Source organism: Methylobacterium sp. EM32 (assembly GCF_040593685.1).
Lineage (GTDB): Bacteria > Pseudomonadota > Alphaproteobacteria > Rhizobiales > Beijerinckiaceae > Methylobacterium.
In genome coordinates this window covers 1-56990 of sequence record NZ_JBEXZS010000185.1, presented here as the reverse complement: position 1 = coordinate 56990, position 56990 = coordinate 1, and the positions used below count along the sequence as shown (strand labels likewise).

The 56990-nt window shown below is 71.3% G+C and carries 50 protein-coding genes and 2 tRNA genes (1 of these 52 running past the window's edge); 30 read left to right on the top strand and 22 right to left on the bottom strand.

From position 1 onward, the window contains the following. From ABZT49_RS24710 to ABZT49_RS24690, 5 genes are all read right to left on the bottom strand, one after another. On the bottom strand, positions 1–765 hold the 5' portion of the coding sequence (locus ABZT49_RS24710) for an MmgE/PrpD family protein (RefSeq protein WP_355289900.1). The gene continues 567 nt to the left of window position 1, outside the view; 765 of the gene's 1332 nt are visible here — the first part of the coding sequence; its start codon is at positions 763–765; its stop codon lies beyond the left edge, outside the window. A gap of 4 nt (positions 766–769) precedes the next feature. Beyond that, positions 770–1552: an amino acid ABC transporter ATP-binding protein gene (locus ABZT49_RS24705; RefSeq protein ID WP_355289898.1), complete on the bottom strand. Its 783-nt coding sequence runs from the start codon at positions 1550–1552 to the stop codon at positions 770–772. 11 nt (positions 1553–1563) lie between these two features. Then, positions 1564–2289, bottom strand: a complete 726-nt coding sequence (locus tag ABZT49_RS24700; protein WP_355289909.1) for an amino acid ABC transporter permease — start codon at positions 2287–2289, stop codon at positions 1564–1566. Positions 2290–2330: 41 nt separating this feature from the next. After that, entirely contained in the window at positions 2331–3071 is a 741-nt protein-coding gene (locus ABZT49_RS24695; protein ID WP_355289896.1) for an amino acid ABC transporter permease, read from the bottom strand. 244 nt (positions 3072–3315) lie between these two features. Continuing rightward, positions 3316–4146, bottom strand: a complete 831-nt coding sequence (locus ABZT49_RS24690) for a transporter substrate-binding domain-containing protein (RefSeq protein WP_355289894.1) — start codon at positions 4144–4146, stop codon at positions 3316–3318. Positions 4147–4405: 259 nt separating this feature from the next. Here ABZT49_RS24690 and ABZT49_RS24685 point away from each other — a divergent pair, with 259 nt between their 5' ends. After that, positions 4406–5095 carry a glutathione S-transferase family protein gene (locus ABZT49_RS24685; protein WP_355289892.1) on the top strand — a complete coding sequence of 230 codons (690 nt, stop codon included), beginning with the start codon at positions 4406–4408 and terminating at the stop codon, positions 5093–5095. Between the two features lie 174 nt (positions 5096–5269). Continuing rightward, entirely contained in the window at positions 5270–6775 is a 1506-nt protein-coding gene (locus tag ABZT49_RS24680) for an ATP-binding protein (protein WP_355289891.1), read from the top strand. A gap of 3 nt (positions 6776–6778) precedes the next feature. Here the strand turns inward: ABZT49_RS24680 and ABZT49_RS24675 are convergent, their stop codons facing one another. Continuing rightward, entirely contained in the window at positions 6779–7171 is a 393-nt protein-coding gene (locus ABZT49_RS24675; RefSeq protein WP_355289889.1) for a DoxX family protein, read from the bottom strand. Positions 7172–7485: 314 nt separating this feature from the next. Between ABZT49_RS24675 and ABZT49_RS24670 the strand changes: the two genes are divergently transcribed. The 5 genes from ABZT49_RS24670 to ABZT49_RS24650 all read left to right on the top strand — a co-directional run bounded on the left by ABZT49_RS24670 (position 7486) and on the right by ABZT49_RS24650 (position 10737). Next, complete coding sequence (locus ABZT49_RS24670; protein WP_355289887.1) at positions 7486–8076, top strand: PilZ domain-containing protein; 591 nt, start codon at positions 7486–7488, stop codon at positions 8074–8076. 380 nt (positions 8077–8456) lie between these two features. Next, positions 8457–8792 carry a hypothetical protein gene (locus tag ABZT49_RS24665; protein WP_355289885.1) on the top strand — a complete coding sequence of 112 codons (336 nt, stop codon included), beginning with the start codon at positions 8457–8459 and terminating at the stop codon, positions 8790–8792. Positions 8793–8937: 145 nt separating this feature from the next. Then, entirely contained in the window at positions 8938–10371 is a 1434-nt protein-coding gene (locus tag ABZT49_RS24660) for an NAD-dependent succinate-semialdehyde dehydrogenase (protein WP_355289883.1), read from the top strand. Between the two features lie 132 nt (positions 10372–10503). Beyond that, positions 10504–10580 (top strand) — tRNA-Arg (locus tag ABZT49_RS24655). An 80-nt stretch (positions 10581–10660) separates the two neighbouring features. After that, positions 10661–10737, top strand: a tRNA-Arg gene (locus ABZT49_RS24650). Positions 10738–11080: 343 nt separating this feature from the next. Here ABZT49_RS24650 and ABZT49_RS24645 read toward each other — a convergent pair. Continuing rightward, positions 11081–12034 (bottom strand): class I SAM-dependent methyltransferase, encoded by a 954-nt coding sequence (locus ABZT49_RS24645; protein WP_355289881.1) that lies wholly within the window; start codon positions 12032–12034, stop codon positions 11081–11083. Positions 12035–12414: 380 nt separating this feature from the next. Here ABZT49_RS24645 and ABZT49_RS24640 point away from each other — a divergent pair, with 380 nt between their 5' ends. Continuing rightward, on the top strand, positions 12415–12873 hold the full coding sequence (locus tag ABZT49_RS24640) for a hypothetical protein (protein ID WP_355289879.1): 459 nt from the start codon (positions 12415–12417) through the stop codon (positions 12871–12873). Positions 12874–12941: 68 nt separating this feature from the next. Here ABZT49_RS24640 and ABZT49_RS24635 read toward each other — a convergent pair whose 3' ends face one another. From ABZT49_RS24635 to ABZT49_RS24620, 4 genes are read right to left on the bottom strand one after another with little or no spacing between them, the layout of a single operon-like run. Next, positions 12942–14558, bottom strand: a complete 1617-nt coding sequence (locus ABZT49_RS24635; protein WP_355289877.1) for a hypothetical protein — start codon at positions 14556–14558, stop codon at positions 12942–12944. Continuing rightward, positions 14555–16522: an NAD-dependent epimerase/dehydratase family protein gene (locus ABZT49_RS24630; RefSeq protein WP_355289875.1), complete on the bottom strand. Its 1968-nt coding sequence runs from the start codon at positions 16520–16522 to the stop codon at positions 14555–14557. Before ABZT49_RS24630 ends, ABZT49_RS24635 begins: the two co-directional genes overlap by 4 nt. Further along, the gene (locus ABZT49_RS24625; RefSeq protein ID WP_355289874.1) at positions 16519–17418 is read right to left on the bottom strand and encodes a transketolase; all 900 of its coding nucleotides are present in this window, start codon (positions 17416–17418) and stop codon (positions 16519–16521) included. Before ABZT49_RS24625 ends, ABZT49_RS24630 begins: the two co-directional genes overlap by 4 nt. Continuing rightward, complete coding sequence (locus tag ABZT49_RS24620) at positions 17418–18305, bottom strand: transketolase (protein ID WP_355289873.1); 888 nt, start codon at positions 18303–18305, stop codon at positions 17418–17420. The genes ABZT49_RS24625 and ABZT49_RS24620 overlap by 1 nt, the downstream gene beginning before the upstream one ends. A gap of 368 nt (positions 18306–18673) precedes the next feature. Here ABZT49_RS24620 and ABZT49_RS24615 point away from each other — a divergent pair, with 368 nt between their 5' ends. The 3 genes from ABZT49_RS24615 (at position 18674) to ABZT49_RS24605 (ending at position 21251) form a co-directional block, all read left to right on the top strand. Beyond that, entirely contained in the window at positions 18674–19804 is a 1131-nt protein-coding gene (locus ABZT49_RS24615; protein WP_355289871.1) for a polysaccharide deacetylase family protein, read from the top strand. Positions 19805–19853: 49 nt separating this feature from the next. Then, positions 19854–21002 carry a L,D-transpeptidase gene (locus ABZT49_RS24610; protein ID WP_355289869.1) on the top strand — a complete coding sequence of 383 codons (1149 nt, stop codon included), beginning with the start codon at positions 19854–19856 and terminating at the stop codon, positions 21000–21002. Positions 21003–21077: 75 nt separating this feature from the next. After that, on the top strand, positions 21078–21251 hold the full coding sequence (locus tag ABZT49_RS24605; protein ID WP_355289867.1) for a hypothetical protein: 174 nt from the start codon (positions 21078–21080) through the stop codon (positions 21249–21251). 322 nt (positions 21252–21573) lie between these two features. Here the strand turns inward: ABZT49_RS24605 and ABZT49_RS24600 are convergent, their stop codons facing one another. Beyond that, the gene (locus ABZT49_RS24600) at positions 21574–21795 is read right to left on the bottom strand and encodes a PilZ domain-containing protein (protein ID WP_355289865.1); all 222 of its coding nucleotides are present in this window, start codon (positions 21793–21795) and stop codon (positions 21574–21576) included. Positions 21796–22133: 338 nt separating this feature from the next. On the opposite strand from ABZT49_RS24600, the gene ABZT49_RS24595 reads away from it, so the two are divergent. The 6 genes from ABZT49_RS24595 to ABZT49_RS24570 all read left to right on the top strand — a co-directional run bounded on the left by ABZT49_RS24595 (position 22134) and on the right by ABZT49_RS24570 (position 29012). Next, entirely contained in the window at positions 22134–23726 is a 1593-nt protein-coding gene (locus tag ABZT49_RS24595) for an ABC transporter substrate-binding protein (protein WP_355289863.1), read from the top strand. A 12-nt stretch (positions 23727–23738) separates the two neighbouring features. Then, positions 23739–24680 (top strand): ABC transporter permease, encoded by a 942-nt coding sequence (locus ABZT49_RS24590; RefSeq protein WP_109973843.1) that lies wholly within the window; start codon positions 23739–23741, stop codon positions 24678–24680. Further along, positions 24677–25600, top strand: coding sequence for an ABC transporter permease (locus ABZT49_RS24585; RefSeq protein WP_355289861.1), 924 nt, complete (start codon positions 24677–24679; stop codon positions 25598–25600). The genes ABZT49_RS24590 and ABZT49_RS24585 overlap by 4 nt, the downstream gene beginning before the upstream one ends. A 249-nt stretch (positions 25601–25849) precedes the next feature. Beyond that, positions 25850–26842 (top strand): ABC transporter ATP-binding protein, encoded by a 993-nt coding sequence (locus ABZT49_RS24580; protein WP_355289859.1) that lies wholly within the window; start codon positions 25850–25852, stop codon positions 26840–26842. Beyond that, on the top strand, positions 26839–27837 hold the full coding sequence (locus ABZT49_RS24575) for an oligopeptide/dipeptide ABC transporter ATP-binding protein (protein WP_355289858.1): 999 nt from the start codon (positions 26839–26841) through the stop codon (positions 27835–27837). The genes ABZT49_RS24580 and ABZT49_RS24575 overlap by 4 nt, the downstream gene beginning before the upstream one ends. A gap of 35 nt (positions 27838–27872) precedes the next feature. After that, the gene (locus ABZT49_RS24570) at positions 27873–29012 is read left to right on the top strand and encodes an amidohydrolase/deacetylase family metallohydrolase (protein ID WP_355289856.1); all 1140 of its coding nucleotides are present in this window, start codon (positions 27873–27875) and stop codon (positions 29010–29012) included. Positions 29013–29263: 251 nt separating this feature from the next. Here ABZT49_RS24570 and ABZT49_RS24565 read toward each other — a convergent pair whose 3' ends face one another. After that, positions 29264–30184, bottom strand: a complete 921-nt coding sequence (locus ABZT49_RS24565; protein WP_355289854.1) for a LysR family transcriptional regulator — start codon at positions 30182–30184, stop codon at positions 29264–29266. A 97-nt stretch (positions 30185–30281) separates the two neighbouring features. Here ABZT49_RS24565 and ABZT49_RS24560 point away from each other — a divergent pair, with 97 nt between their 5' ends. The 3 genes from ABZT49_RS24560 to mmsB all read left to right on the top strand — a co-directional run bounded on the left by ABZT49_RS24560 (position 30282) and on the right by mmsB (position 34394). After that, positions 30282–31778 (top strand): CoA-acylating methylmalonate-semialdehyde dehydrogenase, encoded by a 1497-nt coding sequence (locus tag ABZT49_RS24560; RefSeq protein WP_355289907.1) that lies wholly within the window; start codon positions 30282–30284, stop codon positions 31776–31778. A 321-nt stretch (positions 31779–32099) separates the two neighbouring features. Beyond that, positions 32100–33242, top strand: coding sequence for an acyl-CoA dehydrogenase family protein (locus tag ABZT49_RS24555; RefSeq protein WP_355289852.1), 1143 nt, complete (start codon positions 32100–32102; stop codon positions 33240–33242). A 264-nt stretch (positions 33243–33506) separates the two neighbouring features. Further along, a complete protein-coding gene (gene mmsB, locus ABZT49_RS24550) occupies positions 33507–34394 on the top strand; it encodes a 3-hydroxyisobutyrate dehydrogenase (RefSeq protein ID WP_355289850.1) in 888 nt (295 codons plus the stop codon). A gap of 106 nt (positions 34395–34500) precedes the next feature. Here mmsB and ABZT49_RS24545 read toward each other — a convergent pair whose 3' ends face one another. Together ABZT49_RS24545 and ABZT49_RS24540 are read right to left on the bottom strand one after the other, a co-directional pair. Further along, positions 34501–34866: a GNAT family N-acetyltransferase gene (locus tag ABZT49_RS24545; RefSeq protein ID WP_355289905.1), complete on the bottom strand. Its 366-nt coding sequence runs from the start codon at positions 34864–34866 to the stop codon at positions 34501–34503. Between the two features lie 319 nt (positions 34867–35185). Further along, positions 35186–36094, bottom strand: a complete 909-nt coding sequence (locus ABZT49_RS24540; RefSeq protein ID WP_355289849.1) for a porin family protein — start codon at positions 36092–36094, stop codon at positions 35186–35188. A gap of 202 nt (positions 36095–36296) precedes the next feature. Here ABZT49_RS24540 and ABZT49_RS24535 point away from each other — a divergent pair, with 202 nt between their 5' ends. The 3 genes from ABZT49_RS24535 to ABZT49_RS24525 all read left to right on the top strand — a co-directional run bounded on the left by ABZT49_RS24535 (position 36297) and on the right by ABZT49_RS24525 (position 40450). Further along, positions 36297–37733: a cobyric acid synthase gene (locus tag ABZT49_RS24535; RefSeq protein WP_355289903.1), complete on the top strand. Its 1437-nt coding sequence runs from the start codon at positions 36297–36299 to the stop codon at positions 37731–37733. Between the two features lie 115 nt (positions 37734–37848). Then, positions 37849–39228, top strand: a complete 1380-nt coding sequence (locus ABZT49_RS24530; protein ID WP_355289847.1) for a DUF1800 domain-containing protein — start codon at positions 37849–37851, stop codon at positions 39226–39228. A 19-nt stretch (positions 39229–39247) separates the two neighbouring features. Further along, positions 39248–40450 (top strand): DUF1501 domain-containing protein, encoded by a 1203-nt coding sequence (locus ABZT49_RS24525; RefSeq protein WP_355289845.1) that lies wholly within the window; start codon positions 39248–39250, stop codon positions 40448–40450. 58 nt (positions 40451–40508) lie between these two features. On the opposite strand, the gene ABZT49_RS24520 is transcribed toward ABZT49_RS24525, so the two are convergent. After that, positions 40509–41645 carry a CocE/NonD family hydrolase gene (locus ABZT49_RS24520; RefSeq protein ID WP_355289844.1) on the bottom strand — a complete coding sequence of 379 codons (1137 nt, stop codon included), beginning with the start codon at positions 41643–41645 and terminating at the stop codon, positions 40509–40511. A gap of 399 nt (positions 41646–42044) precedes the next feature. Here ABZT49_RS24520 and ABZT49_RS24515 point away from each other — a divergent pair, with 399 nt between their 5' ends. From ABZT49_RS24515 to ABZT49_RS24505, 3 genes are all read left to right on the top strand, one after another. After that, positions 42045–45338, top strand: coding sequence for a helicase-related protein (locus tag ABZT49_RS24515; RefSeq protein WP_355289842.1), 3294 nt, complete (start codon positions 42045–42047; stop codon positions 45336–45338). 104 nt (positions 45339–45442) lie between these two features. Beyond that, the gene (locus ABZT49_RS24510) at positions 45443–46927 is read left to right on the top strand and encodes a DUF2252 domain-containing protein (RefSeq protein WP_355289840.1); all 1485 of its coding nucleotides are present in this window, start codon (positions 45443–45445) and stop codon (positions 46925–46927) included. A gap of 379 nt (positions 46928–47306) precedes the next feature. Next, positions 47307–49007 (top strand): IlvD/Edd family dehydratase, encoded by a 1701-nt coding sequence (locus ABZT49_RS24505; protein ID WP_355289838.1) that lies wholly within the window; start codon positions 47307–47309, stop codon positions 49005–49007. Between the two features lie 294 nt (positions 49008–49301). On the opposite strand, the gene ABZT49_RS24500 is transcribed toward ABZT49_RS24505, so the two are convergent. The 6 genes from ABZT49_RS24500 to ABZT49_RS24475 form a co-directional block, all read right to left on the bottom strand. Beyond that, entirely contained in the window at positions 49302–50291 is a 990-nt protein-coding gene (locus ABZT49_RS24500; RefSeq protein WP_355289836.1) for a TonB family protein, read from the bottom strand. Between the two features lie 4 nt (positions 50292–50295). Then, complete coding sequence (gene tolR / locus ABZT49_RS24495) at positions 50296–50775, bottom strand: protein TolR (RefSeq protein ID WP_355289834.1); 480 nt, start codon at positions 50773–50775, stop codon at positions 50296–50298. 68 nt (positions 50776–50843) lie between these two features. Then, positions 50844–51536, bottom strand: coding sequence for a MotA/TolQ/ExbB proton channel family protein (locus tag ABZT49_RS24490; RefSeq protein WP_355289833.1), 693 nt, complete (start codon positions 51534–51536; stop codon positions 50844–50846). Between the two features lie 39 nt (positions 51537–51575). Next, positions 51576–52130 carry a Tat pathway signal protein gene (locus ABZT49_RS24485; protein WP_355289831.1) on the bottom strand — a complete coding sequence of 185 codons (555 nt, stop codon included), beginning with the start codon at positions 52128–52130 and terminating at the stop codon, positions 51576–51578. Positions 52131–52395: 265 nt separating this feature from the next. Continuing rightward, positions 52396–52806 (bottom strand): photosystem reaction center subunit H, encoded by a 411-nt coding sequence (locus ABZT49_RS24480; RefSeq protein ID WP_355289829.1) that lies wholly within the window; start codon positions 52804–52806, stop codon positions 52396–52398. 61 nt (positions 52807–52867) lie between these two features. After that, positions 52868–53272, bottom strand: coding sequence for a response regulator (locus ABZT49_RS24475; RefSeq protein ID WP_355289827.1), 405 nt, complete (start codon positions 53270–53272; stop codon positions 52868–52870). Positions 53273–53522: 250 nt separating this feature from the next. Between ABZT49_RS24475 and ABZT49_RS24470 the strand changes: the two genes are divergently transcribed. The 4 genes from ABZT49_RS24470 (at position 53523) to ABZT49_RS24455 (ending at position 56742) form a co-directional block, all read left to right on the top strand. Beyond that, positions 53523–54536: a WD40 repeat domain-containing protein gene (locus tag ABZT49_RS24470; RefSeq protein WP_355289825.1), complete on the top strand. Its 1014-nt coding sequence runs from the start codon at positions 53523–53525 to the stop codon at positions 54534–54536. Between the two features lie 107 nt (positions 54537–54643). Then, on the top strand, positions 54644–54910 hold the full coding sequence (locus tag ABZT49_RS24465; protein WP_355289823.1) for a hypothetical protein: 267 nt from the start codon (positions 54644–54646) through the stop codon (positions 54908–54910). A 201-nt stretch (positions 54911–55111) separates the two neighbouring features. Then, a complete protein-coding gene (locus ABZT49_RS24460; RefSeq protein WP_355289821.1) occupies positions 55112–55405 on the top strand; it encodes a virulence factor in 294 nt (97 codons plus the stop codon). 107 nt (positions 55406–55512) lie between these two features. Then, a complete protein-coding gene (locus tag ABZT49_RS24455; RefSeq protein WP_355289819.1) occupies positions 55513–56742 on the top strand; it encodes a peptide ABC transporter permease in 1230 nt (409 codons plus the stop codon). Positions 56743–56990: the final 248 nt, after the last annotated feature.

Genomic DNA, 56990 nt, shown 5'->3' with positions numbered 1-56990 from the left:
GATCTGCCACGGCGCGCCCCAGCCGGCGAGCAGCCGCTCGGGCGCCGTCGCGTCGAAGCCGAAGGCGTCAAGGAAGCCGATCGGGCCGCCGAGGAAGTCGGGCGCGCCGGACAGGCCCGATTCCGCGAGGAGGGCCGCCGTGAGTCCTGCACGGGCGGCGAGGCCGGCATGGAGCGGCTTGGCGTCGTAGCCGAATTGCAGTCTGAGGCCCGCCGATTGCGTCGCCGCGAGGCCGAGCGCCACCGCGGTCGTGTCGGCTGAGAAGCGCAGCAGGTGCGCGATGGCGGCGGCGCCGCCGACGGTCCCGAGGGTCGCGGTGGCGTGGAAGCCCGTCTCGTAGTGGCGCGAGCCGAGCGCCAGGCCGAGCCGCGCCATCGCCTCCAGGCCGACGACGTAAGATCCGATCAGGTCGCGGGCGGCGACCGGGCGGGTGCCGGCGAGCGCCAGCAGCGCCGGCAGGATCACCACCGTCGGGTGGCCGCGCACGCTGGCATGCACGTCGTCGTAATCGAGGACGTGGCCGGCATGGCCGTTGATCAGGGCGGCGGTGAACGGGTCGGCGCGCTCAGCCCGGCCGATCAGCACCGAGGGGCCGGTGCCGGCGCCTAAGGTCCCGGCCAGGATCCCGGTCGAGCGGTCGTCGGCGCCGCCCAGCGTGCAGGCGAGGAGATCGAGGATCGCGAGTCGCGCCGCCTCCACCGCCGCCTCGGAGGGGACGGAGGCCACGATCGCCGCGGCGAAACGTCGGGTGAGCGAGGTCGTCATCGGATCAGATCCCTTCGCCGGGCTGTACCGCCTCGCGGGCGCCGAGGCCGCGCACGAACTGGCGGATGCGCGGGTTCTGCGAGCGGTGGAAGATCTGGTCGGGCGGGCCGTCCTCGACGATGCGGCCGTTCTCGGTGAAGACGATCCGGTCGCTGATCTCCTCGGCGAAGCGCATCTCGTGGGTGACGAGGAGGCTGGTCATGCCCTCGCGCACCAGCCCGCGGATCACCGCCAGCACCTCGCCGACCGTCTCGGGATCGAGGGCCGAGGTCACCTCGTCGAACAGCACCAGGTCCGGCCGCATGGCGAGCGCCCGGGCGATGGCGACCCGCTGCTGCTGCCCGCCCGAGAGCTGGCCCGGATAGGCCGCGACCTTGTCGGAGAGCCGCACCCGGTCGAGCAATTCGCGGGCGTGGCGCTCGGCTTGCCCCCGCTTCTCCTTGAGGATGCGGACCGGCGCGATGGTGATGTTGTCGAGCACCGTGAGGTGCGGGAACAGGTTGTATTGCTGGAACACGATGCCGATGCGCTTGCGCAACGCGATGCGCTCGGCCTCCGTCCGCAGGGCGTCGACCCGGACGCCGTTGACGGTGATCCGCCCCGCGCTCGGCGCGAGCAGCGCGTTGATGCAGCGCAGGATCGTCGACTTGCCCGAGCCCGACGGGCCGATGATCGACACCGCCTCGCCGCGGGAGACGGTCATGTCGATGCCCTTCAGCACCTCGTTCTGCCCGAAGCTCAGATGCACGTCCTCGAGGGCGACGAGGGGGGCGGAGGCTGCGGTCATGATGTCCGACCTCATCGGGCGAGGCGCCGCTCGAGCCGCTGCGTGAGGCGCGAGACCGGGTAGCAGAACAGGAAGAAGGCGAAGAGCACCGTCACGTAGGTGAGCACCGTGAAGTCGGTGCGGCTCACCGCCGTGCTGGCGTCGGTGGCGGCGTGGAGCAACTCGTGCACGCCGACGAGGGAGGCGAGCGCCGTGCCCATGCAGATCGAGGCGTAGAGGTTCATCCACGGCGGCAGCGCCCGGCGCAGGCACTGGGGCAGGATGATGAAGCGCAGGGCCTCGATCCGCGAGAAGCCGAGGCCCTTGGCGGCGTCCCATTGCGGCGTCGGGATCGATTGCAGCGCGCCGCGGGTGATCTCGGCGGTGTGGGCGCTCGCCGGGATCGCGAGCCCGATCACCGCCTTCACCCAGTCGGGGAACGGGATGTAGTGGCCGAAGGCGACGATCTCGAACGGGAAGATGTAGGTGGTGGCGAAGATCAGCACGAGGTGCGGCGCGTTGCGGAACACCTGCACGTAGGCGATCGCCGGCGCCCGCACGAGCCGCATCTGCGCGAGCTCCATCGCCCCGAGGGTGATGCCGGCCAGCGTGCCGAGCGCCATGGCGAGCACGCTGATGAGGATGTTCATCGCGAATCCGCGGGCGAGGTAGGGCAGCCATTCGACGAGGAGACGCGCCAGCGACGGGTCGAGGACGAGCCAGAGCGCGACCGCGGCGCCGACGAGGCCGGCGAGCACGAGCGGCGCGACCGAGGACCGCGCGGGGAGGGCGCCCGCCGTCACTGCCCGAATCCCGGCAGGGCCAGGCGCCGCTCGACAGCTGCGCCGATCCGCGCCACCGCGAGGTTGATGGCGCTGAAGAACACCAGGAGCACGATCATGAGTTCGACGACGTTGTCGCGCTGGGTCCAGATCATCAGCGAGGCGTAGGTGATCTCGTTGACCGCGACGGCGTAGCCGATCGTCGTCAGCTTCACGAGGTTGACGAGGTTGTTGACGATCGCCGGCAAGGCCGTGCGGAGCGCCAGCGGCAGTTCCACCACCCGCAGCACCTCCAGGCGCGAGAAGCCGAGACCCTTGGCCGCCTCGATCGTGGTCGAGGGCACCGCCTCGATGCCGCCGCGCAGGGCCTCGGCGTGGAGCGCCGCCACGTGCAGGCTCACCACTGCGACGAGCCAGAAATACGCCCCGAGCGGGTTGTTCTGCGCGCCGCCCAGCGCCTGCGAGATCAGCATGTTGACCACGAGCACCGTGAACATCAGCTGGACCAGCGTCGGCGTGTTGCGGGTGAGCTCGACATAGGCCCGCGCCGGCCCGGCGAGCCAGGGCCGGTCCGAGGTCAGCGCCGCCGCCAGCACGACGCCGCCCGCGAGGCTGAGCGGGATGGTGAGGGCGACGAGGACGAGCGTCGTCGCCATCCCGTCGAGCCACATCCGCACCTCGAACGGGCTTGTCAGGAAGTCGAAGTTGAGCCCGATCTGGGCCGCCAGGGCGATGAAGCCCCGGACCGCGTCCTGCATCGTGTCGTCGCTTTCCTCAGGGCCCGCTCGATCCCACGCCCGATCTTCCAGCCTCCCTGTCATCCCGGGGCCGCGAAAGCGGAACCCGGGATCCATAACCGCCAACAGGTCAGGATAAAGCGGAACGCTGAGCGCCTTGTTCTACACCGCCAGCGGTTATGGATCCCGGGTTCTCGCCTTCGGCGAGCCCCGGGATGACACCGTGGATAATCAAGTCTGTCGAGCAGACTGTCGTACACGCTTCTCACTTCCCTCCTGCAAGCCGCTTCTGCTGCTCCTCGATGAAGGCCGTGTTGAGGAGCCGGTTGGCCTTGGCGATCTCCAGGAGCTTGCCGGACGCGATCAGCTCGCGCAGGGCCTTGTCGAGGGCGGCGGAGGTGTCCTTCTCGCCCTTGCGGATCCACACCACCGAATCGGCCGGCACGATCTCCGTGGGGATCAGGATGCCGTAATCCTTCCACTCGTCGGCCCGGTCCTCGAGCATCAGGCCCAGCGTCGCGCCGGTATGGACCGCGACCACGCAGGTGCCGCCCTTGAGCGCCAGGAGCGATTCCGGCTGGCTCGGCAGGCCCTTCACCACCGCGCCGTAAAGCTCGATCAGGGGCTGGGTGAAGTTCGAGCCTTGCGAGACGCAGACCGGCTTGCCCTTCAGGTCGGTCCAGTCCTTGATCCCGCTGTCCTTGCGGCCGATCGCGGCGCCGCCGGCGCGGTCGAACACGGTGGGCGGGTAATCCATGATCTTCGCCCGGTCCTCGGTGACCTGCATGTTGGCGAGCAGCGCGTCGACCTTGCCCTGCTGCAGGAACTGCACCCGGTTCGGCGGCGTCACCGTGACGGTGTCGAGCGCCACGCCCAGCTTCTCGGCCAGCGCCCGGGCGAGGTCGATGTTGAAGCCCTTCTGCTCCTGGGTCTTCGGGTCGATATAGCCGAACGGCGCGCCCGACAGGATCACCCCGACGGTGAACTTGCCCTTGGCCTTGATGCGGTCGAGCGTGGAATCAGCGCTCGCCCCCGAGACCCCGGCGAGCAGGGCGGCGAGGAGGGCAGCGGCGCGCAGAGGGGTCTTTCTGATCATGGCGGTCGGCCTCTCGCAGCGTCTCGGCGCCGGGGGGGCGCCGTCGGGCCGTGACGGCCCGGGCTTGGTCCGCCGCGGCATACCCGAATGCCGATTGGGTTTGTAGAGTGCCGCGAGACTCCGGCCTGTTATCCCCTGTCGCGGCCGGCCGGCCCGAGGGGAGAGGACGCTCCCGCATTGCCGCCCGCCCGGGCACCCGCCATGATCCGCCCCGCCAGACCGCCCGGCTTGACCTGGGCGCCGCCGGAGGAACCGCCCTGTGTCCCGCGTGCTCTACGAACTCGCCGCCGCCGATCCGGACCGGCGCTTCAGCCCGTTCTGCTGGCGCATCCGCCTCGCCCTGGAGCACAAGGGCCTCGCCTTCGAGGGCCGGCCGTGGCGCTTCACGGAGAAGGACGCGTTGGCCTTCTCGGGCTCGGACAAGGTGCCGGTGCTGGTCGAGGACGGGCGGCCGATCGTCGAATCCTCCGTCATCGCCGCGCATCTCGAATCGGCCTATCCGGACCGGCCGTCGCTGTTCGGCGGCGCGGCGGGGCTGGCCCTGACCCGGTTCCACGTCGCCTGGACCGACGGGGTGCTGCACCTCGCCCTGGTGCCGCTCCTCCTCCTCGACATCCACCGCCACCTCGCCGAGGGCGACCAAGCCTACTTCCGCACGAGCCGCGAGGCCCGGTTCGGCAAGCCCCTGGAGGCGGTCTGCCCCGATCCGGAGGCGCAGCTCGCCGTGTTGCGAAAGACCCTCGCGCCGGTGCGCGCGGTGTTGCGCCACCAGCCCTTCCTTGGCGGCGAGAGCCCGCTCTACGCCGATCACGTCGTAATGGGCGCCTTCCTGTGGGCCCGCGGCGTCAACGCGCTCGCGCTCCTCGAGCCCGACGATCCGGTCGAGGCGTGGCGCCAGCGCATGCTGGACCGGATGGGAGAGGGCTCGCGGGCGCTGGCGTTCGGCTGAGGCGAACTGCCTGTGGACCCCGGCCCGGGGCGCGGATCGGGGCCGCCCCCGCCGTGTTACGAGTCGGGCCATCGCCAGGCAGGATCGCAGGTGCGATCCGGCCTGGCCCGTTGTTGCGCATCATTGTTTCGCCGAACCGGTAGCCACTTCGGCGAATGATGCTGGGGAGCCGAGATGACGATCAGCGTCGAGATGGGGGTGGCGGGCGGGCGGCCGGCCGCCCTCGACCTGGAGGAGTTGCTGGCGACGCGCCTGCTGGTCCAGGGCAATTCCGGCTCGGGCAAGTCGCACCTCCTGCGCCGCCTGCTGGAGCAGAGCGCGCCGCACGTGCAGCAGGTGGTGATCGACCCCGAAGGCGATTTCGTCACCCTGGCAGACGCCCACGGCCACGTGGTCGTCGAGGGCGATCACGGCGAGGCCGACCTCCAGCGCATCGCCGCCCGGGTGCGGGCGCACCGCGTCTCGGTGGTGCTGACGCTGGAGAGCCTCGACGTCGAGGCGCAAATGCGCGCCGCCGCTGCCTTCCTCGGCGGCCTGTTCGAGGCCGAGCGCGACCATTGGTACCCAATGTTGGTGGTGGTCGACGAGGCGCAGCTCTTCGCGCCCGCCGCCGCCGGCGAGGTCTCGGACGAGGCCCGCAAGGCGTCGCTGGGCGCGATGACCAACCTGATGTGCCGCGGCCGCAAGCGCGGGCTCGCCGGCATCATCGCGACGCAGCGCCTCGCCAAGCTCGCCAAGAACGTCGCGGCGGAAGCCTCGAACTTCCTGATGGGCCGCACCTTCCTCGACATCGACATGGCCCGGGCCGCCGACCTCCTCGGTCTCGAGCGGCGCCAGGCCGAGAGCTTCCGCGATCTCGAGCGCGGCCACTTCATCGCGCTGGGGCCCGCCTTGTCGAAGCGCCCGCTGCCGATCGCCATCGGGCCGGTCGCGACCTCGGCCCGCTCGTCGAGCCCCAAGCTCGTACCCTTGCCGAGCCCGGCCGCCGGCGATTCCTTGCGCGAGCTGATCCTGACACCGTCCGAGACCGAGCCGGTCTGGACGCCCGCCCCCCGCCCGGCGCCCACCCCACGGGCGAGCCCGGCCGACCTGCTGCAGCAGCTCGCCCAGTACCGCCCGCCGGAGCCGGTCGAGGCCGGCCCGAGCATGAGCGAGTCGGAGCGGGACGCCGCCCTGGCGGACATCCTGCGCGAGATCGCCGCCGATCCGGACGCCGCCCACCACCCGATCGCGGTGCTCTACCAGGATTTCCTCGTGCGCTGCCGGATGCGCCGGCTGCCGGGCGAGCCCCTCGATCTCGGCCGCTTCCGCCGGCGCCTCGCCATCGCGCGGGCCGGCGTCGAGGGCGAGGCGGCGGAGGGCGACGAGGCCGATGCGGTGATGGCGGCCTGCGCCGGCCTGCCCGAGGAGGTGCAGGGCCTATTCCTGCTGCTGGCGCGCGCGGCCCGCGCCGGCGCGCCGTGCCCCTCCGACGACGCGCTCGCCCGCGCCATCGGCTCGCGCTCGCCGGGCCGGGCGCGGCGGCTCCTCGCCTATGTCGAGAGCCGCGGCGCCGCAGTCTGCCGCACCGATTTCCGCGGCAACCGCGTCGTCGCCCTGCCGGCGCTCGGCTGCGAAACCGCACCGGGCAACCCCAAGGGCGGCGCGGAGGAGCCCGCCGGCCTGTTCGCCGCGGAGTAGAGATCAGGCCCGCGAGGCCTGGAGGCCCGGAAGCGTCAGCTCGCCCCGGCGCGCGACGGCGAGGCCGGCGAGCAGCCCGAGGAGCACCAGGGCGGGCAGGGCCATCGCCACCGGGTCGCCGGCGCGCAGGTGGCTGAAGGCCGCGCCGACCATCACGGCGGCGAGCAGGAGCGCGCCGTACGCCACGGTGCCGCGGCGCCACAGCAGGGCGGCGCCGAGCAGCTGCGCCGCGCCGACCGCGTACATGAACCACAGCGGGTAGCCGAAGCGCGCGAAGCCCGCGACCTCGAACGGCACGGCGGCGAACTTCATGCCGGCGGCCGTCACGAAGATTGCGGTGAGCAGGCCGCGCAGCAGCAGGCCGCCGAAGCGCGACCCCGTCGATGTCGATGTCATGGTCGGAACTCCCGCTTGATCGTCGTCGGTCCGGTCTTTCGGCCGCGACGCCGGATTAGCGATGCGGGATTGCGTCGTGATTGCGTGCCATGTGTCGTCGCACCTGACCTGTACTGTCGGGGAACTGATGGAGACCGGCGCCGGCGTGGCCGTCCGACGGCCCGCCCGTGCCGGCGCCGAGGGGCGCGCCGATCGCATGCACCCCGCATTAAGCCTCGTGATGGATTGTGGAGGACGACAAGCGGGCGGCCTTGCGGCCGGCCGGGCCACGCGCGATGCTACTCCCGCGCGTTTGTAAGATCTTGGCGGGTCCCTTGAAGTTGCATTTCCAGCCCGAACCCGAAGCAGGTCTCCGGGCGATCCAGATCCGGGTCGGCGGCCGCTACCTGCTGCCGGGCGGGGCTGAGCATGTCTGCGAGACCCGCAGCCTCTCCCTCTCGACCATCGAGGTGCGGGCGCCGGAGAGCGGCCTGCGGGGCGACCCCGTCACGCTCTATCTCGACAATGTCGGACCGGTGACGGGGGTGATCCAGACGATCGCGCCCGACGGCTTCACCGTCGCGGTGGAGGTGGGGCCCGAGCGCCGCGCCCGATTCGCCGCCCGCCTCGACTGGCTCGCCGCCCAGGCCAACGGCAAGGCCGACCAGCGCAGCGATCCGCGCATCGTGCCCCATACCCGCTCCGTCGAGGTGCGCCGCGCCGACGGCCGGGTCATACCCGGGACGATCATCGACTTGTCGATGAGCGGCGTCGCCGTCGCGGTGACCGACCTTCCGCCGGTGGGCGAGACGGTCACCGTCGGCAAGCGCCGCGCCAAGGTGGTGCGCCACCTTGAGAACGGCTTCGCCGTGACCTTCCTGCTGCCGTTCCGCCCGGAGACCTTCGGCCAGCACGTCGTGCTCTGACCGCGATCGACCAGGACCAGCTTCGGGCACAAAGAAAAGCCGCCCTCGCGGGCGGCCCGAAGTCTTGGAGGAACGCCCGTCAGGGCTGGTTTTCCTTACGCTCAGTTTCCCGCCGCCGGCGTGCGCGGGCGCACATGAGCGCACCGCGACCGTGATCGATATCCAGGCCGGATCATATTGGGGGCGATCGAATATGGTCCGATGCAACTATTCGCTTGGCCCATTGCGGCGTTACGGAGATTGCAACTGACGTAACGTACGGAAACTTAATCCGGTTGTAGCTAAGTCGTCTGCATCTTCGACGCGGCCGTCGGTGCCGGAGGGAGCGAGGGATGCACGGACAATACCGGAGCAGCGGGATCGAGCGTCGCGAGCGCAGGATGACCCGCGGCGACGATCGCGACTTCGAGCGCGATGACTGGCGCGGCGACGTCCGCATCGTCGTCACGAACGCCCCGGTCGAGTACAGGAAGGAGCGCATCTTCTCGTATCTGCCCTGGCCGGTGAAGCTCGTCCTGAGGCTCGGGCTCCTGGTCGCCGGGCTGCTCGCGGTTTTCGTACTGCCGAACTACCTCGATTGCCGCGGCCAGCGGGATGCCGGCATGTTCTACTACGGCATGACGGTCACGGCCTGCACGCGCCAGACCGTCTACAACCAGATTGGCGCGACGCAGAAGCGGTTCGAGGAGATCGCCCGCGCCCTCGGCGGACGTTGAACGGCGAGGCTCGGGACTGTGTCAGGTCGTGCACGGACGCACAAGGCGCGCCGGGCATGGGCCGACTTGCGCGATAGTGCCTGTCCTGCCGGTGGGGACTGCCTTAGTTAGGGCTCGTCCCCTCCGGAACGAGGATGAGCCCCCGATGTTTCCTGACGTTAAGCTCCACATCGCCGGTGAGTGGCGCGCCGGCAGCGCCGGCCAGACGCTGCCGATCCTCAACCCGGCCACCGGCGAGACCCTGAGCCAGCTCGCCGTCGCGACCCGCCAGGACCTCGACGAGGCTCTCGCGGCGGCCGACCGCGGCTTCCAGGCCTGGCGCAAGGTCTCGGCCTTCGAGCGCAGCAAGGTGCTGCGCAAGGCCGCCAACCTGATGCGCGAGCGCGCCGACGAGATCGCCCGGATCATGACCCTGGAGCAGGGCAAGCCGCTGGCGGAAGCCAAGATGGAAGTGCTCGGCGGCGCCGACACCATGGACTGGTTCGCCGAGGAAGGCCGGCGCGCCTACGGCCGGGTGATCCCGCCCCGCGCCGAGGGCGTGATGCAGCTCGTGATCCGTGAGCCGGTCGGTCCCGTGGCGGCGTTCACTCCGTGGAACTTCCCGATCAACCAGGCGGTGCGCAAGGTCTCGGCGGCGCTCTGCACCGGCTGCTCGGTGATCCTGAAGGGCCCCGAGGATACCCCAGCGAGCTGCACCGCCCTGATCCAGGCCCTCTTGGACGCCGGCGTGCCGGGCGACGTGCTCGGCCTCGTCTACGGCGACCCGGCGGAGATCTCGTCGTATCTCATCCCGCATCCGGTGATCCGCAAGATCACCTTCACGGGCTCGACCGCGATCGGCAAGGAACTCGCCGCGCTCGCCGGCAAGCACATGAAGCGCGCCACGATGGAGCTCGGCGGCCACGCCCCGGCGATCGTTTTTCGCGATGCCGACGTGACCAAGGCCGTGCAGGTGCTCGGCGCCAACAAGTTCCGCAATGCCGGCCAGGTCTGCGTCGCGCCGACCCGGTTCCTCGTCCACGATTCGGTGTTCGACGCCTTCGTCGACGGCTTCGTCGGCCTCTCCCGCGACCTCAAGGTCGGCAACGGCCTGGAGGACGGCGTGAAGATGGGCCCGCTCGCCCATGGCCGCCGCATCGAGGCGATGGAGGGCTTCGTGGCCGATGCCGAGCAGAAGGGCGCCTCCTTGCGCACCGGCGGCAAGCGCATCGGCAACCAGGGCAACTTCTTCGAGCCCACCGTCTTCACCGACGTGCCGCTCGACGCCCGGATCATGAACGAGGAGCCCTTCGGGCCGATCGCCGCGATCCAGCGCTTCTCGGACGACGAGGAGGCCTTCACGGAGGCCAACCGCCTGCCCTACGGCCTCGCCGCCTACGCCTATACCCGCTCGGCCGAGACCGCCACCAAGCTCGCCACGCGGGTAGAGAGCGGCATGATGTCGATCAACCACCACGGCATCGCCCTGCCCGAGACACCCTTCGGCGGCGTGAAGGATTCGGGCTACGGCAGCGAGGGCGGTTCGGAGGCGATCGAGGCCTACCTCAATACCAAGTTCGTCACCCAGGCCGGCTTCTGAGCGGGCGCTCGAACGAGGAGGGGGCCGCCTCGCGCGGCTCCCTCTTCCGCCGGCGAAATAGGGGTTGCCAAGCCGGGGCGAACCCCTTAGATCCCACCTCCACCGGCGGGGCGCACCGCTCCCCCCGGTCAGGCGCCCGTAGCTCAGCTGGATAGAGCACCAGACTACGAATCTGGGGGTCAGAGGTTCGAATCCTTTCGGGCGCGCCATTTTACACTTGAGACGTCATGGTGTGACGGGGTTCTTCCCTCTCCACCGCAACATCATCGAAGGTACACCCTTCGATCGGGCGCCCGTAGCTCAGCTGGATAGAGCACCAGACTACGAATCTGGGGGTCAGAGGTTCGAATCCTTTCGGGCGCGCCACTCATCTTCTCATCTCGAAATGCAAAAGTAGGGCTGCTACGGCCGCGACGGTGATCGGCAAGATCGTCACGCGTCGGCGGCCGATGTCATGGTCGGATAGCGGCGATCTGCGCTCCTCGGGTCGCCCGCACAATCTTGCTCCGAGCCGGGCGGGGATCGCTCCACACGTGCCGTGATCGCCCCCATTCTCCTTTTTCAACCGTGCATGACATCGGCTAAAGTATGCGGGACGGGCATTTCAAGCGCTCCTTTCCCGGATCTCCTTCCGCTGGCGCGGCAGTCGTCCGGGAAAGGGCTGCGTGGCAAAGCGCGCCCACGCGCCGGTGTCGGGCCCCGTCGCGCTTCAGAGCGGCTTGCGCGCCACGCTGAGGAGGTTGCCGACATTCAGCCCGATACTCCTCTGGCCCATGCCTAGGGCCTCGACGGCGGCGAGGCCGGCCGGCTTGAGCGGCCCGGGCAGGGGCAGCAGGCGCAACCAGTAGCGCAGGGGATAGCGGTTCCGGATCGCCGCGATCTCGATCTCCCCGAACCCCGCCTCGCCGAGGAGGCGGCGCAGGCTCGCCGGGCAGAACAGCTGCATGTGCTCGATGTCGATGATCGGCGAGCGGCGGCCCAGCAGCCGGTTGATCGGTGCCCGGTAATCGTGCGTGACGAAGGCCAGCAGCCCGCCGGGTTCGAGCAGGTCGTAGGCCGCCTGCGTCAGCGGGCGCGGATCGCGGACGTGCTCCAGGGTCATGAAGCAGCACACGAGCGAGAGGCTGCCCGGCCGATGCGCGCCGGGCTCGAACACGCCGATCCTCAGGTGCGGGCGCAAAGCCGCGGGAGCCGCCGCGACGGCCTCGTGCGAGGGCTCGACCCCGATCACCTCGGCGAAGCCGAGATCCAGCAATTCCTGCAGGAAGACCCCGCTGCCCGCGCCGATCTCGAGGGCTTTGCCCCGGCGATGCTCCGGGCCGAGCCGGGGGGCGAGGGCCTGCGCGTAGGTGCGTGCCGCGTAGAGCGCTTCCTCCGCGCTGTCGTAGCCCGCATCGCGGTAGGCGCGGGCCAGGGCCTCGGCGCCCGGCGCCTCGGCGGCGAAGACCGTCTCGCAGGTCTGGCAGCGGACTAGGCGGAACGACATGTATTCGGGCGGCTTGCGGGAGGCGAAGCTGAGGGCGCCGATCCGGTCGGGATCGACCGAGGCCGACAGGAACGGCCGCGCCCCGCGCTCGGGCGCGCCGCAGACCGGGCAGTCGCGCCCTTGGAGCCCGTCCAGGATCGCGGCCGGGGCGGAGGTGGTCTGGCATTCCGGGGTCACGGGGGGCGTCCTCGACGATCGTGGCGCGGCGTCGGGCGGGGACGCGGCGGCCGGCCGCCTGCACCCCCTGGATCCCGGGCCCCTCGCCCGCATGGCGATCGCGATGGAACGGCATTCTTGGTTAGCGGAGACTTAAAGAGAACTGATGGCTGGCCGGGAGTGCTGTCCCAGCTGCGTCCCTGGAGTCGAGTCCTGGCCGGCTCGATGACGCCAAAGACCGAGGCGGTCGACATCCCTTCGATGATCGTACGCCGTGTGGTCGCGCTTCGTTTGCCAAATCGAAGTGCTGGACCGACTCATCCAGTACCCAAAGGATCGATCGTCGTTGACATCGCGGCGTTGTATGAAAGCTTGGCACTTGCGAACGCAGGGAGAGTCGTATGGTCGTCCATCCGGCGCGCTGGTCGGCACGTTTCGTCATGTTGGCTGTGTGCTTGTCAGCCTTCTGCTTCGTTCCTTTTGTTGAGCCACCGCGTGCCGAGGGTGCCGACCGGAAGGCATTGATCGCTCTCGAGAAAAAGAGAATCAGGGGTGCCGATGACGTCCAAGTCCATCCGTTCTTCGGTGACTTCACGGGAGACCGGCAGGAGGATGCACTTACCGTGTCCTACTATCATCCGAAGGGCGGCGGTAACTCTTACTCGATCGAGGTGAGTCTCTACCGAGGAGCCGGCAACGGCTTTCGCTTCATCAAGACAGTGCCCGACGTGTATGGTCAGTCGCCGCGCGCGGCGAAGTTCAGCCGCGGTCAGGTAAGGATTACGTTGACGACGCTTGGCCCGAACGATGCGCGGTGCTGTCCGTCCGTGCCCAAGGAATACGTCGTCGCAGCGCCGTAGCGCCTGCCGTCCGGCGCGGCCGCCGGCGCGAGCGGTTCGTGGCCCGGTCGCGCCGACTTGGCTTCGGCCTAGAACACCTCCCCGGCATGCTCCTGATGCGCCGGGTGATCGGGCCAGCACTGGCCCTGCGGCACGAGCCGCACCAGCCTGTCGGGCTTGGCGAGGACGCGGTCGGCGAGGTGCCCCGGGAGGGCGTCGATCCGGGCGACGTAGTGGAAGAGCGGCCCGTTGTTCGGCGGGGTCCGGGCGGCGGCCAGGATTGTGCAGGCGCTGACCGAGAAGGATGGGAGAACCACCGCGCGGATCACCTCGTAGAGCGGCGTCACCGCGCCGATGGCGAGGATCGCCAGGGCGATCGCGGCCTGCCGCCCGCGGAGCGTCGGCACGACCGTGCCGACCCTGAGCGCCAGCAGGGCGAGGGCCGGGATCGAGGCGCGCATCACGAAATCCGCCCCCCCGAGCCGGTAGAGCGGCGCGAGCAGCAGCAGGACGAGGACGAGCCCGGTCTCCCGCCGCGTCCGGCGCTCGGTGCCGAGGATCGACCCCGGCCCGAGGCCGAGGACGACCAGGACCGGGACGATCTCGACGGTGAGGAGGAGGACGTAGCGGGCGAAGAACTCCCCGGTCAGGTCCTGCAACCCGTGCGGGACGCGGCCCGCATCGGCGCCGAGATAGAGCGCGACCGGCACGAGCCCGAGCCCGGCGAGCCCGACGGTCGCGACGGCGCCGGGCGTGAGCCGGCCCGCGCGCGCGTCGCGGGCGAGGGCCAGGAGCAGGAAGGGCAGGGCACCGATCGTGCTGAGCGGCGACCAGAACACGCAGAGCCCGAACACCACCGCCAGCGAGGAAGCCCGCAGGGCGGCGGCGCGCCACAGGCAATAGGCCCCGACGAAGATCCAGCCCGAGGCGGCGTGGTTCGGCACCCAGAACAGCTGGGTCACGTGAGAGGAGAATTGCAGGTTGCCGAGCCACTGCTCGAGATGGATGCCCGGCGTGAGCGGGCCGCCGAGCTTCCAGGCGCCGACGACGTCCCAGCCGCTGAACGCGACGAAGATCGCCAGCACGGCGAGGCCCTGCCGGTGCGACGGGGCGAGCCGGGCGAAGCCATAGAACAGGCAGCCGAACAGGAGCGCGTTCTGGGCGAGCAGCGCGCCGTGCGCGCCGTCGAGCCCGAGAACCTTACCCACCGCCGCCGGCAGCAGGTACATCCCGAGCGGCGCGCGCAGCATCGTCGGGTCGCCGGCATAGAGGTACCCGACCGGCCAGGGCTCGGCGACGAGGTCGCGCAGGACGGCGTCGCGTAGCAGCCAGTCGTCGTTGGCAAAGAACAGGTGCCCTTCGCCACCGAGAAGGCAGAGCCCGATCGCGGCCGCGAGGGCGGCGGTGAGAAGCGGCGCGTCGATCGGCGCGCGGACCCGACCGAGATCCCGCAGGACCAGGGCGAGCGCCGCCGACAGAAGGGCGAGGCAGGCCATGGCCAAGGCCGGGCTCTGGAGATGGGTGGCGAGGAAGATCAGGTTGGGAGCGGCCGCCAGCACCAGCACGATCGTGAAGGGCAGGTGGCCGAAGCCCTCGCCCGCGATGCGTGTGGCGGTTCGGTGAGAACCGGCGGCGCCCGGGGGGGCGTCCGGCAGGGCATGGTCCCGGCGCGCGGAGGTGCCTGGCGGCGCGAGCGTGCCGGTCACGGGCGGGTCCTTCCCTCGGGCGGCAGGTCGGTGGCGATGCCGCCGCGGATCAGGGCCGCCCGGATGAGGCGCGGGCGCCCCTTCACCTCCTCCATGATCTTCGCGACGTACTCGCCGATCAGCCCGATCGCGAACAGGTTGAGGGCGCCGAAGAACAGGATCGCCAGCTGGGTCGAGACCGCGCCGCGCGGGGCGATGTCGGGGACGGCGAGGCGCAGGGCGATCATCGCGAGGCCGATCAGGCCCGAGAGGCCGAGCAGCCCGATGCCGGCGGCGGTGAGCATCTTCAGCGGCGTGTTGCTGAACGAGAAGATGCCGCGCTTGGCCCATTCGAGGTTGGACAACAGGTTGTTCGTGCTCGTGCCGAACATCCGCTTCGGGCGCACGTAATCGACGCCGGTCTGGCGGAAGCCCACATAGGCGCGCAGTCCCCGCATGAACAGGTCGCGCTCCGGGCAGTTCAGGAGCCAGCCGACGACGCGCCGGTCCATCAGCGAGAAGTCGCCGGCATCGTGCGGGATGCGCACGTAGCTGAAGGCGGCGAAGACCCGGTAGAACGCCTTGTAGAGCAGGCCCCAGACGAGCGGCATCTCGCGCTGGACGCGCCGGCCGTAGACCACGTCGTGGCCGGCGACCCATTGCGCGTAGAACGGCTCGATCAGCTCGGGCGGGTCCTGCAGGTCGCCGTCGAGGAGCACGACGGCCTGGGCGGTCGCCAGCTCCATGCCGCTGCGGAAGGCCATCTGCGAGCCGAAATTGCGCGAATGCGTGATGCCGAGCACGTGCGGATCGGACACCGACAAGGCGCGGATCCGCTCGCCGCACCCGTCGGGGCTGGCGTCGTTGACGAAGATGATCTCGTAATCGACGTCGATCTTGCGGAACACCGCCGTCAGGCGGGCATGCATGATCGGCACCGCCTCCTCGTCCTTGTAGCAGGCGATGATCGCCGCGATGCTCCGGCGCCGGGTCGCGCCGGCCTTGGTGAGGCCGGACAATGCGGCGCCGGCCTCGCGCATCCAGGCGGCGGTGCGCGCGAGCCCCTCGGCGAGCGGGGTCCTCGCCTCCCAGCCGAGCAGGCGCGCGGCCTTGTCGGGATTGGCCTGCCAGCGCGCGAGGTCCCAGGCGCGGGGCGCCATCGCGCCGAAAAGCGGCGCCTCGGCGAGGCCGAACACGTCCTTCGCCGTCAGCGCCAGATCGCCGATGGTGGTCTCTCTGCCGGTGCCGATGTTGAGCGATTCGCCGTAGAGGTCGAGCGACATCTTGGCGGCGGCCCGCACGAAGGCCTCGCAGACATCCTCGACGTAGACGAAGTCGCGCGCGATCGTCGGATCGACGAAATCGGGATAGCCCCCCGCCAGCCCGCGCGACACCACGGCCGGGATCAGGCGGTTCGCGTCCTCGTAGGGACCGTAGACCGAGTAGAGCCGCAGGTTCACCACCGGCCAGCGCCGGGTCTTGCCCGCATAGGCGAGGAACTGAGCGGCCGCCGCCTTCGAGACCGCGTAGGCGCTGTTGGGGACGAGGGCCGCGTCCTCGCCGGGCGCGGCGGAGTTCAGTCCGTACTCGGACGAGGAGCCGGCATGGATGTAGGCCGCGAGCGCCCCGCTCTCGGCCAGGCGCTCGACGCGGGAGACGAGGGCGGTGAAGTTGGTGGCGTAGATCAGGTCGGCGTCGGTCTCGAAGGAGTAGGCGCCGTAGGCGATGCAGTCGAACACCGTCGCCGGGCGGATCGCCTCGACGAAGCTCGCGGTCGCCGCCCTGTCGGTGAAGTCCACCGCGACGAGGTGCTGGGGATCGACGTCGCGCAGGCGCGGTGCCGGCAGGGTGCGGGCGACGGCATAGACGTCGCGGCGCCGCGCCAGGATGTGGCGAAACAGGTTGCACCCGACGAAGCCGCCCGCGCCGAGCACGGCGATGGGGCCCTTGAGGGTGTCGATCCAGTCGGCGGGCGAGCCGTTCATGCGAGAAGCCTCGCGCGGAGCGAATCCGGGTCGAGGCCGCTCTCGCGCCGGTGGAACCCCTGCGAGCCGTAGGTGCCCGACGGGTAGCCGGACGCCGCGACCGGGCGGAAACCCGCAACAGCGATGCCGCGCTCCAGGCACCAGGCGGCGAGGCCCTGGCCGAGCCCCCCTTGCGCGACGTGCTCCTCGACGACGCAGAGGATGCGGCCGGGCAGCGCCTCGACGAAGGCCGGCGGCGGCGGGCTCATCTCCAAGGGCAGCTCGCTCACCGCCCAGACCTCCGGCCCGTCCTCGCCCTCCTCCGCGAAGGCCGACCAGGCGAGTCCGGCCATCGGACCGACCGCGACCACCACCGCCCCGCGCCCGGCGCGCAGGCGGCGCCAGGGCGCGTAGGGCGGCGCTACGCAGCCCGCCGGCACCTCGCCGCGCCCGAGCCGGACGTAAGTGGGGCCCGGATCGCTCCCGGCCGCCTCGACCACCGCGGCGACGTCGCTGTCGAAGGCGGGGACGAAGATGCGCAGGCCCGGCAGGGTCGAGAGAACCCCGTAATCCTCCAGCGCGTGATGGGTCGGGCCCATCACCCCGTAGGCGTAGCCGCCGCCATTGGCGAGCATCCGCACCGGCAGGCGGTGGAGGCAGACGTCGTTGCGGATCTGCTCGAAGGCGCGGGCGTAGCAGAACGGCGCGATGGTGTAGGTCCAGGGCTCCAGCCCCTCGCTGGCGAGCGCGGCGGCCACCCCGATCATGTTCTGCTCGGCGATGCCGGCATTGAGGAAGCGTTCGCCCAGCGCGTCGCGCAGGGGCTCCAGGGCGCCGAAGCCGAGATCGCCGGTGAGGAAGACGAGGCCGGGCCGCCCGGCCAGGGCGACCAGCGCCTCGCACAATTCGCGCCGCATCAGGCCGTCTCCCCAGTGCCGTGAATCGACTCGCCGGGGATCGCCCCGCCGAGAATGGCCTCCTGCACCTGCTCCTCGGTGAGCGGCAGGTAGTGGCTGTCGAGGCGCCCCGCGATGGCGGGCACGCCGTGCCCCTTCACGGTGTGCAGGACGACGACCACCGGCCGGTCGGTGCCGGGCTCTAGCGCGCGGCGCATGTCCGCGAGGTCGTGCCCGTCCGCCTCGCGGATCTCGACGGCAAAGCCGCTGAGCGCCCGCCCTACGGGATCGAGGGAGGCGACCTCGTCGGTCGTGCCGAAGCCCTGGAGGCGGTTGTGGTCGATCAGGATCGTCAGGTTGGACAGGCGCCGGTGGGCGCAGAAGATCAGCGCCTCAAGCGTCGAGCCCTCCTGCCACTCGCCGTCGGAGGTCAGGCAGAACACCCGGCCCGGCCGGTCCTGCAGCCGGGCCGCGAGGGCGAGCCCGGCGGCGAGCGAGAGGCCGTGCCCCAGGCTGCCGGTGCCGAAGCGGATTCCGGGAAGGCCCCGTCCGGGCGGATGCCCGGCCGGGGGATGACCCGGCAGCCGGGTGCCGTCGGTGTGGAACGTGCCGAGCTCGGCGTCGGTGAGGAGGCCCCGGCTCCACAGGGTGACGTAGAGCGCGCCGGCCGCGTGGCCCTTCGAGAGGACGAAGCGGTCCGCCTCGGACAGCATCTCGTGATGCACCAGCATCATCGCGTCGAGGGCCGAGAGGTTGCCGCCGACATGGCCGACGCCCGCCCTCCGGTGCATGGCCAGAAGCCGCCAGCGCGCCAGCGTCAGCAGGCCGGGCGCGAGGGCTGCCGGCCCCGCCTGGATGGCGCCGTGCGGCGGGATCTCCGCCCGAAGGGTGTGTCCGCGCCGTGCCATCCGCCCGAGATTCCGCTGCCCTCCGGCGACGGAACGACGGCCATGGTTAGCGCCGGGTTAAGGCGCCCGGACGGCCCGCGGCGCCGCCGTCTTTCCGGCTCCCTCGTCGTGCGCGACCGCAGGCGAGGGAGGCCGCTGAGCGATCCAGCTTTGCTGTCGCGCTACAGGTCTTGCCGGCTGACGTAGGGCAATCATTGCCGCATTAATCGGGATTAACCACGTTGATCATGCGGCGGCTCGGGTTCGTGTGAGAGGATAATTCTGCCTGCAATCCCGAAGCGACTGCGCGAGACGATAGCGCGTTTACCGGCGACTAAAGGTTGTGTGTGAAATTGGCGGAAAGGTCGTTGGCGTGGCGGGGTTTGTTCGTGCGTTGCTTCAAGCCCCTGCTGCTCTCCGCCGTCCTGTGCCTGCCGCCGGCCCTCGCCGCGGCCGCGGAGTGCCGACCGGAGGCGCTCGGCACCGCGCGCACCCTCGAAGTGCCCTTCACGCAAGGCCCGGTCGGCAAGGCGAGCTACGGCCGCACCCTGCCGCTCGAGCGCGGCGAGGTGGTGCTGACCTTCGATGACGGCCCGCTGCCCCGGCGCACGCAGGCCGTGCTCGACGCGCTCGAGGCCGAATGCGTGAAGGCGACGTTCTTCGTCGTCGGCAGTATGGTGGCGCAGTTTCCCGACACCCTGCGCCGGACCGCCGCCGCAGGCCACACCATCGCGAGCCACACCTGGTCGCACCGCTACCTCGACCGGGTCCGCAGCCCCGCGGTGCGGCGCGACCAGATCAACGGCGGCCTGGAGGCCGTCCGCACCGTGCTCACCGACGATGCGCCGGCCCTGTCGCCGTTCTTCCGCTTTCCCGGCCTCGGGCACAGCCCCGCCCTCGACCGCTACGCGACCGGGCAGAAGCTGGTGCCGTTCAGCATCGACGTCGACGGCGACGACTGGAAGAAGATCTCGCCGCAGGCGGTGATGGACCGGGTGCTCCGGCGCCTCGACGCGGCGGGGCGGGGGATCATCCTGCTCCACGACATCCAGCCCCGCACCGTCGCGATCCTGCCCGCGCTCCTGCGCGAGCTGAAGGCGCGCCACTACCGCGTCGTCCACGTCGTGCCGGCGCGCGACGACACGAAGGCGGCGCTCGCGGCGCTCGACGCCCCGCAGGGCCGGCCGATCCGCCTCGCCCTCGACCGGCTCGGCGCCCGCATGGCGTCGTTGCGCGTGGCGGCCCGCCCGGTGGAGGGCCCCCCGAGACCGGTCGCCGAGGAGGCGCCGCCGCTGCTGCGGGCCGGCCTGTTCGAGGAGGCGGAGGCGCCGCCGTCGCCGCCGACCCGCGACCAGAGCCGGTCCGGCGCGGAGGTCCGCCTCGCCCTCGTCGCCGATGGCGGCCCGGCCGGCGGGCCCGCGCCCCGGGACGGCTGGAGCGGGTTCGTGGTGATCGGCACCGCCCCGCAGGCCGCAGGCTTCCGCGCCGTCGCCGAGGCCGGACGGTCGCCCGCGCGCTGAACCCCGCCTGCCTTCCGCCCGTCGAGCCCCTCTCCCGAAAGCCTCCACGATGCGACGTCTCGGCCGGCTCCTGCCCGCCCTCCTTCTCTGCAGCGCCGGCGCCGCCCAGGCGATGAGCGCCGACGAGTCGCCGGCGGGCTGGTGGGCGCCGACCCTGCGCGACTGCGCCGACCCGGCGAGCCCGCGGGCGTTCGTGATCCGGCTCAAGCCCGCCGCCGAGGCGCGGCTCGACGCGCACGACCTGCGCTGCCGGATCGACAAGGTCTCCGACACGGCGATCGGCTACCGCCTCCACATGCGCTGCTTCCGCTCGGCCGAGGACCTGCGGGCGGAGGCGAGGGCCGAGCCGCGGCAGATCGTCGTCGACGCGATCGGCCCGGTGACGATGCGGGCGGACGGGCAGCGCGTCTATCGCTGCCGCTCCCGCCCGGCCGCCGCGAACGAGGCCACGCGCAGCCCCGTCGCGGCGGGGGAGGGACCGGCCACCGTGCCGAGCCTGCCCCTGCCGGACGCCCCCATGCGCCTGTCCGCGCTCGCTCCCGAGCCGGCGCCGTCTCATCCCCTCGGCGCCGCACCGCTATCCGCGACAGGGCCCGCCGCCGCGCCGCTTCCCGCTCCGCCGGCCCCCGCCGTCGCGCCCCTCGCCGCGCCCGCTCCGGCACCGGACGCGCCCGCGCGCCTGGCCGCCCTGCCCATCGAGCCGCTGTCGGCGCCCCCGGCCCCGCGCCTCACGCCCGCGCCGCCCGTCGCCCTGCCGGCCCTGCGGCGCGGCAAGGTGGTCGGCTATCCCGGCGCGCAAGGCGCCGGCACGATCGTGGTCGATACGGCGGCGCGCCTGCTCTACCTCGTGCGCGGCGACGGCACGGCCGTGCGCTACCGGGTGGCGGTCGGGCGCCCCGGCACGACCTGGAAGGGCGTGCAGACGGTCACCGCCAAGCAGGAATGGCCGCAATGGACGCCGACGCCGGAGATGCGGCGCAGCCGGCCCGGCCTGCCGCGCAAAGTCGCGGGCGGCCCGCGCAACCCGCTCGGGGCCCGGGCGCTCTATCTCGGCTCGACGCTCTACCGCATCCACGGCACCACCGATCCGGGCTCGATCGGCCGCGCCGCCTCGGCCGGCTGCTTCCGGATGCTGAACGAGGACGTGATCGAGCTCTACCGTTTCGTGCCGGTCGGCACCAAGGTCGAGGTGATCTGACGGTCGCCCCGGAACGATGGACCATACGCTCGATTGCCTCCTGCAGCGGCATACGTGCCGACAAGGAGGCATAGAATGGCCAAGGATGACGGTGATCGGCCGGCGACGATCTCGAACGGCCCCAACGCCCGCCCCAAGCATGAGACGATCGCCCAGACCGGCCCAGGCCTGCCCGACGACAGCAGCCCCCCGGTCGTGGTCGACGAGGAGGAAGCCGAGCGCATCGAGGAGAAGATCCGATCGATCTGAGACTCTGCTTGATCTGTTGCGCCGGTTGATCCGGTATACACATCAAACAACTTGCTTCGTCATCCCGGGGCTCGCCGCAGGCGAGAACCCGGGATCCATAACCGCCGAGGATGTAAGACTGGTCTGCACGCGTTCCGTCTCATCCTGAAAGGTCAGCGGTTCTGGATCCCGGGTTCCGCTGCGCGGCCCCGAGATGACGCGGAGGGTTTTCATAGCGTTGCGCAAGAAGAGCAGGCTCTGGCGTGTCCCACCGTCATTCGGGGCTTGCGTCTCTCCTCGTCGTGATGTCAACGCCGCCGCGCACCCCATCCCGACCGCCGTCTCACGCCGGCATCTCGAACGCCACGCCGACGCGGCCGCGCCGGCGCCACACCACGCGGCAGCGGCGCATCACGAATTCGCCGGTGATCGCCAGCGTGAAGCCGTCCGGCACCGCGAGCCCGGCCGGAACCGTCAGTGTCGCGGCGAACACCGTCAGGTTCGAGACGCGACAATCGACCGCCGGCGACGGCGCGTCGAAGATGATCTCACCGGTGGATCCCATCGGCTCGTCTCCCGATGCCGAAGACATATTCATCGTATGGTTCCGAACCTTCGCACAAAGACCGATTATCGCTCAAAATGCCCGAATGTTCGCGTCTGAAATCGACCGAACGCGATAGGCACGAGGGATTAGGGCGCATGACTCCGGCCCGGTCGGCCCCCGGTGGATCTCCCGTGCCGCCTCTGGCGCGAAGCTTGCTCTCCGGCCGAGCGTGACCGTTGACGACCCGTGAACCGCCTTGACCGAGGGATCGGACCGGGGCGAACCTCGCGGGAGGGCCGGCCCTCTCGGGGCTCGGGCACGGCTCACGACCACAGGCCCCGCAGGCAGGACACGCCATGGACCGCAGGACGTTTCTGAAAGGCTCGGCCGCCCTCGGTGCCGCCGGCATGGCGCCCCACCTCGCCGCCCCGGCGCTCGCGCAGCCGGCCAAGGTGCTGCGCTTCGTGCCGCAGGCGAACCTCGCCAATTTCGACCCGATCTGGGGGACGCAGTACGTCGTTCGCAACGCCGCCGCCCTCGTCTGGGACATGCTCTACGGCGTCGACGCGCAGCTGAAGCCCCAGCGCCAGATGGTGGAATCCGAGGAGGTGTCGGCCGACGGCCTGACCTGGACCTTCCGCCTGCGGCCCGGCCTCAAGTTCCACGACGGCGAGCCGGTGCTGTCGAAGGACGTGGTGGCGAGCCTGACCCGCTGGATGGCCCGCGACCCGATGGGCATCATGATCCGGGCGATCCAGGCCGAGCTCAGCGCGACCGACGACCGCACCTTCCGCTGGCAGCTCAAGAAGCCGTTCCCGAAGCTCCTACTGGCGCTCGGCAAGAACAACGCGCCTTGCGCCTTCATCATGCCGGAGCGGATCGCGAAGACCGATCCCTTCACCCAGATCACCGAGTATGTCGGCTCCGGCCCGATGAAGTTCGCCCGCTCCGAGTGGGTGCCGGGCGCCCGCGCGGTCTTCGAGAAGTTTTCGGATTACAAGCCGCGCGACGAGCCGTCCTCGTGGCTCGCCGGCGGCAAGCGGATGCTGCTCGACCGGGTCGAGTGGGTGATCATGCCCGATCCCGCCACCGCCTCGGCGGCGCTCCAGAACGGCGAGGTCGACTGGTGGGAGAACCCGATTCCCGACCTCGTCCCGCTGCTGCGCAAGAACGCCAACATCAACGTCGACATCGCCGACCCGCTCGGCAATATCGGCGCGTTCCGGATGAACCACCTGCATCCGCCCTTCGACAACCCGAAGGTGCGCCAGGCCGTCCTCATGGGCATGAACCAGGAGGACTACATGCGGGCGCTGATCGGTGACGACGACAAGCTGTGGAAGCCGCTGCCCGGCTTCTTCACGCCCGGCACCCCGCTCTACAGCGAGGCGGGCGGCCAGAAAATCGGCAAGGGCGACATCGCGGCGGCGAAGAAGCTGCTGGCCGAGGCCGGCTACAAGGGCGAGCCGGTGGTCTGCGTCGTGGCGCAGGACCAGTCGATTACCAAGAACATGGGCGACGTCACCGCCGACCTGCTCAAGCAGATGGGCATGAAGGTCGATTTCGTCGCGACCGACTGGGGCACCGTCGGCACGCGCCGCGCCTCGAAGGCGCCGCCGTCGCAGGGCGGCTGGAACATGTTCCACACCTGGCACGCCGGCGCCGACTGCATCAACCCGGCGGTCTACCCGGCGATCCGCGCCAACGGCGACAAGGCCTGGTTCGGCTGGCCCGACCTGCCGCCGGTCGAGGCCGGCATCACCGAATGGTTCGACGCCGCCGACCCCGCGGCCGAGAAGGCGGCGATCGACAAGGTGAACGCCGCGGCGGTGAGCGGGGGCGTCTACGTGCCGACCGGCTACTTCCTCGGCTACCAGGCCTGGCGCAAGAACGTGACCGGAATCGGCAAGGGACCGCTGCCCTTCACCTGGGGCGTCTCCAAGGCCTGAGGAACGCATCCCGTGTTCGGCTTCCTCGTCAGGCGCGTCCTCGCCGTCATCCCGGTGATGGCGGTGGTCGGATTGTTCGTGTTCAGCCTGCTCTCGCTGGCGCCGGGCGATCCGGCGGCCTTGATCGCCGGCGACCAGGCCTCGCCGGCCGATATCGAGCGCATCCGCGCCTCGCTCGGCCTCGACCGGCCGTTCCTGGTCCGCTTCGGCGAGTGGGCCTGGCGCATCCTGCACGGGGATCTCGGCACCTCGATCTTCACCAACCTGCCGGTCACCACCATGATCGGGCAAAGGGTGCAGCCGACCGTGTCCCTGATGCTGGTCACGCTGGTCTTCGCCGTCCTCGTCGCGGTGCCGCTCGGCGTCGTCGCGGCCTGGAAGGCGGGGCGCCTCGTCGACCGGCTGGTGATGGGGGCGGCGGTGCTCGGCTTCTCGGTGCCGGTCTTCGTCGTCGGCTACCTGCTGGCCTACGTCTTCGCTCTCGAGCTCGGCTGGCTGCCGGCGCAAGGCTACACGCCGATCGAGCAGGGGGTGGGGGCCTGGCTCGCCAACCTCGTCCTGCCGGCGCTGACGCTCGGCCTCGTCTACATCGCGCTCATCGCCCGGGTGACCCGGGCGACGATGCTCGACGTCCTGCAGCAGGATTACGTCCGCACGGCGCGGGCCAAGGGCGTGGCGCAGGGCGGCGTTCTGTTCGTGCACGCGCTCAAGAACGCCGCGGTGCCGATCGTCACGGTGATCGGCATCGGCATCGCGCTCCTCATCGGCGGCGCCGTCGTCACCGAGACGGTGTTCGCGATTCCGGGCCTTGGCCGACTCACCGTCGATGCGATCCTGCGGCGCGACTATCCGGTGATCCAAGGCGTCGTGCTGCTGTTCAGCTTCACCTACGTGCTGATCAACCTGGCGATCGACCTTCTCTACACCCTCATCGACCCGAGGATCCGCTATTGAGCGCCGCCCACCCTCTGGGGCCGGAGGCGCCCCCCGGCCTCGCGGTCGCCCCGCCGCTGCCCGACCTCTACCCACCTCGAAAGGCCCTCGGGCCGATCCGCCGGACCTGGAAACGCCACCCGACCATCGTGATCGGCGGCGTGATCCTGTCGATCGTCGCCCTGATGGCGATCCTCGCGCCTTATCTGTGGACCGTCGACCCGACCGCGATCAGCCCGTCGCGCCGCACGCGGGTGCCGTCGAGCCTCTACTGGTTCGGCACCGACATGCTCGGGCGCGACATCTATTCCCGCGTCGTCTACGGCGCCCGGGTCTCGCTCCTCGTCGGCTTCGCGGTGGCTTTGCTCGCCTCGCTCGCGGGCCTCGCGATCGGCCTCGTCTCCGGCATGGTGCGCTGGGCCGACGGGATCATCATGCGGATCGTCGACGGGCTGATGTCGATCCCGCCGATCCTGCTCGCCATCGCGTTGATGGCGCTCACGAGAGGTTCGATCGAGAACGTGATCCTGGCGATCACGGTGGCGGAGATTCCCCGCGTCGCGCGCCTCGTGCGCGGCGTGGTGCTGTCGTTGCGCGAGCAGCCCTATGTCGAGGCGGCGGTGACCACCGGCACCCGCATGCCGATGATCATCTGGCGCCACATCCTGCCGAACACCCTCGCGCCGATGACCGTGCAGGCGACCTATATCTGCGCCTCCGCGATGATCGCCGAGTCGATCCTGTCCTTCATCGGCGCCGGCGTGCCGCCCGCGACCCCGTCCTGGGGCAACATCATGGCCGAGGGCCGGGCGCTCTGGCAGGTGAAGTTCTATATCATTCTCTTCCCGGCGATCTTCCTGTCGCTCACCGTGCTCGCCGTGAACCTCGTCGGCGACGGGTTGCGCGATGCCCTCGATCCGCGGATGGCGAAGGATGCGTGAGCATTCGTTTGCCTCCGGCGATCTGGCTGCCCTCCATCGTCATCCCGGGGCCGCGCAGCGGAACCCGGGATCCATAACCGCCGAGGTCCCCGAAGAGATCGGGACGCGGCCCACCTCATCCTGCGCCGTCGGCGGTTATGGATCCCGGGTTCTCGGCTGCGCCGAGCCCCGGGATGACGCGGAGGGTGGCAGGTCCGGTGATTGTCTCGTCTTGCTCCCATCCGAGAATCTCCCCCGGAGACGACGCCCATGACGCTCCTCTCCGTCGAGAACCTCCAGGTCCATTTCCGCACCCCCGACGGGGTCAACCGCGCGGTCGACGGCGTCTCCTTCGCGATCCAGTCCGGCGAGACCCTGGCGATCGTCGGCGAATCCGGCTGCGGCAAGTCGGTGACCTCGATGTCGATCCTGCGGCTCCTGCCCGAGCCGCCGGCCCGGCTCGCCGGCGCGATCCGGTTCGAGGGGCGCGACCTCCTCGAACTTCCCGAGCGCGAGATGCGCCGCATCCGCGGCAACGCCATCAGCGTGATCTTCCAGGAGCCGATGACGAGCTTGAACCCGGTGCTGAGCGTCGGCCGCCAGATCGGCGAGACCCTGCGCCTGCACCAGGGCCTCTCGCGCAAGGAGGCGGAGGAGCGGGCGGTCGAGATGCTGGCCCTCGTCGGCATCCCCGAGCCGCGGCGCCGGGTGCGGGAATACCCGCACCAGCTCTCCGGCGGCATGCGCCAGCGGGTGATGATCGCCATCGCGCTCGCCTGCTCGCCGAAGCTCCTCATCGCCGACGAGCCGACGACGGCCCTCGACGTGACGATCCAGGCCCAGATCCTCGACCTGATGCGCGACCTGAAGCGCCGGGTCGGCGCCGCGATCATGCTCATCACCCACGATCTCGGCGTCGTGGCGGAGGTCGCCGACCGGGTGGTCGTCATGTATGCCGGCCGCAAGGTCGAGGAGGCGGCGGTGCGCGACCTCTTCCGCAGCCCGCGCCATCCCTACACGCGCGGCCTGATGGGCGCGGTGCCGCGCCTCGGCGCCGCCGAGCGACCGGGTGCGCCCCAGCGCCTCGCCGAGATCCCCGGCATGGTGCCGAGCCTGAAGACCCGCATCGACGGCTGCGTCTTCGCCGGCCGCTGCCCCTCGGTCACCGACCTCTGCCGGACCCACGCCCCGGCCCTGGAGCCGAAGGCGCCGGGCCACCTCGCCGCCTGCCACTACGCGCCGAAGGACGCGCTCGCCGCGTGAGCCAGCCTCTCCTCGCGGTCAACGACCTGCGCAAGCACTTCCTCCTCGGCGGCGGCCTGCTCGGCCGCGGCGCCCGCAGCTTGAAAGCCGTGGACGGCGTCTCGTTCACCCTCGAGCGGGCTGAGACCCTGTCCCTCGTCGGCGAATCCGGCTGCGGCAAGTCGACCGTCGCCCGCAGCCTGATGCGGCTGTTTCCACCCACCTCCGGCCAGGTCGTGCTCGGCGGCACGCGCATCGACGACCTCTCGGCAGGGGCGCTCCGTCCGTTGCGCCGGCGGATCCAGATGGTGTTCCAGGACCCGTTCTCCTCGCTCAACCCCCGGATGCGGGTGCGCGACATCCTGGCCGAGCCGATCCGCAATTTCGGCCTCGCCAAGTCCCGCGCCGACCTCGACGGGCGCCTGTCCGCCCTGATGGAGCGGGTCGGCCTGCCGCGTGAGGCCCTGTCGCGGTTTCCGCACGAATTCTCCGGCGGCCAGCGCCAGCGCATCGGCATCGCCCGGGCGCTCGCCGCCGAGCCGGACCTGATCATCTGCGACGAGGCGGTCTCGGCGCTCGACGTCTCGGTCAAGGCGCAGATCGTCAACCTGCTGCAGGACCTGCAGAAAGAGCTGGACCTGGCGCTCCTGTTCATCTCGCACGACCTCGCCATCGTCGAGCACATGACGCATCGCGTCGCGGTGATGTATCTCGGCAAGATCGTCGAGATCGGCCCGCGCCGGGAGATCTTCCTGGCGCCGCGGCACCCCTACACCCAGGCGCTCCTCTCCGCCGTGCCGGTGCCGGAGCCCGGTGCCGGGCGCACCCGCATCGTCCTGCGCGGCGACGTGCCGAGCCCGATCGACCCGCCGAGCGGCTGCCGCTTCCACACCCGCTGCCCGCACGCCTTCGAGCGCTGCCGCACCGAGGAGCCGCGGCTCGATCCGGTCGGCGCCGACCATCATTTCGCGGCCTGCCACCTCGACGGCGCCGCCCTGCCGGCGCGGGCCGCGTGACCCGGCCGTCCTACGTCATCATCAGGGGAAGAACCGTGCAGCACGAGCTGATCCTGCGGGGTGCCCGCATCATCGATCCGTCGCAGAACCACGACGGGATCGCCGATGTCGCCTTCTCGAACGGCCTCGTCTCGGGCTTCGGCCGGAACCTGCCCGCCGGGGAGGGGACGGAGGTGCGGGAGATGAACGGGGCGATCGTCACCCCGGGCCTCATCGATCTGCACACCCACGTCTACTGGGGCGGCACCTCGCTCGGCATCGACGCCGACGAGTTCTGCCGGCTGTCCGGCGTCACCACCTCGGTCGATACCGGCAGCGCCGGCCCGGGCAACTTCCCGGGCTTCCGCAAGCACGTGATCGAGCGCGCCGAGGCCCGGATCCTCGCCTACCTGCACGTCTCCTTCGCGGGCATCTACGGCTTCTCGAAGACCGTGATGGTCGGCGAGAGCCAGGACATGCGCCTGATGGCGCCCCGCGAGGCGGTCGCGGTGGCCGAGGCCAACCGTGACGTGATCATCGGCATCAAGGTCCGGGTCGGCGCCCACGCCTCGGGCACGCAAGGCACGGCCCCCCTCGAGATCGCCCTTCAGGTCGCCGAGGAGACCGGCCTGCCGCTGATGGCCCATATCGACGAGCCGCCGCCGAGCTATGAGGCGGTGCTGGCGATGCTGCGCCCCGGCGACGTCCTCACCCACGCCTTCCGGCCGTTCCCGAACTCGCCGGTGACGGCGCAGGGTGCGGTGAAGCCCGCGGTGCGCGAGGCGCGGGCGCGCGGCATCCTGTTCGATATCGGCCACGGCAAGGGCTCCTTCGCCTTCAAGACCGCCCGCGCCATGCTGGCCGGCGGCTTCCTACCCGATACGATCTCGTCCGACGTCCACGCGCTCTGCATCGACGGCCCGGCCTTCGACCAAGTCACCACGATGTCGAAGATGCTCTGCCTCGGCATGAGCCTCACCGAGGTGATCGCCGCCTCGACGGTGAACGCCGCCGTGGCGCTCCAGCGCATGGAATACGGCAGCCTGAAGGTCGGGTCACTGGGCGATGCGACGGTACTGGCCGTGCGGGAGGGGGAATTCGACTACGTCGACGTGCTGGGCGAGCACATGACCGGGGACCGGCGGATCACGTCGGAGGGCGTGGTGCTGCGCGGGCGGTGGTGGCATCCGGTGTGAGGGCGGGCTGCGGGCCAGAAGGCAGTGCCTGAGCGCTAATTCGATCGGCCTCTACAGACTTGCCATCCTCCGCGTCATTCCGGGGCCGCGCAGCGGAGCCCGGAATCCAGAAACGCGGATGGTTCAGGACGAAGCGGAACGACATCTGCCTCCTTCGGAGTGAACTGAGGTTCTGGATTCCGGGCTCCGCTTTCGCGGCCCCGGAATGACGCAGAGAATGTTGATGCTGTCGGAGCCGATCAAACAGGCTCTCAGCTTGGAGCTAGGAACACCTCCCGCTCCGCCTCCACCACCGCATAAATATGCTCCGCGACCGCGCGGATGCGGGCGAGGTCGCGGCTGTCGGCGTGCATCATCAGCCAGAAGCTGCGGGTGAGCGACACCGCGTCCGGCAGCACGCAGGCCAGATCCGGGCGCCCGGAAGCCATGAAGCAGGGCAGGACCGCGAGCCCCAGTCCCGCCACCGCCGCCTGCAACTGCGCGTTCAGGTTGGCGCTGCGCAGCCGCGCGCCGGCCCCCGGCGCGACCTGGTGCAGGTAGTCGAGTTCCGGCGAGTACAGCAATTCGTCGATGTAGCCGATGAAGCGGTGGCCCTCGAGATCGCGGCGTTCGGCGATCGGCGGGTGGCGGTCGAGATAGGCCGGGGCGGCGTAGAGCTTGAGCGTGTAATCGGTGAGCTTGCGCCCGACGATGCGGCCCTCCGGCGGCAGGCTCAACCCGATGGCGATGTCGGCCTCGCGCTTCGACAGGCTGAACAGCCGGGCGGTGGCGACGAGCTCGATGTCGAGCTCGGGATGGCGCTCGATCAGTGCCGTGAGGCGGGCGGCCAGGAAGGCGCTGCCGAAGCCGTCCGGCGCGCCGATCCGTACCGTGCCGACGAGCTGCGAACCGGCGCGGCCGACCGCGGCCTCGCCGTGGATGATCGCCGATTCGATCGCGTCGGCCGTCGCGACCAGCGCGAGGCCCGCCTGCGTCGCGGTGTAGCCGGAGGCGCGGCGGTGGAAGAGCTTTTCGGAGAGGCGCCGCTCCAGCCGGTCGATCCGCCGGATCACTGTGGCGTGATCGACCCCGAGCCGGCGGGCCGCCGCCGAGACCGTGCCGGCCCGGTGCACCGCGAGCACGAAGCGGTAATCGTCCCACACATCCCCTTTCGGACCATCCGGTTCCCGCATCCGCGCACACCCGTTCCGCTCTCACGCCCCTTCCGCTATGGGGATCGCCAGGGCAAGGTGGCCCCCAACACATTCGATCCAGGGAGGATCCCTCATGGTGCGCGAAGTCGGCCACTTCATCGGCGGCGAGCATGTTCCCGGCCGCTCGGGCCGGTATTCCGACATCTACCAGCCGATGACCGGCGAGGTGGTCGGACGCCTGGCGCTGGCGAGCCAGGCCGAGATGCGCGCCGCGATCGAGAACGCCGCCAAGGCTCAAGTGGCCTGGGCCGCCACCAACCCGCAGCGCCGGGCGCGGGTGATGATGCGCTTCCTCGACCTCGTCGCGCGCGAGATGGACAGCCTCGCCGACCTGCTGGCGCGCGAGCACGGCAAGACCATCCCGGACGCCAAGGGCGACATCCAGCGCGGCGTCGAGGTGGTGGAGTTCGCCTGCGGCATCCCGCACCTGCAGAAGGGCGAGTACACGGAAGGCGCCGGCCCCGGCATCGACATCTACTCGATGCGCCAGCCGCTCGGCGTGGTCGCCGGCATCACGCCGTTCAACTTCCCGGCGATGATCCCGATGTGGAAGTTCGCCCCCGCCATCGCCTGCGGCAACGCCTTCATCCTCAAGCCCTCGGAGCGCGATCCGGGCGTGCCGATGCGCCTCGCCGAGCTGATGATCGAGGCCGGGCTCCCGGCCGGCATCCTCAACGTCGTCAACGGCGACAAGGAGGCGGTCGACGCGATCCTCGACGACGACCTGATCCAGGCGGTCGGCTTCGTCGGTTCCTCCGACATCGCCCAGTACGTCTACGCTCGGGCGACCGCCACGGGGAAGCGCGCCCAGTGCTTCGGCGGCGCCAAGAACCACATGATCATCATGCCCGACGCCGACATGGACCAGGCCGTCGACGCCCTGATGGGCGCCGGCTTCGGCTCGGCCGGCGAGCGCTGCATGGCGGTCTCGGTGGCGGTGCCGGTCGGCGAGAAGACCGCCGACGCCCTGATGAGCAAGCTGATCCCGCGGGTCGAGAGCCTGAAGATCGGCCCCTCGACCGACCCGAGCGCCGATTACGGCCCGCTGGTCACCAAGGCGGCGCTCGAGCGGGTGCGCAACTACGTCGAGATCGGCATCAAGGAAGGCGCCAAGCTCGCGGTCGACGGCCGGCCCTTCAAGATGCAGGGCTACGAGAACGGCTTCTACATGGGCGGCTGCCTGTTCGACCACGTGACGCCGGAGATGCGGATCTACAAGGAAGAGATTTTTGGGCCCGTGCTGTCGGTGGTGCGGGCCAAGGACTACGCCGAGGCGCTGCGGCTTCCCAACGAGCACGAATACGGCAACGGCGTCGCGATCTTCACCCGCGACGGCGATGCGGCGCGCGACTTCGCCGCCAAGGTGCAGGTCGGCATGGTCGGCATCAACGTGCCGATCCCGGTGCCGCTGGCCTACTACACCTTCGGCGGCTGGAAGCGCTCGGGCTTCGGCGACCTCAACCAGCACGGGCCGGACGCCGTGCGCTTCTACACCAAGACCAAGACGGTCACCCAGCGCTGGCCGTCGGGGGTGAAGGAAGGCGCGCAGTTCTCGATGCCGGTGATGCAGTAAGCATTTCGGGACGTGCGGGCACCTCGCGGTGCCCGCGGGAAGCGCGGGTTTTCTCCTCTCTCCGCGGGCGGGGAGAGGGCTCCGGTGACCTCGTCGTCACCGGAGCGAGCCCGCAGGGCGAGGGTGAGGGGGTGTCTCCGGAGGAGGCTCGTTCGTTGAGACCCCCTCACCCTCGCTTCGGCTTCGCCTCCACTCGCCGCATCACCTGAACGGTGGTGGGATCTTCGATCCCCAGGCCCTCTCCCTGCCCGCGGGGAGAGGAGACATCCGCGCCTTCTCCGGCCGGGCCAAGACCAAGACGGAACAGGAGGAAAAGCCGCCATGACCCTGTTCACCCTGCCCGAGGACCAGATCGCCATCCGCGACATGGCGCGCAGCTTCGCGGCCGAGCGGATCGCCCCGCACGCCCTCGACTGGGACGAGCGCAAGCATTTCCCCCTCGACGTATTGCGAGAGGCCGCCGCCCTCGGCATGGGCGGCATCTACATCGCGGAGGAGCATGGCGGCTCGGGGCTGACCCGGCTCGACGCCGCCCTGATCTTCGAGGCGCTGAGCCTCGGCTGCCCGACCGTCGCGGCCTTCCTGTCGATCCACAACATGGCCGCCTGGATGATCGACCGGTTCGGCTCCGCGGCCCAGCGCGAGCGCTTCCTGCCGGGCTTGTGCCGGATGGACACGGTCGCCGCCTATTGCCTGACCGAGCCGGGCTCGGGCTCGGACGCCGCCGCGCTCCGCACCACCGCCCGGCGGGAGGGCGACCACTACATTCTCAACGGCGCCAAGCAGTTCATCTCCGGCGCCGGCGCCGCTGACCTCTACGTCACGATGGTGCGCACCGGCGAGGCCGGCCCGAAGGGCATCTCGACCCTGGTCGTGCCCTCCGACGCGCCCGGCCTGTCCTTCGGGCCGAACGAGCGCAAGATGGGCTGGAACGCCCAGCCGACCCGCGCGGTGATCTTCGAGGAATGCCGGGTCCCGGTCGAGAACCGCCTCGGCGAGGAGGGGATCGGCTTTCGCATCGCCATGGCGGGGCTCGACGGCGGCCGGCTCAATATCGGCGCCTGCTCCCTCGGTGGGGCGCAGGCCGCCCTCGACAAGAGCCTCGCCTACATGGCCGAGCGCAAGGCCTTCGGGAAGCGCCTCGACGCGTTCCAGGCGCTGCAATTCCGCCTCGCCGACATGGCGACCGAGCTGGAGGCCGCCCGCGCCCTCCTCTACGGCGCCGCCGCCGCCCTCGACCGGAAGGATCCGGACGCCACCCAGCGGTCGGCGATGGCCAAGCGCTTCGCGACCGATGCCGGCTTCCGGGTCGCCAACGAGGCGTTGCAACTCCACGGCGGCTACGGCTACCTGTCGGAATACGGGGTGGAGAAGATCGTCCGCGACCTGCGGGTGCACCAGATCCTGGAGGGCACCAACGAGATCATGCGGGTGATCGTGGCGCGGGGGCTGGTGGGGAACTGAGATCTCCCGCCGCGCCGTGCGAGCCGCGTCATCCCACCCGCGACCTCATCCTGAGGTGCCGGCGATCGAAGATCGCGAGTGAAACGAGCCTCGAAGAGGCCTCCAGATGTCTCCGAGCTAGCTGGAGGGCTCCTTCGAGGCCTCCGCTCTGCTCCGGCACCTCAGGATGAGGTCGTGGATGGAAGATGCCGTCCTCGTCGTCGAGGGGACTGTTCACGGCCCAAGATCATCTCAAACAGAAACCAGAAGAGGACACGCTGAGCCATGACGCAGATCGCCTTCCTGGGCCTCGGCAACATGGGCGGCCCGATGGCCGCCAACCTCGTGGCGGCGGGGCATGCGGTAACGGGCTTCGACCTGATGCCGGAGGCGCTCGACGCCGCCCGCGCCGCTGGCGTGTCGGTCGCTGAGAGCGCCGAAGCCGCTGTGGCGGGGGCCGAGATCGTCGTCACCATGCTGCCGGCGGGCAAGCATGTGCTGGCGGTCTACGACGCGGTGCTGCCGCACGTGGCGAGCGGCGCCCTGCTGATCGACTGCTCGACCATCGACGTCGCCAGCGCCCGGGGGGCGCACGAGAAGGCGGAGGCGCGCGGCCTCGCGGGTCTCGATGCGCCCGTCTCCGGCGGCGTCGGCGGCGCCAAGGCCGCGACCCTGACCTTCATGGCCGGCGGCACGCCGGAGGCCTTCGCCCGGGCCGAGCCGATCCTCGCGAAGATGGGCCGCAAGGTGGTCCATTGCGGCGAGGCCGGCGCCGGCCAGGCGGCCAAGATCTGCAATAACATGATCCTCGGCATCTCGATGATCGGCGTCGCCGAGGCCTTCGTGCTGGCGGAAAAGCTCGGCCTGTCGCACCAGGCCCTGTTCGACGTCGCCTCGACCTCATCGGGCCAGTGCTGGTCGCTCACCACCTACTGCCCGGTCCCCGGCCCGGTTCCGGCCTCGCCGGCCAACAACGACTACAAGCCCGGTTTCGCCGCCGCCCTGATGCTGAAGGACCTGCGCCTCGCGCAGGAGGCCGCCACGGGCGCCGGGGCCGCGACGCCCCTCGGCGCGCATGCCGAGGCGATCTACGCGGCCTTCGAGGCGGCGGGGCAGGGCGGCACCGACTTCTCCGGCATCATCCGTCACCTGCGGGAGGCGGGGCGGGAGTGAGCCGCTAGAGCGCTTCGCGATTGCGTTGCAATCGCGAAGCGCTCTAGCTCTTTGATTTTGCCGCATTTTCTACGACGAACCGGTATCCACTTCGTCGGAAAATGCTCTAGCCCGCGCGGGGCGAGGATACGGCCGGCCGATCCCCGCCGAGCGGAAGCTCGAACTGCGGACCTCCCGGCGGACGGTCCGTGAAGCCCAGCGCTCGGTAGAAGGATTGAGCGCGGCGGTTGTCGGGATGGGTTCCGATCATGAGCCGGGCGCATCCCTGCGCCTCGGCCTCCGCTCTCGCGGCCTGCACCAACGCTCGTCCGACGCCCGAGCTTCTCGCCCCGGGCACGACGAAGAGATGATGGAGGTCGAGGGCGCGGGACGCGTATTGCGCGCGATACAGGCGGACGAGAAGAGCGTAGCCGATCAGAGTTCCGGCTTCCTCCGCCACCAGGGCCGTCGCCCAGGGTGGTGACGCGAACAGATCGGCCCGCAGGCGATCCGCATCCGTCGTCGCGCGATCACCGTGATGCAGCGAGCTGGCCGATCAGCCCGGCCAGCGCGTCCGCGTCGTCCGGGACGGCGTGACGAACGATCGCCGCGACCCGCGGATGGACGGAGCTGTCCCGCATGACGCTTTCTCCCGGCAAGGATCGCTCCCCGGCATCGGCGTCCGACGCGATCCTCCGCGGAGCCTATCGATCCAGGGGGCAACGAAAAACGGCCGCCGGGCATCTGCCCCGCGGCCGTCGAGAGAGGCGGGCCGGTTCGGCCCGCCGATATCGGCTCAGCCGATCCGAGGATCAGAGGCCGTTGAACTTGTAGCTGAACCCGGCGCGGACGAGGTTGCCCTCGGTGGTGAAGCGCGAGGTGTAGGAGCCGCGCGGCTGCGCGGCGGCGGCCACCGTGAGGCCGGTGTTGTTCACCTGCACGTTGCGGCTGCCGAGGTCGTAATGCAGGTACTCGGCCTTGATCGTCACCGCCTGAGACTGGATGCCCAGCAGGCCCAGCAGGCTGTAGCGGGCCAGGAACGAGTCGGTCGGCAGGGCGTACTCGATGCCGCCGCCATAGGCGTAGCCGGTCGCGATGTCGTTGTAGCGGCCGGTATAGGCGAGGGCGAGGGGCGGGGTGGCGCCGGCGGTGGTGTAGAAGTTGGCGCGGTAATCGACGCCGCCATAGGCGAAGCCGCCCATCCCGTAGACGAAGAGGCGGTCGAAGGCGTAGCCGGCGCGGCCGACGACGGTGCCGAGCCAGGACAGTTCCTGACGGAAGGCGCTCGGGTCGGGGAAGCCGCCATTCGCGGCGAGCTGCGGGCCGAGGTAGAAGGTGTTCTTGTGGATGTCGGTCCAGGCCCAGTCGGCCTGGACGCCGACCACGAAGCCCGAGCCCGGCGTGAACTGGTAGTTGTAGCCGAAGCCGCCGCCGATATTGGCGAGGCCGTCCTGCTCGTTGCGCACCACCGGCGGGCGACGCAGGGTCGCGACGTTGCCGATCGTGTTGGTCGGCGTCAGGTCGTTGCCGATCGTGTTGATGCGCTGGCGGTCGGTGAAGGTGTAGTCGGTGTGCAGGCCGGCGTAGAAGCCGGTCCAGGTGAAGACCGGCACCGGCGTGAAGACCGGCGGCGGGGCGACGCGGCGCGGCAGGTCCGCGGCCGAGGCCGCCCCGGCGAGGAGCGACGTCGCGGCGCCGGCGAGCATGAACTTCTTGAGCACTGGAGGACGCCCCGTTTGAGCGAAATTGTGGCCGCAGGCTAGCTTGAGCGTGACCGGGCGCCTATGACCGCCGCGCCACACCTGCCGGTTGACCGGCCGGGTTTCCGAATTTTTTCCGTGCGCTGCCGCACAGGGCGGCCGGCAGGGTGCGAGGCGACACGGGTGAGGCGACATGGCTGAGGGGGAGGGCGCCAGGGCCCTGATGATCCAGGGCACCGGCTCCGACGTCGGCAAGTCGCTGATCGTCGCCGGGCTCGCCCGCGCCTTCTCGCGAAGGGGCCTGCGGGTGCGGCCGTTCAAGCCGCAGAACATGTCGAACAACGCCGCCGTCACCACCGATGGCGGCGAGATCGGCCGGGCCCAGGCGCTCCAGGCCCGGGCGGCGGGCGTCGCGCCCTCCGTCCACATGAACCCGGTGCTCTTGAAGCCGCAGAGCGAGACCGGCTCGCAGGTGGTGGTGCAGGGGCGGATGGTCGGCACCGCGCGGGCGCGGGAGTACCAGGCCTGGAAGCCGCGGCTCCTCGCGGCGGTGGTCGAGAGCTTCGAGCGCCTGCGGGCGGAATCCGATCTGGTGCTGGTCGAGGGCGCGGGCTCGGCCTCGGAGGTCAACCTGCGCCGGGGGGACATCGCCAATATGGGGTTTGCCCGCGCCACCGGCACGCCGGTGGTGCTGCTCGGCGACATCGACCGCGGCGGGGTGATCGCGAGCCTCGTCGGCACGAGAGCCGTGATCGACCCGGAGGATGCCGCGATGGTGCGGGGCTTCCTCGTCAACCGCTTCCGCGGCGATCCGGCCCTGTTTTCCGACGGCATGAGCCTCATCGCCGCCCGCACCGGCTGGGAGGCGCTGGGGCTGATCCCGCACTTCCCCGAGGCCGCGCGGCTGCCGGCGGAGGACGTGCTCGGCCTCAAGGGCGCCGAGCGCTCGGGGGGAAAGGTCGTGGCGGTGCCGGTCCTGCCCCGCATCGCCAATTTCGACGACCTCGATCCGTTGCGGACCGAGCCCGGGGTGAGCGTGGTGCTGGTCGAGCCCGGCCGGCCGATTCCCGCCGAGGCCGACCTCGTGCTGCTGCCGGGCTCGAAGACCACGATCCCCGACCTCGCCTTCCTGCGCCAGCAGGGCTGGGACATCGACATCCTGGCCCATCGCCGCCGCGGCGGGCGGGTGCTCGGCCTGTGCGGCGGCTACCAGATGCTCGGCACCAGCTTGAGCGATCCGCAGGGCATCGAGGGACCGCCCGGAACCGTGGCGGGCTTGGGGCTCCTCGACGTCGCGACGGTGCTCACCGCCGAGAAGCGGCTGGCGGCCGCGACCGGAGTCAGTTTGCCGGACGGGACCCCGTTCACCGGCTACGAGATGCATGTCGGCGAGACCGGCGGGCCCGATGCCGCCCGGCCGCTGCTCCGCCTCGCCGACGGCCGCCCCGACGGCGCGGTCTCGGCCGACGGGCTCGTCTGCGGCACCTACGTCCACGGCCTGTTCTCGGACGAGGGCCAGCGGGCGCTATGGCTTGCCCGCCTCGGCGCCGCGCCGGGGCCGGAGGCCTACGAGGCGGTGATCGAGCGCGTGCTCGACGGCCTCGCCGACCATCTCGAGGCGCATGTCGATTGCGACCGGCTGCTCGCCCTGGCGGCGTAGCGCGGGGCGAACGCTCACCTTACGAAACCGTCATCTCCCGCTCAGCATCGGTTAAGCCCGAGAAGCGCGTCATGCCGGTGCGTCATGGTGGCGGCCGGACGGGGAGGGCACGGGCATGGCGGTCGATCCGCGTCGGACGGCGCTCGGTCTCGGGCGGTTCGGGCTCGGCGCCCGGCCGGGCGACCTCGCCCGCGAGGAGCCGGTCGAGGAAGCCCTGCGCCGCGAGATCCTGGCCGGCACCGTTCCCCTGCCGGGCGGGCCGGACCTCGCCCCCGCCCCGACCCTGCTCGCCGCCCTCCAGGCCGAGGAGCAAGGCCGCAAGCTCGCCCGGGCCGGGAGCCCGGACGCGCCGATGCCGGAGGGCCCGCCGGCGCCGCCGATCCAGGAGAGCGTCTACCGGGCCGAGGTGGCGGCCCGCCTCGCCCTGGCGCAGGCCGCGCCCCTCGGCTTCGTCGAGCGCCTGATCTGGTTCTGGGCCAACCACTTCACCGTCTCGGTGGCGCGGGGGCCGCGCCTGCGGGTCAGTGCCGGCGCCTTCGAGCGCGAGGCGATCCGCCCGCACGTGCTCGGACGCTTTCGCGACCTGCTCCTCGTCGCCGCCACTCATCCGGCGATGCTGATCTACCTCGACAACGTCGCCTCGGTCGGCCCCAACTCGCCGGCGGGCCAGCGCAAAGGCCCAGGTCCTGGCAAGGGCCTCAACGAGAATCTCGGTCGCGAGCTCCTGGAACTGCACACCCTCGGGGCCGATGGCGGCTACACACAAGGGGACGTGACAGCGCTCGCCCGCATCCTCACCGGCTGGTCGCTCCAGCGCGACGGCAATGCCGAGGGCCTGCCGGGCACGACGACCTTCCGGCGCGGCGCCCACGAGCCGGGCGCCGTGACGCTCTTGGGCCGCACCTACCTCGATGTCGGGCCGGCGCAGCTGCGCATGGCCCTCGACGACCTCGCCGTGCATCCCGCGACCGCCCGCCACGTCGCGTTGCGCCTCGCGCGCCACTTCGTCGCCGACGATCCGCCCCCCGCCCTGGTGGCGCGCCTCGCCCGGACCTTCCTCGACCAGGACGGCGACCTCTCCCGCCTGGCGCTGGCCTTGATCGAGGCGCCGGAGGCCTGGGATCCGGTGCAGCGCAAGATCCGCTCGCCGCAGGAATTTTTGACTGCGGCGATGCGCGGGCTCTCCCTCGCGCCGGATCCCCGGATGGTCATGAGCGCGCTCGCGGCGTTGGGCCAGCCGTACTGGTCGGCGCCGGCGCCGAACGGCTACCCCGACGAGGCCGCGGCCTGGGCCTCGCCGGAGGGGCTGCACGCCCGCCTCGACCTCGCCGCCCGGACCGGCCAGCTCGCCGCCGGCACCGACCCGGCGGCCTTCGCCGACGCGGTGCTGGGCCCGCTCGCCACCGACGAGACCCGCACGGCGATCCGCCGGGCCGAGAGCCGGGCGCAAGCCATCGCCCTCGTCCTGATGGCCCCCGAGTTCCAGCGACGGTGATCCCCAAGAGGACCTCTCGATGAGCGATCTCTGCCAATCTCATCCGAGCCGCCGGGCGATCCTCGGCACCGCCGGCGCGCTGTTCGCCTGGTGCGCCATCCCCCGCACCGCTTACGCGGCCCCCGGCGCCCGCGACGCCCGCCTCGTCGTGGTGATCCTGCGCGGCGCCCTCGATGGGCTCTCGGCGGTGGCGCCGCTCGGCGATCCGGCCTACGCATCCCTGCGCCCGGGCATCGCGCTCACCCGCGACGGGCCGGGGGCGGCACTCCCCCTCGACGGCTTCTTCGCCCTCCACCCGGCGCTGCCAACCTTCGCCCGGCTCTACGCCGCCCGCCAGGCGATGGTGGTGCACGCCGCCAGTACCGGCTACCGCGAGCGCTCGCATTTCGACGGGCAGGACGTGCTGGAGAGTGGTCAGCCCGGCCCGGGCCACACCGCCAGCGGCTGGCTCAACCGCCTCGTCGCCGCTCTGCCGGCGGGGGAGGGCATCGCGCCCCGGACAGCGCTCGGGGTGGGCGTGGTGCCGCCGTTGATCCTGCGCGGTCCGGCCCCGGTCCTCGGCTGGGCGCCGCCGCGCCTGCCGCGGGCAAGCGACGAGTTCGCCCGGCGGGTGCTCGGCCTCTACGAGGCGCGCGACCCGACGCTTGCGGCCTCTCTTGCCCGCGGCCTCGACGTCGACTCCCTGGCGAAGGGCGGGCCGAAGGGTGCGGGCGGCCTGCGCGGCCTCGCCGAGGGCGCCGCCCGGCTGATCGCCGCCGATGACGGCCCGCGCATCGCGGCTCTCGCGCTCGACGGCTGGGACACCCACGCCGACGAGGGCGGCGCCACCGGCCGCCTCGCCGGGCTGCTCGGCGGCCTCGACGGAGTCTTCTCCGCCTTCGCCGAGATCCTGGCCCCGCGCTGGGCCGACACCGCAATTCTGGTCGTCACCGAGTTCGGCCGCACCGCCCGGGTCAACGGCACCACCGGCACCGATCACGGCACCGGCACGGTGGCATTCCTGCTCGGCGGCGCGGTGCGCGGCGGTCGGGTGCTCGCCGACTGGCCCGGCCTCGGCCCCGCCCAGCTCCACGAGGGCCGCGACCTCGCCCCGACCACGGATGTGCGGGCGGTCGCCAAGGGGCTGGCGGCGGACCTGTTCGGCCTGTCGCCGGCGGTTCTCGCCGGCCGCGTGTTTCCGGGAACCGAGGGCTTGCGGCCGATCGCCGGGTTGGTGGTGTAGCCCTTCGATTCGTCCGGCTCGCGCCGGTTCCGGCGTTCGGGCTCGGGCTCGCAGCGTTCTACTTTGCCGGAGAGCGCTCGATTGTCAGGGCATCGCGGGTGGCGAGGCTCCGCCACTTCCCGGTGAGCGTCGTATTCTCTGCGACCAGGTCGCAGGTGCTTCTGCTGATCGCGCGGCAGCGTTCCAGCGCCCGTCGCCGGGCAGCCTCCATCGAGCGCTCGGCATACACGTAATAGGCTCCCGGTCCGGACGCCGGAACGGCGAGAGCCTTCTCGGTCGGCATGCGGAGATAATGGTCGAGCAGGTGCTGGTCGTCGAGCGCCAGCGTCGGGCGAACCGGCGCGAACACCCGATCGTCCACCAGGGCCGGCAGGCCGTGCGCGCGGAGGAAATCGTCAATGTTCGGCTGGGTCAGGGCGTTCGCCTCCCAGCGGTAGAGCGTGTGGCCGTCGGCCTCGAACGGTGGCAGGAACCGCAGATCGACGGTGCCGCCGCCCTGCCGATAGGCAGCGCTCATCCGCCTGGCGAATTCCGGCTGAAACCACGGGTCGTTGAGGGCATAGAGCCACAGCGTCGGAACCGCCGCCCTGCCCATGGCACCAACCTTCCGCACGAGCTCGTCCTCGAATGGCCCGCAGGTCGGGTCCGGGGCGAAGGGCTTGGCATTGTGCCACAGGCCGCCGGACATGTTGATGACCGCGGCCAGAGGGTGGTCGGACCGGGCGGCGAGATCGAGCATCGACATTCCGCCGACCGAGATGCCGAGCCCGATCGCCACGGCCGGCTCGACGTCGGGGCGCGTGCGCAGCGAGACCAGGGCGGCGGCCAGATCGGCCGCATGCGCGTCGATATACCGGCCAGGATCCGGAGCAGCGCAAGTCCCGGCATCGTCTTGGACCGTGCCGGTCGAGGTGCCGTACCCACGCCAGACGACGACGGCCGCCAGCCAGCCCCGATGGGCGAAGTCGTGGGCGAGGTGAGCCAGCCCGGCGGCCTGCGATTCCCTCGGATGTCGGAACGCACCATTGACGATCAGGGCGACGGGATAGCGCCCCTCGGCGGCCGGGCGCACGATCAGGGCTTCGAGCTGTTCGTCGTGGCCGTCGATTGAGACCGGCAGGAGCAGGTGCTGCTCGACGACATCGGCGGCGTCCGCGAGGGCCGGCGACACGGCTGCGAGGCCGATCACCACCACGTATGACAGGAATCGAAGCAGCAGCCGACCGGCTCTCTCCTTCGTCCGGCGACCTGCACGGTGCGGCATCGGAGCCGCGGCCGGACACGCTGCAGCGAGGTGAACCTGACGCATGACCGCCTCTGTCCGGTAAGTGGATCGTCTCCGCCGATCCGGCCGTGGGGGCCGGGGCAGGCTCGTCGCGACCCGCAGCGAACTCGGCGGTAGGACGATCGCTCTGCGCCCGCAACGGTCATTCGCGCGGCCGGGCCGATCGCGTTCGGACGACGGGCCGTTTGGCTGGGTCCAGCGCCGTTCCGCGTACTCCCCCACATCATTCCTGTGCATGCGACAGCCTCGGCCCGGACCCGCCGCTTCCCCCGGGCGTTTCCCGCACCAGACACGAGGGAGTGGAGGCCGATGGCGAAGCGCAAGGTGAGCCGGCGCGCAGGGACGGGGCCCGAGGAGAGCGTGGCGCCGCTGGTGCCGGCCGGGGCTCTCGCGGTGGCGCTGCTCGGCCTGCGCGACCGGGGGCAGCCGCTGGTCCACGTCGCCCGCGATGCCCGCCGGCTGGAGGAGATCGCCGCTCTGCTGCGGGCGCTGGCACCCGGCCTCGGCGTCGCGGTCTATCCGGAATGGGATTGCCTGCCCTTCGATCGCGCCTCGCCCTCCCGCGGCACGATGGGCGCGCGCGCCGGGGTGCTGCGCTGGCTCACGGACGCCGCGCACCTGCCCGACATCCTGCTCACCACCGCGCCGGCCCTGATCCAGCGCGTGCCGCCGCCGGAGACCTGGGCCGGCGCCCGGGTCGAGCTGAGACCCGGCGACGCCCTCGATCCCGCCCGGCTGACGGCGGAGCTGCAGCGCCTCGGCTACATCCTCGACGACCGGGTCGACGAGCCCGGCGAGGTCGCGGTGCGCGGCCGGACCATCGACGTCTATCCGGCCGCCGCGCCCCGGCCCTGCCGCATCGAGCATGCCGGCGGAAAAGTCACGGCGATCCGCACCTACGATGCGGTCTCGCAGCGCTCCCTCGACGAGGTCGAGACCCTGGTGGTCGATCCGGCGACCGAGGTGATCCTGGCGCCGGATTCTCCCGTGCGCCTGCGGCCCTTCACCGGCCAGGAGCACCAGCTCCCGACCCTCTACGGCCGCCTCGTCACGGTGCTCGACTACGTGCCGGAGGCCCGCCTGGTGGTCGAGGCCGGGGCGGAAGGCCGGGCCGAGGCCTTCTTCGAGCAGATCGCCGAGGGCCGCGCCTCGGAGGCCGCGAGCCGCGGCAAGGCAGCGCCCCTCTACCTGACCCCCGCCGAGTGGACGAAGACCCGCGAGGCCCGCGAGGTGGCGGTGGCGAGCGACGCCGACGCCGCCGCCATCGCCGTGCCGGCCTTCCTGCGCGAGCGCCGGCCGGGCCCGGCCTTCTCGGCCTACCTGCGCGAGCGCCTGAAGGCCGGCGAGCGGGTGGTGCTGGCCGGCGATCCCGCCGGGCTCAAGCGCCTGTCGCGCCAGGCCGCCCGGGCGGCGGAGCGGGGCGTCCGCCCGGTCGCCGACTGGGCGGAGGCGGCCGCCGCAAAGGCCGGCGAGATCGTCGCCCTGCCGGCGCCCCTCGATGCGGGCTTCCGGGTGCCGGACCTCGGCGCCACGGTGATCGCGGCGCCGGACGTCTATGGCGGAACCTCGGCGCGGCCGAGCGCCGGGCAGCCGGTGATCCTGCCGATGGGCGAGGTCGATCTCCGCGTCGGCGACGTCGCGGTCGACCGCGACCACGGTCTCTGCGTGTTCGAGGGGCTGGAGCGCATCGCCACCGGCGACGATGGCGGCACCGAGGCCCTGCGCCTGCGCTTTGCCGGCGACGCGATCCTGATGGTGCCGGTGGCCCAGGCCGACCGGATCTGGCGCTACGGCTCGGAAGTCGAGGCGGTGACCCTCGACAAGCTCGAGGGCGGCACCTGGCCGAAGCGCCGGCTCGCCACCGAGGCCGGCCTTGCACGGGCCGCCCGCGCCATGCTGGAAGCCGCAGAAGAGCGCCGCAAAGCGAAGGCGCCGGCCCTGGTGCCGCCGGAGCGCGAGATGGAGCGGTTCGGCGCCGGCTTCGGCTTCCCGCTCACGCCGGACCAGGCGAAGGCCGTCGACGGGGCGCTCCAGGACCTCGCCGGCGCGCGGCCGATGGACCGGCTGGTCTGCGGCGACGTGGGCTTCGGCAAGACCGAGGTGGCCCTGCGCGCCGCCGCCGCGGCGCTGCTGGCCGGCAAGCAGGTCGCGGTGGTGGCGCCCACCACCGTGCTGGTGCGCCAGCACCTGCGCACCTTCGAGCGGCGCTTCGCCCGCTTCGGCATCGGGGTGGCGCAGCTCTCGCGCCTCGCGAACCCGGCCGAGGCCAAGCGCGTGCGCCAGGGCCTCGCCGACGGCTCGATCCGCCTCGTCATCGGCACCCACGCGCTCGCCGGAAAGGGCGTGACCTTCGCCGATCTCGGCCTCGTGGTGATCGACGAGGAGCAGCGCTTCGGTGCCGCCCTGAAAGAGCGCCTGCGCACGATGGCCGGCGACGCCCACGTCCTGACGCTGACCGCAACGCCGATCCCCCGCACCCTGCAATCGGCCCTGGTCGGCCTCAAGTCCCTCAGCGTCATCGCGACGCCGCCGGCGGTGCGCCAGCCGATCCGCACGATGCTGACCCCGCTCCACGACGACACGGTGCGGGCGGCGCTGATGCGCGAGAAAGGCCGGGGCGGCCAGAGCTTCGTCGTCTGCCCGCGCATCGAGGAGATCGGCCCGATGGCCGAGCGCCTGAAGGCGCTGGTGCCCGAGCTCGAGACCGTCGTCGCCCACGGCGAGATGAAGCCGGCCGAGCTAGACGAGATCATGGTGCGCTTCGCCGATGGCGAGGACGACGTGCTGCTCGCCACCTCGATCATCGAGAGCGGACTCGATGTACCGCGGGCCAACACGATGCTGGTCCACGACGCCGAGCGCTTCGGCCTCGCGCAGCTGCACCAGCTGCGTGGCCGGGTCGGCCGCGGCCAGCGAAGGGGCGTCACCTACCTGCTGACCCGGCCCGACCGCGACCTCTCCCCGGCAGCCGAGAAGCGCCTGCGCACGCTCGAGGCCCTCGACCGCCTCGGCGCGGGATTCGCCATCAGCGCCCGCGACCTGGATCTCCGCGGCGCCGGCGACCTCGTCGGCGAGAACCAGGCCGGCCACGTCAAGCTGATCGGGCTCGGCCTCTACCAGCACCTGCTGCAATTGGCGCTCCGCGCCGCCAAGGGGGAGCCGGCGGAGGATTGGGCGCCGGACATCAATCTCGGCCTCGCCGGCGACGTGCCGGAGGATTACGTGCCCGAGCCCGAGCTGCGCCTGAGCCTCTACACCCGGCTCCTGCGCCTCGGCGGCGCGGCGGAGGTCGAGGCCCTGCGCGGCGAGGTCGAGGACCGGTTCGGTCCGCTGCCGAAGGGCGTGCGGGCTTTGTTCGCGCTGGCCCACCTGCGGGTCGCGTGCCTCGCCCTCGGCATCGCCCGCCTCACCGGCGGGCCGCAGGGGCTCGCGGTCGATTTCCGCCCCGGCTGCGCCCCGGCCGCGATGCCTCTGACCGAGGACGTCACCGCCCGCGACGGACGGCTGATCCTGCGCCGCCCCTGCGACGACCCGGACCGGCGCGGCGAGCTGTCGGCCGAGTTCCTGCACCGGATCCAGGAGGCCCGCGACCAGCAGGGCTGAACGACAATACGTCCGGCGCCGGGTTTTCATCCGGCGACCGGAACGATCACCCACGGCCAAGGTTGATCCCGGGACCGATCGAGGCCGCCGACGAGCCGCGCCCCATGGACAGAGCCAACCCCGACCCGCAGCCCGAGGCGCCCGAGGCCGACCCGGTCCCGGCCGAGGACATCGTGCTGGAGCCCCTGGCCGACTTCCCGCGGATCGACCTGCGCACGCCCGGCGAGCCGTGGGAGAAGCGCCGCGCCGCCGGCAAGGGCCTGCGCGCTAAGGTCCCGCACGACAGCCACGGGCCGGTGCCCGTCCCGAAGGACCGGCCCGACCCGGTGCGGCTGATCGAGCAGGCGCAAACCGGGCGCCAGGAGCGGCTGATCCCGCTCCGCGTCGCCCGGATGGCGAGCTCGCCCTTCGCCTTCCTGCGCGGTGCCGCCACCGTCATGGCCTGGGACCTCGCCCGCACGCCGACGAGCGGCATCGACGTGGTGATGAACGGCGACGCCCATATCTCGAATTTCGGCCTGTTCGGCACGCCCCAGCGCGACATCGTGCTCGACCTCAACGACTTCGACGAGGTCACGATCGGCCCGTGGGAGTGGGACCTGAAGCGGCTCTGCGCCAGCATCGAGGTCGCCGCCCGCGACCTCGACGTACCGGAGGCGGAGCGCCGCGAGGCGGTGATCGCGGCCGCTTACGGCTACCAGCACACCATGACCGAGCTGGCGCCGCAGGGCCCGCTCGACGTCTGGCACCGGGCGGCCCGGGCCGAGGAGCTGGATTTCGGCGGCATCGCGATCGACGCGGAATCCCGCGCCGTGGTGGAGCGGGCGGTCGAGAAGGCGCGCAAGCGCCACAACAAGAGCCTGCTCGCCCGGATCGGCGAGCGCCGGGTCGATGGCGGCTGGCGCTTCCGCCAGGACCCGCCGATCCTGACCTGGGTCGATGCCGACACCCGCGAGGCGGTGACCGCCGGACTCGAGCGCTACGCCGAGACCCTGCCGCGGGAGCGCCGGTTCATGCTGAGCCGCTATCACGTCGTCGACGTCGCCCACCGGGTCGTCGGCGTCGGCAGCGTCGGCACGCGGGCCTATGTCGCGCTGCTCTGCGGCAACTCCGACCAGGACGTGCTCTTCCTCCAGGTCAAGGAGGCCGTGCGCCCGGCCCACGCGCCCTACGTGTCCGGCATGCCCGAGCCCTACGCCTCGCACGAGGGCGAACGGGTGATCTACGGCCAGCGCCTGCTCCAGGCGGTCGGCGATCCGCTGCTCGGCTGGACCACCATCGACGACCGGCCGTTCTACGTCCGCCAGATGAAGAACATGAAGGGCGAGATCCCGGTCGCCTGCATGCGCGGGCAGCCGCTCGTCTACTTCTCCTGGGCCTACGGTGCGCTGCTCGCCCGGGCCCATGCCCGCACCGGCGACGCGGCCGCCATCGCGGGCTATTGCGGCCGCGACCGCCACGCCGATTTTCGCGAGGCCTTGGCCGATTGGGCGCGGGCCTATGGCGACCGGAACGCTGAGGACCACCGGCTCTTTCTGGAGGCGATCGCGTCCGGGCGGCTGGAGGCGGCGGCGGATCCGGAGATGTGACCAGGGGCAGCACGACAGCGGCGGTCCATCGGTATCGCGCACGCATCGTGCATCATGAACCGACCCCCTTTCCCGGACGACTCAAACGAAGTGGAAGGAGATCCGGGATCCAGCACAGGACGTGCCGCGAAGCGGCTCTGCATACTTCACCGTTGCAGACAGACGGACGCTCCGTGATTTCTTGCGCTGGATCTCGGATCTCCTTTCACCTCTTTGAGTCGTCCGGGAAAGGGGTGGAGGGGACATCCAAAGCGTGTTGCTTCATCTGCGGCATCATTGCAGGGTGCCGCCTGCGCCCGCCTCCCATGCCCACCCGCTTCGTTGACAACCTTCCCCCCACCCCTAGAACCGGTCAAAACGCCGGCGGGAGGAGCACGCGATGGGCAAGGGCTTGCGCAAGGGACTGACCAGCTACGGGGATGCGGGGTTCTCGCTGTTCCTGCGCAAGGCCTTCATCAAGGCGGCGGGCTATTCCGACGACGCCCTCGACCGGCCGATCGTCGGCATCACCAACACCGCCTCCGACTACAATCCCTGCCACGGCAACGCCGCGCAGCTGATCGAGGCGGCCAAGCGCGGGGTGATGCTGGCCGGCGCGATGCCGATGGTCTTCCCGACGATCTCGATCCACGAGAGCTTCGCCCACCCGACCTCGATGTACCTGCGCAACCTGATGGCGATGGACACCGAGGAGATGATCCGCGCCCAGCCGATGGACGCGGTCATCGTCATCGGCGGCTGCGACAAAACCCTGCCGGCACAGGTGATGGCGGCGGCCTCCGTCGACCTGCCGACGGTGGTGATCCCGGTCGGCCCGATGGTGGTGGGGCACCACCGCGGCGAGGTTCTGGGCGCCTGCACCGATTGCCGGCGCCTCTGGGGCGCGCACCGGGCCGGCGAGATCGACGAGGAGGAGATCGAGATCGTCAACGGCCGGCTCGCCCCCTCGGTCGGCACCTGCATGGTGATGGGCACCGCCTCGACCATGGCCTGCATGATCGAGGCGATGGGCCTCGCCCTGCCGATGGCCGGAACGATTCCGGCGCCCCACGCCGAGCGGATCCGCCTCGCCGAGGCGAGCGGCGCCTGCGCCGCCGCGATGGCGAAGACCGGCGGTCCCCGTCCGAGCGAGATCCTGACCCCGGCCTCGATCCGCAATGCGCAGGTCGTCATGCAGGCGATCGGCGGCTCGACCAACGGGGTGATCCACCTCACCGCCATGGCGAACCGCGCCGGCATCGACCTCGACCTCGCGAGCCTCGACGCGATCGGCCGCGAGGTGCCGGTGCTGGTCGACCTCAAGCCCTCGGGCGACCACTACATGGAGCATTTCCACCATGCCGGCGGCGTGCCGAAGCTGCTGCGTGAGCTGGGCGGCCTGATCGACCTCGACGCCCCGACCGTGACGGGGGCGACCCTGCGCGACGTGGTGGCGGCGGCCGAGGACGTGCCGGGCCAGACCGTGATCCGCTCGCCGGGCCAGCCGATCAAGCCGGTCGGCGCCATGGCGGTGCTCACCGGCAACCTCGCGCCCCGCGGCGCGCTGATCAAGCACTCGGCGGCGACGCCGCGCCTGCTTCAGCACGAGGGAAGGGCGGTGGTGTTCGACTCGATCCCCGACATGGCGGCGCGGATCGACGACCCCGACCTCGACGTCTCGGCGGACGACGTGCTGGTGCTGCGCAATGCCGGGCCGAAGGGCGCGCCGGGCATGCCGGAGGCCGGCTACCTGCCGATCCCGAAGAAGCTGGCGCGGGCCGGCGTCAAGGACATGGTGCGGATCTCGGACGCGCGGATGAGCGGCACCGCCTTCGGGACGATCGTGCTGCACGTCACGCCGGAATCGGCGGTCGGCGGGCCGCTGGCGCTGGTGCGAACCGGGGACCGCATCCGGCTCGACGTGGAGGGACGGCGCATCGACCTCCTGGTCGACGAGGCCGAACTGGCCGCCCGCGCCGCGGCTCTCACGCCACAGGCGCGGCCCGACTGGGCGGCGCGCGGCTATGCCCGCCTGTTCCACGACACCGTGACCCAGGCCGATCAGGGCTGCGATTTCGACTTCATGCGGCGGGAGGGGTGAGGGCCCGTTCGGCTCGCAAGGGTTCTACCGCGATGATCCCCCTTCTCCCATCCGCGACCTCATCCTGAGGTGTGGAGCGATCGAAGATCGCGGAGCCTCGAAGGAGGCCTCCAGGGATCGCTGAGCTTTTTGGAGGCCTCCTTCGAGGCTCCCTACGGTCGCACCTCAGGATGAGGTCGTGGGTGGGATGAAGTAACGCGACCAGTCAAGCAGACTCTCGAACCCGTTCGATCACCCGGTGGGCGTGTACTTCACCGAGTGATCGAACCATCGTCGACTAACGTCACCAACCCCTCAGTTGAACCGCACCGGCAAGGTGAAGCTCTGCTGCGCGCCGGTGAACTCCGCCGGCGCCGGGGGCAGGCTGCCGGAGGCGGCGGCCACCGCCGCGGCGTCGAGCGAGCCGTTGCCGCTGCTGCCGGCGAGCGAGGCCCCAAGCACCCGGCCGGACCGGGACACGGTGAAGCGCACCGTCGCGGTGCCGCTCGCCCCGCCGGCGCCGCGGGCCCGGCTCTGGATCACCCCGCGCACCATCGCCCCCCAGGCTCGCGCCGCGTTGGCGCTCGCGGCGGCCGAGGCGCCACTCTGGTTCATCTGCGAGGCGGAGGCAGCGGCGCGGCGCTGGCGGGCGGCCTCCATGGTGCGCTCGGCCGCCTTCTGCGCCTCGCGCTTGACGTCGCGTACGGGCTTCGGGGCCGGCTTCTTCGCCTCGACCGGCTTCTCGACGGGCTTCGGTCTCTCGACCGGTTTCGGCTTGGCCACCGGTTTCGGGACGGGCTTCGGAACCGGCTTCGGCTCCTGCACGGGCTTTGCCACCACGGCGGCCGGCGCCTCCGGGTTGGTCGAGGTGACCACCTGCTCCTCGGGCTCCTGCACCGCCTCCACCGCCTCGGGCGGCTTCTCCATCGGCACCGCCTCGGCTGGCGCCTGCTCGACCGGGGTCTCCTGCGGCGTTTCCTCGACCTTGGTCTCCGGCGGCGGGGTCTCGATCGGCACGGTGTCGGACGGGGGCTCGGCCGTCGGGACGGTCGTCGGCTCGACCGTGTCGGTGGGGGTCGGCGTCGCCTCGACGTCCGGCGACTGGGTCGGCACGTCGATCGCCGCCATGTCCGGCGCGAGATCGATGGCGATCTCGTTCTCGCCGGGCGGGGCCGGAGGGCTGCGCCAGTAGGTCAGGGCGAACAGGCCGCCCGCGTGGAGCGCGAGCGCCACCAGGAAGGCGAGGCCGAGGCCCGTCCCCGGCTCGCGCGGCTCCGGCGCGTCGGTCGTCACGGTGTGGTTCATGGCTTTACCGTGGGGCCGCCGGCGCAGGCGCCGCCCCGCCGGACGGCGCACCCGAGGGCGCGTTGGCGATCAGCGAGACCTTGGCGAAGCCAGCCTGGCCGACGAGGCCCATCACCTCCATCACCTTGCCGTAGGGCACGTCCTTGTCGCCGCGCACCAGCACGGTCTGGCCCGGATCCTCGGCGGCGGCCGCCTTCAGGCGGGCGAGCGCGCCGTCGGCTGGCAGCGGCTCCTTGGCGAGGAAGGCCTGGCCGTCCTTGTCGACCGAGACCACCACCGGCTTCTTCGACTCGGAGGTCTTGGCGGCGGCGGTCTTCGGCAGCTGCACCGGCACGCCGACGGTCATCAGCGGGGCCGCGACCATGAAGATGATCAGCAGCACCAGCATCACGTCGACCATCGGGGTGACGTTGATCTCGGACATCGGCGCGGCGTCGAAGCCATCCTCGTCGCCGGCGCCGGCCTGCACCGGTCCCATACCCATCTGGCGGGTCTCCGGCCGCCTGCCCGAGCGGGCAGGGGCTTATTCTACGTGTTGAACGGGAGAGCGACTTACTCGGCGGCGGCGCTGCGGGCGTGGTGGCTGCGGTCGCGCGCCAGCCGGTTGCCCAGGGTGCCGATGCCGGCGACGAAGGCCGACTGCACCTTGGCGAGGTCGCTCGAGAACTTGTTGTAGGCCAGCACCGCGGGAATCGCGACGACGAGGCCGATCGCGGTGGCGAACAAGGCCTCGGCGATGCCCGGCGCCACCACCGCGAGGCTGGTGTCCTGGCTTTTCGCGATTGACGAGAACGAGTTCATGATGCCCCAGACAGTGCCGAACAGGCCGATGAACGGCGCCGCCGAGCCGGAGCTCGCCAAGAACGGCAGGCCGACCTGCAGCCGCTTGATGTCGAGGGTGAGTGCCGCCCGCATCGCGCGCTCGATCCGCTCGCGCCGCTCGGCGCGGGTCTCGGTCGGATCCTGGTCGCGCCAGGCCTCCTGGGCGGCGGTGACCACCCGGGCGGAGATGCCCGAGCGCGCCTCCGGCATGCCGCCGGTGGCGACGAGGCGGGCGAAGGACTTCGCCTGGCGACGGGCGCCGGCGAGGCGCACCAACTTCTCGATGATGATCGTCCAGGAGACCAGCGAGGCCAGGATCAGGAGGATCATCACCCCCTTCACGATCGGATCGGCCTGCAGGAAGAGGCCGAGGAAGGAGAAGTCGTGGCCGGCAGTCGCGGCGGGCGCGGTGGTCGGATCCATCTCGGCGGTCTCCGGAAGAAAAGGAAAGAAGAGAGGCGGTCAGCGCACGAACGGCGCGGCGCCCTTGGCGGAGGAGGGCTCGATGCGTTCCAGGCAGGTGTCGCGGGTCAGGTCCTGGCCCGAAATTTCCTTGCCCTCGCAGGCCGCCACATCATTGAGCAGCACCCGGCCGATCTGGGCGCAGGGGGTGGGGGCGATCTCGAACTGGCGGAGCGCCGTCTTGCGCGCCGGCACCGGCCCGAGCTCGACCATGCTGCGCTTCTGGACGATGCCGTCCTGGTCGAAGGCGTAGAGGTCGAGGCGCAGCGAGCGGATCGGGCCGCCCTTGCCGTTCTCGACGATCAGCATCGCCTTGCAGGTCTCTCCGGCGGTCTCGAGCTTGTTCAGCTCCACCCGCAGCGGCGGGGCGGCGGGCTGGCTCACGGCGGCGGGCGTCACGGCGGCCTGCGCCTCGGCGGGGGTCGCCTGGGCCGTCGCCGCGGCGAGCGGCGACAGGGCGAGGCAGAGAGCCGTCACCCGACCGATGCAGGCCCCGAAGCGGGGCAACCCTTGCGTGAGCACGTCGTGCGACTCCTCTGGGACGGCGAGCGCCAAACAGCCATCCGCGCGCGGACCGGCCGCCCGTGGGGGCACCGGCGCGACGCCTTCCCGGCTCTCGCTCCTGTTCGTCGGACAGACCGGATCGACCCGGGAGGATCCCGGGCCGCCGGCAGGAACGAACTAGCGAGGTGATCGGGCGGGATCAAGGCCGCCCGCGAAACTCAGAGGAATTCCAATCTGTTATCGGGATGCCGCCCGAGGACGGCAGACCCCATTGCCACATTATCCCGTCCGCTCACCTATCCTCGACGTTGCCCGTCTACTTGGCCTTCGTCTCGGGAGACTTCTCGGAAGCTTTGGGTGCGCGGGCCTTCTCGACGGCGTCCGCCTTCTCCTCGTCGGTGTCGCCGCTCTGGTCGATCGCCCGCTCGGGGTTGGCGGCCAGTCCGCGCAGGACCGTTAGAACCTGCGCGCAGACCTCCGGATGCTTGTAGGCGTCCAGCACCACGGCGGCGTCGCGCAGGGTGCGCAGGTCACGCACCGTCTGCTCGTTGGCCGAGCGCTTCAGCTCGGGCGACGTGGCGATCACGTCCTCGAGGCGCAGGCCGACCACGTCGCAGGTCGCGCTCGGGGCGGCCGCGGGGGCCGGTGCGTCCTTGGCGCCCGCCGTCAGGGCGTGGCCGGCGAGGACAAGGGCGAGGAGGCCGGACAGGACGAAGGGCGGGCGCATCTTTTCTCAGGGCTCCGTTGGGCAGGGTGCGGGGTTCGAGAGGGTTCGGAGTTCGTGGAGTTCAGTGTCCGAGGATGCGGTTGGCGAGCGCCACGATCTGGCTCGGCCGGTAGGGCTTGGGCACGAAGACCGAGTCGGTCACCGCCTCGCCGGCGCCGAGCGTGTGGCGGCCGCCCGAGGTGTAGACCACCGGCAGGCGCGGGCAGTGGCGCCGCGCGTCGCGGGCGAGCGCCACCCCGTTGGTGTTGCGGGCGAGGTCGATGTCGGTGAACAGCATGTCGACCCGCTCGGCCTGCAGGATGCGGCCGGCCTCGACCGCATCGGAGGCGGTCAGAACGCGGTAGCCCTCGTCCGCCAGGGCCTCGGCGGCGATCTCGCAGACCATCGCCTCGTCCTCGACCACCAGCACCGTCTCGTAGGGGAGGGCGGCGGGCGGCACCATCGCCGCAAAGGCAGACTGGATCATGACGCAACTCGCTCCAGGACGATGGGGGCCGCCGGTTCGTCGTGAGCCGCTCCGGCGACGGTTCGAGAGAAGAACCGCCCGAACCTCGGCCGTGTTCAGGCCCGATCCCTCGAATTGACGCGGTTTGGTGAGCGAAGCCTTAACCCTGCGGGAGGACCGGTTAATGCGGGGCGGAACCGCGGCCGCCCTTGCGCGGGCAAGCCCCGTATGAGAGGCCCGGGGCCGCATTCGAGGTTCACAGAGAAGAGCGATGAGCGCCACCGCCGCCCCCTCCCTCACCCAGCAGGTCACCGAGATTCCGGCCGGCGCCCACGTCATCGCGACGCACTGGCTCGGCCGGCAGCTCGTCCTGGCGCTCGGCGACGGGGCGGTGCTTCTCGTCGCCGAGGACGGCGGGACCACCCGGGTCGAGGCGCATCCGGAGGCCGGCATCCTGGTCGCCGCCGGCGACGGCAAGCGCCTCGTCACCGGCGGCGACGACGGCCGGATCGTCGCGATCAGGGCCGACGGGACCGCCGAGGAGGTCGCGACGGCGAAGGGCGGCGCCTGGATCGACGCCCTCGCGCTGCACCCCGACGGCGGCGTCGCGTTCGCGGCGGGCAAGCGCGTCGTCGCCCGCGACGCCAAGGGCCGCGAGAAGGTGTTCGAGGCGCCCTCCACCGCCCGCGGCCTCGCCTTCGCGCCCAAGGGCTACCGGTTGGCGGTGGCGCATTACGGCGGCGCCACCCTGTGGTACCCGAACCTCGACACGGCGCCCGACGCCCTGACCTGGAAGGGCTCGCACATCGACGTGACTTGGTCGACGGACGGGCGCTTCGTCATCACCACGATGCAGGAGAACGCCCTGCACGGCTGGCGCCTCCAGCCCGACCGCGGCCACATGCGGATGACCGGCTACCCGGCCAAGGTGCGCTCCACCGCCTGGTCCTCGGACGGGGACTGGCTGGCGACCAGCGGCGCCGAGGCCGTGATCGTGTGGCCGTTCGATTCCAAGGAAGGCCCGACCGGCAAGGCGCCGCGGGAATGCGGCGTCCGCCCGGCCCGGGTCTCGCGGGTGGCGTTCCACCCCAAGGCCCCGGTCCTGGCGGCGGGCTACGAGGATGGCTGCGTGCTCCTGATCCGCTTCACCGACGCGTCCGAACTCCTGGTGCGCCCCGCGGTGAAGGGCAGTGCCGTGACGGCGATGAGCTGGCATTCCGGCGGCGAGCACCTCGCCTTCGGCTGCGCCGACGGCCGAGCCGGCCTCCTCAGCCTGCCGCGCTAGAGCATTTTCCGACGAAGTGGATACCGGTTCGGTGAAGAAAATGCGGCAAAATCAAAGGCCTAGAGAAGCTTCGCGATCGCAGAGCGATCGCGGAGTGCTCTAGGGCCATGGACCTCCTCGGCGCCTTCCGACGCCGCCCCTCGCCGGACGCCGCCGCGCGGGCCCGGGTCGCCGAGATCGCCCGCCGCCTCGGCGGTCTCAGTCCCGAGGTGACGCTCAGCGTCAACGAGATCGTCTGCGCCGATCCGGCCTGCCCGGGCACCGAGACGGTGATCCTGGTGATGCAGCCCGGCGTGCGCTCGCGCGCCTGCAAGGTGGCAAAGCCCCTGGACGAGGTGACGGAGGAGGATGTGGCGGCGGCGCTCGGCGCCTGACGCCGGCGCCTTCACAAGAGCGCGGGAACCGCACACATTTCGCCCGACGGGCGTCCCGCATTCGCAGGCGGATCTCTCGGCGAGGGCAGCAGCATATCCGTCATGAAGACCAGACGCCCGAAACGCCGCTTGCCGCAGGGTCATGAGACGGATAGTCTCGCGCCTCATCACATCTCGAATCGACCGGCCTGGGGCAAGCGGGTGTACGCGATCTGTTTCGATCTCGATACCGAGACGCTGAAGAACCAGTACCACAACGCATCTTGGCAGAACGGCTACCAGGACATCGCCCGGGTGCTGGAGCGTCACGGTTTCGACCGGCAGCAGGGCAGCGTGTATTTCGGCAACGACCAGGTCGACCCCGTGCGCTGCGTTCTGGCGATCCAAGATGTGGCGCGGGAATGCCCCTGGTTCCGGGCCGTCGTGGTCGACGTGCGGATGCTGCGGATCGAGGAGAACAACGACCTGCTGCCGGCGCTTCAGCCGCTCCCCTGAGGGCGCGCCCGTCCCCAGTGTTGCGCCCCATCTACAGCTTCAGGACCGCCCTCTCGACTAGGAGGGAGAACGGCCCCGTTTCGGCGCCGTCATCCGGATTGGCCGCCATGCCGCGCGCGACGTCGCCCACCCCCGATCCCGCCGTCGACGCGGCGGCGCTGCTGCGCCGCCTCGCCTTCTTCGGCCTGACGGTGGTGATCCCGGTCACCGCCCTGGTGTCGCGACGCAGCGTGGTGATCCTGGCGCCGATCGGCATCGTGCTCCTGATCATCGCCGCCCTCCTCGACGGGGCGCAGCGTCCCCTCGCGGCGGGTCTGTCGCGCCTCGGCGGCGCCCGCGCGATCCTGGCCGGCCTCCTGCTGCTGGGCTGGTGCGCCCTGTCGCTGGTCTGGACGCCGTTTCTGGGCCCGGCGAGCGAGCGGCTGCTCAACCTCGCCGCCACGGTCGGGCTGACGGTGGCCGGCTACCTCGCGCTGCCGGACCGGATGCGCTCGGCCAACCTCTACCTGCTGCCCCTCGGTGTCGGCATCGCGGCGGTCGGGGCGGTGATGCTCGGGCTGTTCAGCGGCGCCTCCCTGCGGGGCGGCTTCGAGGACGACAGCGCGCTCGAGCGCGGCGCGATGCTGCTCGCCCTGCTGCTCTGGCCCGCCGCCGCCTGGCTGCGCTCGCGCCGCCGCGACATGGAGGCTCTCGGCCTCGCCATGGTGGTGGCCCTCGCCCTGGTGCTGGCCCCCGGGCCGGTGCCGCTGCTGGCGCTGGCCTGCGGGGCGGCGGCCTTCGCGCTCTCGGCCTGGCGCCAGGGCCTCGGCGTGCGGGTCACCGCCGGCGTCGCGGCGGGCCTCGTCGCCCTCGCGCCCCTGCTGCCCTTCCTGCTGCGGCCCGTGCTGACGCCGGTGCTCGGTCCGCTCCACCCGACGATCCTGGCCCTGAAGGCCTGGCAGCGGGTGGTGACGACCGAGCCGCTGCGGCTGATCACCGGCCACGGCCTTGAGACGGCGCTCCGCGGGAAGGCGATCGGCATGCTGCCGGTCAACGCCCCGGCCTCGCTGCTGTTCGAGATCTGGTACGAGCTCGGCATCGTCGGTGCCTTCGCGGCGGCCTTCGTACTGTGGAACGGCATCCGCCATTCCGGCCGCGAGCACCCGGTGCTGACCCCGGGCGCGATGGCCACCGCCGCCACCGCTTTCGCCTCCACCTGCCTCGGCATCGGCACCACCGCGAGCTGGTGGTTCACCAGCGTCACGGTGGTGGTGCTGGTGTTCATCGCCGTCGAGCGCGGCCAGTTCCGCACCAGCCGGCCGAAGGCGAGCGCCCTGCCGCCGCGCCCTGTGGCCTGACGCCCGCGCGCGACCCCGGCGCAGGGGGACAACGTCTCGGTTGCGTGCCGGACCGCGAGCGGGATCGCGGTCCCGTTCGCCGAGCCTTACTTCCCCGACGGCCTCGATGAGCCGATGCGACCGTGACCGCCGGCGGTCACGCTTCCTCCGGTCGGCCGCCCTCCCGTCGCTCGCCGCAGGTCGACCGTGCTTAGGCGCGCCGCGGCGGGCGCGGCGCCGGGACATCCCGCAGGCAGGGCGGGCGGGCG

Coding starts and splice junctions, on each gene's coding strand:
- ABZT49_RS24510 (WP_355289840.1), top strand. CDS start 45,443: ATGGACAGAGCCAACCCCGACCCGCAGCCCGAGGCGCCCGAGGCCGAC.
- ABZT49_RS24535 (WP_355289903.1), top strand. CDS start 36,297: ATGATCCAGGGCACCGGCTCCGACGTCGGCAAGTCGCTGATCGTCGCC.
- ABZT49_RS24530 (WP_355289847.1), top strand. CDS start 37,849: ATGGCGGTCGATCCGCGTCGGACGGCGCTCGGTCTCGGGCGGTTCGGG.
- mmsB (WP_355289850.1), top strand. CDS start 33,507: ATGACGCAGATCGCCTTCCTGGGCCTCGGCAACATGGGCGGCCCGATG.
- ABZT49_RS24625 (WP_355289874.1), bottom strand. CDS start 17,418: ATGCGGCGCGAATTGTGCGAGGCGCTGGTCGCCCTGGCCGGGCGGCCC.
- ABZT49_RS24610 (WP_355289869.1), top strand. CDS start 19,854: ATGCGACGTCTCGGCCGGCTCCTGCCCGCCCTCCTTCTCTGCAGCGCC.
- ABZT49_RS24660 (WP_355289883.1), top strand. CDS start 8,938: ATGTTTCCTGACGTTAAGCTCCACATCGCCGGTGAGTGGCGCGCCGGC.
- ABZT49_RS24695 (WP_355289896.1), bottom strand. CDS start 3,071: ATGCAGGACGCGGTCCGGGGCTTCATCGCCCTGGCGGCCCAGATCGGG.
- ABZT49_RS24515 (WP_355289842.1), top strand. CDS start 42,045: ATGGCGAAGCGCAAGGTGAGCCGGCGCGCAGGGACGGGGCCCGAGGAG.
- ABZT49_RS24680 (WP_355289891.1), top strand. CDS start 5,270: ATGACGATCAGCGTCGAGATGGGGGTGGCGGGCGGGCGGCCGGCCGCC.
- ABZT49_RS24580 (WP_355289859.1), top strand. CDS start 25,850: ATGACGCTCCTCTCCGTCGAGAACCTCCAGGTCCATTTCCGCACCCCC.
- ABZT49_RS24630 (WP_355289875.1), bottom strand. CDS start 16,522: ATGAACGGCTCGCCCGCCGACTGGATCGACACCCTCAAGGGCCCCATC.
- ABZT49_RS24490 (WP_355289833.1), bottom strand. CDS start 51,536: ATGGATCCGACCACCGCGCCCGCCGCGACTGCCGGCCACGACTTCTCC.
- ABZT49_RS24475 (WP_355289827.1), bottom strand. CDS start 53,272: ATGATCCAGTCTGCCTTTGCGGCGATGGTGCCGCCCGCCGCCCTCCCC.
- ABZT49_RS24500 (WP_355289836.1), bottom strand. CDS start 50,291: ATGAACCACACCGTGACGACCGACGCGCCGGAGCCGCGCGAGCCGGGG.
- ABZT49_RS24470 (WP_355289825.1), top strand. CDS start 53,523: ATGAGCGCCACCGCCGCCCCCTCCCTCACCCAGCAGGTCACCGAGATT.
- ABZT49_RS24620 (WP_355289873.1), bottom strand. CDS start 18,305: ATGGCACGGCGCGGACACACCCTTCGGGCGGAGATCCCGCCGCACGGC.
- ABZT49_RS24675 (WP_355289889.1), bottom strand. CDS start 7,171: ATGACATCGACATCGACGGGGTCGCGCTTCGGCGGCCTGCTGCTGCGC.
- ABZT49_RS24665 (WP_355289885.1), top strand. CDS start 8,457: ATGACCCGCGGCGACGATCGCGACTTCGAGCGCGATGACTGGCGCGGC.
- ABZT49_RS24455 (WP_355289819.1), top strand. CDS start 55,513: ATGCCGCGCGCGACGTCGCCCACCCCCGATCCCGCCGTCGACGCGGCG.
- ABZT49_RS24705 (WP_355289898.1), bottom strand. CDS start 1,552: ATGACCGCAGCCTCCGCCCCCCTCGTCGCCCTCGAGGACGTGCATCTG.
- ABZT49_RS24525 (WP_355289845.1), top strand. CDS start 39,248: ATGAGCGATCTCTGCCAATCTCATCCGAGCCGCCGGGCGATCCTCGGC.
- ABZT49_RS24595 (WP_355289863.1), top strand. CDS start 22,134: ATGGACCGCAGGACGTTTCTGAAAGGCTCGGCCGCCCTCGGTGCCGCC.
- ABZT49_RS24600 (WP_355289865.1), bottom strand. CDS start 21,795: ATGGGATCCACCGGTGAGATCATCTTCGACGCGCCGTCGCCGGCGGTC.
- ABZT49_RS24480 (WP_355289829.1), bottom strand. CDS start 52,806: ATGCGCCCGCCCTTCGTCCTGTCCGGCCTCCTCGCCCTTGTCCTCGCC.
- ABZT49_RS24555 (WP_355289852.1), top strand. CDS start 32,100: ATGACCCTGTTCACCCTGCCCGAGGACCAGATCGCCATCCGCGACATG.
- ABZT49_RS24640 (WP_355289879.1), top strand. CDS start 12,415: ATGGTCGTCCATCCGGCGCGCTGGTCGGCACGTTTCGTCATGTTGGCT.
- tolR (WP_355289834.1), bottom strand. CDS start 50,775: ATGGGTATGGGACCGGTGCAGGCCGGCGCCGGCGACGAGGATGGCTTC.
- ABZT49_RS24465 (WP_355289823.1), top strand. CDS start 54,644: ATGGACCTCCTCGGCGCCTTCCGACGCCGCCCCTCGCCGGACGCCGCC.
- ABZT49_RS24605 (WP_355289867.1), top strand. CDS start 21,078: ATGGCCAAGGATGACGGTGATCGGCCGGCGACGATCTCGAACGGCCCC.
- ABZT49_RS24505 (WP_355289838.1), top strand. CDS start 47,307: ATGGGCAAGGGCTTGCGCAAGGGACTGACCAGCTACGGGGATGCGGGG.
- ABZT49_RS24565 (WP_355289854.1), bottom strand. CDS start 30,184: ATGCGGGAACCGGATGGTCCGAAAGGGGATGTGTGGGACGATTACCGC.
- ABZT49_RS24690 (WP_355289894.1), bottom strand. CDS start 4,146: ATGATCAGAAAGACCCCTCTGCGCGCCGCTGCCCTCCTCGCCGCCCTG.